Source organism: Salipiger sp. 1_MG-2023 (assembly GCF_030547555.1).
Classification (GTDB): domain Bacteria; phylum Pseudomonadota; class Alphaproteobacteria; order Rhodobacterales; family Rhodobacteraceae; genus Salipiger.
Genome location: NZ_JAUOQN010000036.1, coordinates 1 through 51,846, shown reverse-complemented (window position 1 = coordinate 51,846; position 51,846 = coordinate 1). Strand labels below are relative to the sequence as shown.

At 62.7% G+C, this 51,846-nt stretch carries 37 protein-coding genes; 17 read left to right on the top strand and 20 right to left on the bottom strand.

Features of this window, described 5'->3' with window-relative positions:
* Positions 1-152 precede the first annotated feature (152 nt).
* Positions 153-485, top strand: a complete 333-nt coding sequence (locus Q4543_RS24625; protein ID WP_368502162.1) for a transposase — start codon at positions 153-155, stop codon at positions 483-485.
* Between the two features lie 63 nt (positions 486-548).
* Here Q4543_RS24625 and Q4543_RS16150 read toward each other — a convergent pair whose 3' ends face one another.
* From Q4543_RS16150 to Q4543_RS16140, 3 genes are all read right to left on the bottom strand, one after another.
* Positions 549-1,319, bottom strand: a complete 771-nt coding sequence (locus Q4543_RS16150; protein WP_303439831.1) for an acyltransferase — start codon at positions 1,317-1,319, stop codon at positions 549-551.
* A gap of 49 nt (positions 1,320-1,368) precedes the next feature.
* Complete coding sequence (locus Q4543_RS16145; protein WP_303439828.1) at positions 1,369-2,334, bottom strand: lysylphosphatidylglycerol synthase transmembrane domain-containing protein; 966 nt, start codon at positions 2,332-2,334, stop codon at positions 1,369-1,371.
* Between the two features lie 144 nt (positions 2,335-2,478).
* Positions 2,479-3,105, bottom strand: coding sequence for a sugar transferase (locus tag Q4543_RS16140; protein ID WP_252737428.1), 627 nt, complete (start codon positions 3,103-3,105; stop codon positions 2,479-2,481).
* A 1,240-nt stretch (positions 3,106-4,345) separates the two neighbouring features.
* Here Q4543_RS16140 and Q4543_RS16135 point away from each other — a divergent pair.
* The 3 genes from Q4543_RS16135 to Q4543_RS16125 all read left to right on the top strand — a co-directional run bounded on the left by Q4543_RS16135 (position 4,346) and on the right by Q4543_RS16125 (position 7,057).
* Complete coding sequence (locus Q4543_RS16135; protein ID WP_216002854.1) at positions 4,346-4,531, top strand: hypothetical protein; 186 nt, start codon at positions 4,346-4,348, stop codon at positions 4,529-4,531.
* A 400-nt stretch (positions 4,532-4,931) separates the two neighbouring features.
* The gene (locus Q4543_RS16130) at positions 4,932-5,621 is read left to right on the top strand and encodes a hypothetical protein (protein WP_303439822.1); all 690 of its coding nucleotides are present in this window, start codon (positions 4,932-4,934) and stop codon (positions 5,619-5,621) included.
* Positions 5,618-7,057, top strand: a complete 1,440-nt coding sequence (locus tag Q4543_RS16125; RefSeq protein ID WP_303439821.1) for an FAD-dependent oxidoreductase — start codon at positions 5,618-5,620, stop codon at positions 7,055-7,057. The genes Q4543_RS16130 and Q4543_RS16125 overlap by 4 nt, the downstream gene beginning before the upstream one ends.
* 30 nt (positions 7,058-7,087) lie before the next feature.
* Here the strand turns inward: Q4543_RS16125 and Q4543_RS16120 are convergent, their stop codons facing one another.
* The 3 genes from Q4543_RS16120 to Q4543_RS16110 form a co-directional block, all read right to left on the bottom strand.
* Complete coding sequence (locus Q4543_RS16120; RefSeq protein ID WP_303439818.1) at positions 7,088-12,085, bottom strand: family 16 glycosylhydrolase; 4,998 nt, start codon at positions 12,083-12,085, stop codon at positions 7,088-7,090.
* A gap of 260 nt (positions 12,086-12,345) precedes the next feature.
* Complete coding sequence (locus Q4543_RS16115; RefSeq protein WP_303439814.1) at positions 12,346-13,980, bottom strand: hypothetical protein; 1,635 nt, start codon at positions 13,978-13,980, stop codon at positions 12,346-12,348.
* Between the two features lie 431 nt (positions 13,981-14,411).
* Complete coding sequence (locus tag Q4543_RS16110; RefSeq protein WP_303439813.1) at positions 14,412-15,566, bottom strand: glycosyltransferase family 4 protein; 1,155 nt, start codon at positions 15,564-15,566, stop codon at positions 14,412-14,414.
* A gap of 272 nt (positions 15,567-15,838) precedes the next feature.
* Here Q4543_RS16110 and Q4543_RS16105 point away from each other — a divergent pair, with 272 nt between their 5' ends.
* Complete coding sequence (locus Q4543_RS16105; RefSeq protein ID WP_303439812.1) at positions 15,839-17,251, top strand: oligosaccharide flippase family protein; 1,413 nt, start codon at positions 15,839-15,841, stop codon at positions 17,249-17,251.
* Here the strand turns inward: Q4543_RS16105 and Q4543_RS16100 are convergent.
* Genes Q4543_RS16100 through Q4543_RS16080 form a run of 5 tightly spaced genes read right to left on the bottom strand, consistent with a single transcriptional unit; the run spans position 17,248 to position 22,187 of the window.
* Positions 17,248-18,516 (bottom strand): O-antigen ligase, encoded by a 1,269-nt coding sequence (locus Q4543_RS16100; RefSeq protein ID WP_303439811.1) that lies wholly within the window; start codon positions 18,514-18,516, stop codon positions 17,248-17,250. The two genes, Q4543_RS16105 and Q4543_RS16100, sit on opposite strands and share 4 nt — an antisense overlap.
* A gap of 39 nt (positions 18,517-18,555) precedes the next feature.
* Complete coding sequence (locus Q4543_RS16095; RefSeq protein WP_303439809.1) at positions 18,556-19,488, bottom strand: sulfotransferase; 933 nt, start codon at positions 19,486-19,488, stop codon at positions 18,556-18,558.
* Positions 19,485-20,627 carry a glycosyltransferase family 1 protein gene (locus Q4543_RS16090; RefSeq protein WP_303439807.1) on the bottom strand — a complete coding sequence of 381 codons (1,143 nt, stop codon included), beginning with the start codon at positions 20,625-20,627 and terminating at the stop codon, positions 19,485-19,487. Before Q4543_RS16090 ends, Q4543_RS16095 begins: the two co-directional genes overlap by 4 nt.
* Before the next feature lie 5 nt (positions 20,628-20,632).
* Positions 20,633-21,595 carry a glycosyltransferase family 2 protein gene (locus Q4543_RS16085; RefSeq protein ID WP_303439804.1) on the bottom strand — a complete coding sequence of 321 codons (963 nt, stop codon included), beginning with the start codon at positions 21,593-21,595 and terminating at the stop codon, positions 20,633-20,635.
* Positions 21,588-22,187 carry a family 16 glycosylhydrolase gene (locus Q4543_RS16080; RefSeq protein ID WP_303439802.1) on the bottom strand — a complete coding sequence of 200 codons (600 nt, stop codon included), beginning with the start codon at positions 22,185-22,187 and terminating at the stop codon, positions 21,588-21,590. Before Q4543_RS16080 ends, Q4543_RS16085 begins: the two co-directional genes overlap by 8 nt.
* Positions 22,188-22,437: 250 nt before the next feature.
* Between Q4543_RS16080 and Q4543_RS16075 the strand changes: the two genes are divergently transcribed.
* A complete protein-coding gene (locus Q4543_RS16075; RefSeq protein ID WP_303439799.1) occupies positions 22,438-23,385 on the top strand; it encodes a glycosyltransferase family 2 protein in 948 nt (315 codons plus the stop codon).
* A gap of 12 nt (positions 23,386-23,397) precedes the next feature.
* Here Q4543_RS16075 and Q4543_RS16070 read toward each other — a convergent pair whose 3' ends face one another.
* Together Q4543_RS16070 and Q4543_RS16065 are read right to left on the bottom strand one after the other, a co-directional pair.
* On the bottom strand, positions 23,398-24,561 hold the full coding sequence (locus tag Q4543_RS16070; protein WP_303439797.1) for a glycosyltransferase: 1,164 nt from the start codon (positions 24,559-24,561) through the stop codon (positions 23,398-23,400).
* A complete protein-coding gene (locus Q4543_RS16065) occupies positions 24,558-25,364 on the bottom strand; it encodes a sulfotransferase domain-containing protein (protein ID WP_303439795.1) in 807 nt (268 codons plus the stop codon). The genes Q4543_RS16070 and Q4543_RS16065 overlap by 4 nt, the downstream gene beginning before the upstream one ends.
* A gap of 2 nt (positions 25,365-25,366) precedes the next feature.
* Here Q4543_RS16065 and Q4543_RS16060 point away from each other — a divergent pair, with 2 nt between their 5' ends.
* Together Q4543_RS16060 and Q4543_RS16055 are read left to right on the top strand one after the other, a co-directional pair.
* The gene (locus Q4543_RS16060; protein WP_303439793.1) at positions 25,367-25,645 is read left to right on the top strand and encodes a hypothetical protein; all 279 of its coding nucleotides are present in this window, start codon (positions 25,367-25,369) and stop codon (positions 25,643-25,645) included.
* 1,295 nt (positions 25,646-26,940) lie between these two features.
* Positions 26,941-30,426, top strand: a complete 3,486-nt coding sequence (locus tag Q4543_RS16055; protein WP_303439791.1) for a G8 domain-containing protein — start codon at positions 26,941-26,943, stop codon at positions 30,424-30,426.
* Between the two features lie 116 nt (positions 30,427-30,542).
* Here Q4543_RS16055 and Q4543_RS16050 read toward each other — a convergent pair whose 3' ends face one another.
* Complete coding sequence (locus tag Q4543_RS16050) at positions 30,543-31,856, bottom strand: glycosyltransferase (RefSeq protein WP_303439789.1); 1,314 nt, start codon at positions 31,854-31,856, stop codon at positions 30,543-30,545.
* Between Q4543_RS16050 and Q4543_RS16045 the strand changes: the two genes are divergently transcribed.
* The 5 genes from Q4543_RS16045 to Q4543_RS16025 all read left to right on the top strand — a co-directional run bounded on the left by Q4543_RS16045 (position 31,762) and on the right by Q4543_RS16025 (position 38,356).
* Positions 31,762-33,027, top strand: a complete 1,266-nt coding sequence (locus Q4543_RS16045) for a polysaccharide biosynthesis/export family protein (RefSeq protein ID WP_303439786.1) — start codon at positions 31,762-31,764, stop codon at positions 33,025-33,027. The two genes, Q4543_RS16050 and Q4543_RS16045, sit on opposite strands and share 95 nt — an antisense overlap.
* Positions 33,028-33,205: 178 nt before the next feature.
* Complete coding sequence (locus Q4543_RS16040; protein ID WP_303439783.1) at positions 33,206-34,117, top strand: glycosyltransferase family 2 protein; 912 nt, start codon at positions 33,206-33,208, stop codon at positions 34,115-34,117.
* 68 nt (positions 34,118-34,185) lie between these two features.
* Entirely contained in the window at positions 34,186-35,226 is a 1,041-nt protein-coding gene (locus Q4543_RS16035) for a glycosyltransferase (RefSeq protein ID WP_216002837.1), read from the top strand.
* A gap of 75 nt (positions 35,227-35,301) precedes the next feature.
* The gene (locus Q4543_RS16030) at positions 35,302-37,479 is read left to right on the top strand and encodes a polysaccharide biosynthesis tyrosine autokinase (protein WP_303439778.1); all 2,178 of its coding nucleotides are present in this window, start codon (positions 35,302-35,304) and stop codon (positions 37,477-37,479) included.
* 46 nt (positions 37,480-37,525) lie between these two features.
* Positions 37,526-38,356: a sulfotransferase gene (locus Q4543_RS16025; RefSeq protein WP_303439776.1), complete on the top strand. Its 831-nt coding sequence runs from the start codon at positions 37,526-37,528 to the stop codon at positions 38,354-38,356.
* Between the two features lie 7 nt (positions 38,357-38,363).
* On the opposite strand, the gene Q4543_RS16020 is transcribed toward Q4543_RS16025, so the two are convergent.
* Positions 38,364-39,287, bottom strand: a complete 924-nt coding sequence (locus Q4543_RS16020; protein ID WP_303439774.1) for a glycosyltransferase family 2 protein — start codon at positions 39,285-39,287, stop codon at positions 38,364-38,366.
* A complete protein-coding gene (locus tag Q4543_RS16015; RefSeq protein ID WP_303439772.1) occupies positions 39,284-40,387 on the bottom strand; it encodes a glycosyltransferase family 2 protein in 1,104 nt (367 codons plus the stop codon). The genes Q4543_RS16020 and Q4543_RS16015 overlap by 4 nt, the downstream gene beginning before the upstream one ends.
* 356 nt (positions 40,388-40,743) lie before the next feature.
* Here Q4543_RS16015 and Q4543_RS16010 point away from each other — a divergent pair, with 356 nt between their 5' ends.
* The 3 genes from Q4543_RS16010 to Q4543_RS16000 all read left to right on the top strand — a co-directional run bounded on the left by Q4543_RS16010 (position 40,744) and on the right by Q4543_RS16000 (position 47,222).
* Positions 40,744-41,736 (top strand): NAD(P)-dependent oxidoreductase, encoded by a 993-nt coding sequence (locus Q4543_RS16010; RefSeq protein ID WP_303439769.1) that lies wholly within the window; start codon positions 40,744-40,746, stop codon positions 41,734-41,736.
* A 44-nt stretch (positions 41,737-41,780) separates the two neighbouring features.
* Complete coding sequence (locus Q4543_RS16005) at positions 41,781-42,545, top strand: class I SAM-dependent methyltransferase (RefSeq protein ID WP_303439767.1); 765 nt, start codon at positions 41,781-41,783, stop codon at positions 42,543-42,545.
* 324 nt (positions 42,546-42,869) lie between these two features.
* Positions 42,870-47,222, top strand: coding sequence for a Calx-beta domain-containing protein (locus tag Q4543_RS16000; protein WP_303439765.1), 4,353 nt, complete (start codon positions 42,870-42,872; stop codon positions 47,220-47,222).
* A gap of 112 nt (positions 47,223-47,334) precedes the next feature.
* Here the strand turns inward: Q4543_RS16000 and Q4543_RS15995 are convergent, their stop codons facing one another.
* The 4 genes from Q4543_RS15995 to Q4543_RS15980 form a co-directional block, all read right to left on the bottom strand.
* Positions 47,335-48,183 carry a metal ABC transporter permease gene (locus Q4543_RS15995; protein WP_303439762.1) on the bottom strand — a complete coding sequence of 283 codons (849 nt, stop codon included), beginning with the start codon at positions 48,181-48,183 and terminating at the stop codon, positions 47,335-47,337.
* Positions 48,180-49,043, bottom strand: coding sequence for a metal ABC transporter permease (locus tag Q4543_RS15990; RefSeq protein WP_303439759.1), 864 nt, complete (start codon positions 49,041-49,043; stop codon positions 48,180-48,182). Before Q4543_RS15990 ends, Q4543_RS15995 begins: the two co-directional genes overlap by 4 nt.
* Complete coding sequence (locus tag Q4543_RS15985; RefSeq protein WP_303439836.1) at positions 49,040-49,924, bottom strand: manganese/iron ABC transporter ATP-binding protein; 885 nt, start codon at positions 49,922-49,924, stop codon at positions 49,040-49,042. The genes Q4543_RS15990 and Q4543_RS15985 overlap by 4 nt, the downstream gene beginning before the upstream one ends.
* A gap of 110 nt (positions 49,925-50,034) precedes the next feature.
* On the bottom strand, positions 50,035-50,940 hold the full coding sequence (locus tag Q4543_RS15980) for a metal ABC transporter substrate-binding protein (RefSeq protein ID WP_303439756.1): 906 nt from the start codon (positions 50,938-50,940) through the stop codon (positions 50,035-50,037).
* 388 nt (positions 50,941-51,328) lie between these two features.
* Here Q4543_RS15980 and Q4543_RS15975 point away from each other — a divergent pair, with 388 nt between their 5' ends.
* Positions 51,329-51,748, top strand: a complete 420-nt coding sequence (locus Q4543_RS15975; RefSeq protein WP_303439834.1) for a Fur family transcriptional regulator — start codon at positions 51,329-51,331, stop codon at positions 51,746-51,748.
* Positions 51,749-51,846 lie beyond the last annotated feature (98 nt).

The window sequence follows — 51,846 nt, the reverse complement described above, 5'->3', positions numbered from 1 at the left end:
GGCGCTTGCCATGCGCACGCCTGCCGAGGCATGCAGATTAGCGGCCTAACCTGAGCAGATTCCGCTGGGTCAATACATCCGTTTGACGGGTATCGGGAAAGGCGGACACCGGCAGGTCTTTTGAAACCAAATCGCTGCTGCAGGGGAGCGCGATGCAGTGCTGCGCAGCATCGCGGATGGGTTCATTGCCGTCCATTCCACGCTGTGCCCAAGCGGCTGCAGATCTCGATCGTGCCGTGAAGGAGAAAGCAGGGATGCATGCTGTCGCCCGTCGATTGATGACCGTTCCTGGCGTCGGTCCCATCGTGGTTCTGAATTTTGTTGCGCTGGTCGATGACCTTTCGCGGTTTCGGCGAACTGAGAATGTTGGGGCCTTTCTGGGCCTCATGCCTCGAAGTTCGAAGGCGTGGATTGGTCCGCCCGCATCTCGAGATGCGGCCATGGAACCATGCGGAGTCCACTGTTCAAGGGGGCGACAACCTTGATCGGTCGGGTGCAGAAGTTCTCGGCGTTGAAAACGCTGGGCGGTCCGACTAGGACAGGATGGTTCAGGCCGACTTTTTAGGTTCGTCGCCAGACATCCGTTTTCGCAGGACGCGGGCGGGCGTGCCTCCGGCGATCACGCCTTCGGGCATCGGCCCGGTGACCACCGATCCCGCGGCAACCGCAGTTCCGCTGCCGATGGTGACGCCATCCATCAGCACGGAATGCGTGCCGATCCAGATATTGTCCTCGAGCATGACGCCGCGCGCGCGATCCTCGCGCAGCGAACGGTTGATGGTCTTTTCGAACTGGTCGAGATCGTAATTCCCGCCCCCGACGACATATGTGTAGGCGCTGATCAGATTGTCGGCGCCGATGCGAACCTTGCTGCACGAGAAGATCTCGGCATTGAAACCGATGTTGGCGCGCTCACCGATCTCGATGTCGCCATCCTTGCAGCTGAGGATCGAATTGCGCCCGACAAAGCAATCGTTGGCAATGGAAATTCCGCTGTTCGACGCGCCTTTGGCGTCAAGCATCACGTTGTCATCGATTATGACGCGATCCCCGAGCTTGATCTTATGCGGATGACGCAGGGTGATGTTGCGCCCAAAAACCACGCCACTGCCGCAGGCACCAAGCAGCACCGGATACAGCTTTCCCCGAAGGAACAGACCAAGCGCGCCGGGGATGGCGCTGACGAACAAGACGATCAGCTCGTATTTCACAAGGGCCCAGAGATCGCGGGATCCGACGACCATGTCCTGATATTTCTGCATCGAGGTGGTCTTGCGACCGGCAACTTCGTCCTGAACCTTGTAGGAAATCTCACCCATCGTTGGCCCCCCTGTCCTCAGTCTATTGAAAGTTGGAATTGATCGGCTGTCAAACCTCGCGCAGCCGGCCACGCCCGTCGAATACATAGAACACCGCGCCTAGCAGCGAGGTCACCAGCAACTGGGCCCGCAGCAACAAGGCCACCGCAAGGCCATGCTCGAGCTCGGTTCCGATCGGCAACAGCAGCACCGAAAACGCCCATTCCCAGACGCCGATGCCCCCCGGCGTGGTTGGCAGGGCCGCAATGACCAGAATGATCGGCGCCACCGCCCAAAGCGAAACGAGATCCAGATCAATCCCGAGAACCCGCGCCGTGATGAAGATATTTGCCACGGTCAGCAGGTGATACAGCATCGAATAGGCAAAGCTTTGCAACACGATCCCGGGCGCGCTCCAGAAGCTGGCCAAGGCGGTGCGCATCTCTTCGATGCGCTCGACAAGACGGGCGGTGCGCCGGTGTTTACAGGCCTTTTCCTTCAGCGGGCCGGTCAACCTGTCGGGCAACCAGATCATCGCCAGCAGGAACAGGCAGCCACCGGCCATTATCGCGATAGACCCGGCCACGAGCAAATCGTCATGCAAGGACGGGGTGGCCGCAAATCCGATGACCGCCAGCGCCACGAGGGTCAGCAAGCCGGTCAGTCTTTCGAGAAAAACCGCGGCAAAAGATTCTGCCTGCGATCCGATCCGCCGCCCCACGAGGTAAGACCGCGCCAGATCGCCGCCAACACTGCTTGGCAGGAAATTGTTGAAGAAATAGCCAATGGTATAATAGCGCATCAGGCTGGGTAGCCCGACGATACAGTCTCGGTAGCGCAGAAGCAGGCGCCACTTGAGACAGCTGGCCCAGACCAGCGGGATCGGGATCAACATCACCACCACGACGCCGGGCAGCGACAGTCCTGACAGCAGCGTGGTCGCGCCTTGCCAGACATCCTTCTGCGACAGCAGGAGATAAACCAGACCGATGCCAAGGATCAACTTGATCGCGAAAACCAGATTGGACCTGCTCATTCGGCGCACCTTTTCTGCGTTCGACCATGATCCGGCGCGTATTGCCGACACCATGATGCTCCGACGACCATGACGGCGCGCAATTTGCGACGTCATGGCCCAAGGTTTCACGTAGCCCGCAGGGCGATACTGCGGGCTTTGGGGCTAGTGCCCGTTCCGGTGCAGACACACCACGGCGGCGGTCCTGATGATGATCGCAAGATCCATACCAAAGCTCAGGTTCTTGACGTAATGCGCGTCCAGCCCCATCCGCTCGTCATAGCCAAGATCATTGCGGCCAGAGATCTGCCAAAGGCCGGTGATGCCGGGGCGCGCATCGATATAAGGATGAGACCAGCCATAATGTCTGGAAATCTCCTCGGATGTGACCGGGCGCGGCCCGACGACGCTCATATGCCCCATCAACACGTTGAAGAACTGCGGAAGCTCATCGAGGCTGAGTTTCCGAAGGATGCTTCCCACGATCGGGATGATGCGCGGATCCTTCCGCAATTTCCGGGTCTCGTGGTATTCCTTCGCCGCGTTGGCGTCGGTTGCCAGCAACTCGGCGAGCCGAAGGTCGGCATCGACGACCATGGTGCGGAATTTCAGGCAGGGAAACGATCTGCCATTCAGACCGATGCGCTGGTGAACAAAGAACACCGGCCCTTTCGAGCCAACCTTGATCAGAAATGCGATCAGAAGCATCGGCACCAGCAGCGACAAAATCGCAAGTGCCGCAAAACCGATGTCGAAAATGCGTTTCGGCGTTCCCCCGACGGCCCGACGCATGGTGCCGGGCCAACCCCGGCGATGGACATTCGAGCGAACTACCGCCCGAGGCGCAATTGAGAAAAATGGCAGGACATCGACCGCAGGTTCCGCGCCACAGTCCGCAATCGTCCTTTCAGATATAGGGCTTTCAAATCTTTGCTCCGACATTACACACTACCCACTCACAACAAACGGCGCGCACAAATCAACAAAAGCGCGTCGCCAACACTTAGAAGACACAACAAATAATAGCAAAAATCTATGCTATAAATTTTGGAAACTCAACCCCGACCTGCCCCGATCTGCGCGGTCCGCGCCGGGCGCAGCCCCTTACAGGAGAGCCATAAATGCGGCCAATCTCCCATGCCGTGTGGGCTGGGTTGAGCCACGCACTGCGGCCCCACGTGGCATGACGCAGTGCCTAGAACTCTATACGGATTGAATTTTTCGGAAAACCCATCAGCGCCGGGCGTTTGCGGCACTGCAGTCTCATCGGCATGACCGTGCAAACTGCGCCGGGTCCAATACATATCGACTTCGAAATCTGTTGGCCCCGGCGCATGGGATCACCGACCATCAGGGAAACGCGAACCAGAAATCGATCCGCTCAGATTTCCAGCACAGACATGTCGTTTCCGACGAAGTCGCCCGCACACCGCCGAGCGTGGGTCGACAGTTTCTTGCACGGACGATTCGTCCTGCCTCCGGGGTCGGAAAATCGGGCTCGAGCGCTGTGCCGGAATGCTCGATCACTGAGTGACGCCGGCGCGATAAACCGGACATGTCGAGATCGCAAAACACAAACCAGATGATTGCGTTCAAGCCCTCTGCGAGGACGGGAAACCGCGTTCTTCGGCGGGTTTTCGCCCCTCACGACGGCGTTAACGACGGGTTAACTACAATTGTGTATAAGTTCCAAATCCACGGTGGGGCTCTTGGGTGCGATCCAGAGTCGGTCGTTTATGTTGTGAGGGAAATCATGGTTCGGCGCTCATCCGACAACGCAAGATGCGCTACCTCCCAAGGTGGCACATCGCAATCCTTGTTTGAGCCGCCGGATGTTCCTGTCGGATTATTCAGCGGTGAGCGCGGAAAATGTGATTCGGACGCGACGTTTCAACGCGGTTTGGCACCACGGACCGGCCACTCATCTTGTTTTGAACGCAGCGCGTCCATAGGAAGGACACATTGCGGATACGAGTCTCAAGGTGGATTTTCCACAGCTGCCCGCGGTGTTGAGTGTGACGGGGACGAAAGAATGAGACATTTATTTATCAGCTCGCCGATCATGGCACTCGTATTAAGTGTGTCTTTGCTTCAGCTTGGAGCAGGTTGGTGGGTGGCGACAAGCGCCTTTTTCCTGACAGCGCCCGTGCTGATCGCGCTTGCGCTGCTGCTGTGCAACACAATCCTGCCCTGCCATCCTCGCGACACGGACGACTGAAGCCCCTCAGCGCCCGGCCGCGGCCCTGCCATCGACGACGCATCGACTGATGCCGATCAGACTGGCGGTAATAGACTATGACTGCGGGCTGACGACGGCCCCTGCCGTCGCGATGCGAAACTGCGCGTGCTTCAGCGGACGGGCCAGCCTGTTTGCGCTTTTTCCAGAACCGGACCTGTGCAAGCCTGGCTCTATTGATCGATCATATTGCAGGAGGCGGATTTTGGACACTGTCATTGCCCATCCGGGCGCCGTGCGGCCCGACGATTCCCGACAGATCGCAGTAGATACGCATGTTCACCTCTATCAATCTGCAGACCCTGGCCGCGCCTTGACGGCAGGGCGCGACAACCTGCTCACAGCAGCGCAACGTGCAGGGCATGGGTCCGCCCCATTGGTGATGATGCTGACCGAAACGGCGCGCGACAGCGCTTTCGATGCGCTGGCCACGGGCCGCCTCGCGCCTATCGGCTGGACCATTGACCGGATCGAAGACGATCCTGCCGCGCTACGGGCCCGTTGCGTGGCAGGTGGCGCGGGGTTGGTGCTGATCGCGGGTCGGCAGATCCAGACCCGCGAAGGGGTCGAGGTGCTTGCCTTGGCCAGCGCCGGGCACGTTGACGACGGCCTGCCGATTCGCACCGTTCTTGCCGATCTGCAAGACAGACAGATCCCTGCGGTTCTGCCATGGGGCGTTGGGAAATGGCTTGGCAAGCGCGGGGCGCTGGTCGCCGAGCTGATCGGGGCCGATGCACCGGGCCTGATGCTGGGCGACAACGCCGGGCGTCCGTGGATCTGGCCCAGACCGGCGATTTTTGCCAAGGCGCTCCGGGACGGGGTGCCGATCCTACCCGGCTCGGATCCGCTGCCCTTGCCCGGCGCGGAGGCGGGGCTCGGAGCCTTTGGCTGCCTGATCGACGCTCCGCTTGACGAGGCGCGCCCGGCGCATGCCCTGCGCGAGCATCTTTTCACCCTGCGCAGACAGCCCCGGCGCATCGGAGCGCGCCGAGGCTTCAGGGCAGTGCTTGCGGAACAGATCGGATTGCGGCGCCGCAAAGCGCAGCCCAGCCCGGCGGGGACCGTTTCGTGAGGCGCGCTACGCTTGACGCCTTTGGCGACGAGCCCTTCGATGTTCTGGTGATCGGGGGGGGCATTTACGGCCTGATGGCAGCCCGGGATGCGGCGCTGCGCGGCCTGCGCACCGCCCTTGTCGAGCGCGACGATTTCGGCGGGGCGACCTCGCATAATTCGCTGAAACTAATGCATGGCGGCATTCGCTACGTGCAGCATCTCGACTTTGCGCGGCTGCGGGCCTCGGCGCGCGAACGCGCCTTCTGGCAGCGGGCAGCGGCACCGATTTGCACGCCGCTGGAGTTCACCATCCCCTTGTTCGGGCACGGTATTCGCGGGCCAGAAGCCTTTGGCGCTGCAGCGGCGATCTACACACTGGCATCTCGCGGATTGCGCGGCCCTCATTACAACGGTGCGCGGGCTGTCGGCGCAAAAGCCGCGCGGCAGCGTCTTGGCGGCTTTGCTCCCGAAGGGCTCAGCGGCGGCGGTGTCTGGCGGGACGGGCAACTGCGTGACGTGAACCGGCTGCATATGGCCTGCTTGCGCGCGGCCATCGAGGCCGGGGCGCTGGCGGCAAACTACATGGACGCCAGCGCGTTGATTTCTGCAAATGGCCGGGTGACGGGCGCGCGGCTACGCGATCGCTTGACCGGGGCCGAAGGTCAGCTGCGCGCCCGCGTCACGCTGTCCTGCGCCGGGCAAGCTGCCGCCGCGCTTGCCAGACCGCATCTGCGCGATCCGGCGGTGTTTTCGGGCTTTCTCAGGGCGACGAATCTGGTGGTCGACCGAGAGGTCGGAAGGCGCGGTTTCGCGGTGGTCAGCCGGTCGCGATCCGACGCGGTGGTGGATCGTGGCGGGCGGATGTATTTCCTCACGCCGTGGCAGGGCCGCACCATCATCGGCACGCATGAGAGCAGCCTCGACCATTCAGCCGACAGCGACGTCGATGATTTTCTGAGCGAACTGGCGCTCGCCTGTCCGCAGCTTGGGCTTGGCCGCAAGGATGTGCTTTGGGTCCATCGAGGGGTGATCCCGGCGAATATCGATGACAGCCGAGGCGGGGGCAAACGTCACACCCGTGGCAGCCTGCTGGATCATTCGGGCCAAGGGCTGGGCGGGCTGATCAGCGTGGCGGGGGTGAAATACACCACCGCGCGGCTGATCGCCGAACGGGCGGTGGACGCGGCGCTGCTGCAACTTGGCACAGGCGCCCTGCCCTCGACCAGCTTCGAAACGCCGCTACCGGTGGATGACAGCGCCGATCCTGATCCGCACAGCAGCGATGCAGGGACTCTGGCGCAACGGTTGCGCCGCGCCGCAGATCAGGAAATGGCCACCTCGCTCAGCGATGTGACGGTGCGGCGCACGCTCTGGGCCGAAACCGGCCTGCTGAATACGCCCGGTGTATCAGAGAAACTCGCCGCGGCGGCGGCCATGGCGAATTTGCCGGCTTAGCCCCCCTGCGGGGGCCAAGCCTGTTGCGCCTTACACCAGCACGAAATCATCCATCGAGATGTCGGAAAGCGTGATGCTGCGGATGTCTGCAAGGGTCTGGGTCACCTCCGTCGAGACCAGATCAAGATAGACCCCCGATCCGTATTGCGTCAGCACCACATGGCTGCTCGCCTCTGCCTCGCTCCAGCCATAGGCCGAGACGATGGCGCTCAGGTCGATGGTATCGCCTTCGCCCGTGCCGCCGCTGTAGTTGTCGATGCGATCGGTACTGCCATCGAGTGCATCCATCGAGAACACGAACACATCCGCCCCCGATTGTCCGCGCAGCGTGTCACTTCCCGCGCCGCCATCAAGCACATCGTCGCCATTGTCGCCGCGCAGGAAATCATCGCCGTCGCCGCCAAGCAGCGTGTCGTCGCCACCGTTGGCGATGATCCGGTCATTGCCGCCAAGCGACATGATCAACGTGCCGTCATTGCCGTCTCGCAGATCGTCATCGGCATCGGTGCCGACCAGCGCGCCGGGTGGCACCGACGGTTCGGTGGTGTCCATCGCAATAGTCGGGCCGGAGACGCTTGCGACATTGCCGCTGCTGTCGGTGGCCGTCACCTGAACCGTGAGCGTGCCATCGCCGAGGCTCGACAGATCCAGCGACAGGCTGCCGTTTGCGCCCAGCGGTGCGGCGGCGTTGTCGACCGATCCGCCCGCCTCGTCGCTGACGGTCACCACCGCCGTCGCATCGCTGTCCAGCCCCGAGACCACGAACTCCACCGACGCATCCTCACCATAGGTGATCGCGGTATCGGGGGCACTGACGGCAAGATCGCCGTCTTCATCCGCCGAGGTGTCGGGCGCGGTGTCCAGCGTCAGGGTCGGGCCGCTGACGGTGCTGGCGTTGCCATTGCCGTCGGTCGCGGTGACCGAGCTGGTGACCGGCCCGTCCGGCAGGCCGGTCAGGTCGAACACCAGATCGCCATTCGCCAGCGCGGTTTGTGTCAGATCGGTGCCCCCAGCGCTGAGGGTGACAATCGCCGTGGCGTCGCTGTCGAGCCCCGAGAGTGTGACCACCACCGCCGAATTCTCGCTGGCGTCGATGTTGGTGTCGGGGGCGCTCAGACCCATGTTGCCGTCATCATCGCCGCTGTCCGGCGGGGGGCCGGACGAGGTGAGCACGATCTCTCCGGCGGCATACATCGCGTCGAAGGTGAAATCGCCGCCATTGCGAATATAGGCCAGCGTGACCCAAGAGGAGCCGGTGCCGCTGGAGTCGACCTGCAACTCGCCCACGGTGCCGGCCTTCCAGACCTGGATATAGCCGGAAAGCTCGGCATCGCTCAGCCCGTCGGGAATGATGTCGCGCAGTTCGATCACGTCGCCTTCGGCGCCGGTGAAATCCTTGATGTCGTCGATCGATCCGTCAAGGTCGGCGGCGGTGATCAGGAACAGGTCGGCGCCTGCCTCGCCGGTCAGCGCATCGGCGCCAAGCCCGCCGACAAGGGTGTCGTCACCGGCCCCCGCCTTCATCGTGTCATTGCCGGCATCGCCGAGTAGCCAGTCATTGCCGCCCCGGCCCTTGATGTTGTCATTGCCCGCAAGACCGGCGATGACATCGTCGCTGCCGCCGCCGTTCAGGTTGTCATCGCCGCTGGTGCCGATGATCGTCGGCTCTGGGACGCTCGGCGCTTCAGCGGTCGACAGTGTGACCGTCGGGCCAGAGACGCTGGCGCTGTTACCCGCCTCATCCGTCGCGGTGACCGATACGGTGAGTGCGCCGTCGGACAGGCTCGACAGGTCGAACACCACGTCACCGTCGCCGGTGAGCGGTGCGGCGCTGTTGCTGATCGATCCGCCAAGGCTGTCGCTGACCGTCACGATGGCGGTGGCGTCATCGTCGATCCCGAAGACCGAGAACACCACCGCGCCCTCTTCGCCCAGCGTGATGCTGGTGTCGGGTGCGGTGACGGCAAGGTTGCCATCGGCATCGGCGGTGGCGTCCAGCGTCTTGTCCAGCGTCATCGCCGGGCCGGCGACGCTGGCGACATTGCCGCTGGCATCGGTCGCGGTGACCGTGACCGTCAGCGGGCCATCGGCAAGCGTCGACAGGTCGAGCACCACGCTGCCATTGGCGCCAAGCGGCGCGGCGGCGTTGTCGACGGACCCGCCGGCGCCATCGCTGACCGTGACCACCGCCGTCGCATCGGCATCCAGCCCGGTGACGTTGAAGACCACAGCATCGAATTCGCTTTCGCTGATCTCGGTGTCGGGCGCAGCGACTGCCAGATTGCCCTCTTCGTCTGCCGAGGTGTCGGGGGCAGCATCCAGCGTCATGGTCGGGCCGCTGACGGTGCTGGCGTTGCCGCCGCCGTCTGTCGCGGTGACCGAGGTGGTGACCGGCCCGTCGGGCAGCCCCGTCAGGTCGAACACATAATCGCCATCCGCCAACGCCGTCTGGGTCAGCTCGCTGCCGCCAACCACCAGCGTCACAACCGCCGTAGCGTCGTCATCCAGCCCTGTCAGGGTGACGACAACCGCCGAGGCTTCGGAGGCGTCGATCACATCGTCCGGCACGCTCAGCGCCATGTTGCCATCGTCATCGCCGCTGTCGGGCGCAGGCCCGGCCTCGAGGATAAGCGCCCCCGAATTGAGCATCTCGTCCTTGGTGACCCCGTAGATATACAGGAATTTCTGCAGCCCGTCTGGCGTGTTGAGCGATACGCGCAGATCGGTCCCGGAATTCTCCTGCAGCTGCAACTGGGCCAGCAGCTCGGAGGCTGTCCAGCCATAGGCCACCCCAAAATCCGACAGGTCGAGCTTGTCACCCTCGGCAATCGAGAAATCGAAGATGGAATCGCGTGAGGAATCGAGATCCTCGGCACGATAGTAAAAGGTATCGGCCCCGCTGCCGCCATACAGCTTGTCGAGCCCGGTGCCGCCGTAGATGCTGTCGTCGCCGCCGCGGCCATACAATACGTCGCGCCCGGCAAAGCCATAAATCGCCCGGCCTTCGTCGACGTCATACAGCAGATTGTCGCCGTCAGTGCCCAGCAGTTCTTCTTCACGGGTGAAGACCTGGGTGAATTGCGTCGTCGAAAGCGAGACATCGGCCGCCGCGACGCCTTGCACAAGCGCAAGCACGAAGGTTCCGGAGGGCGTGGTGATCGACACCTCGGCCCCGGCAGCCCCATCGGTGATCGCGACATTCGCGGCGATCTCGGCATCGCTCCAGCCGTAGGCGTCGATGATCGCGCCAAGGTCCAGCACATCGCCATCGGCGGCGGAATAGTCGAGGATGGTGTCGGTCGACCCGTCCAGGGCATCGAGCCCGAAGGCATAGACATCCTTGCCCGAGCCACCTTCAAGCGTGTCCGCCCCGGCGCGCCCTTCCAGATAATCGTTGCCACCGCCGCCCCGCAGGGTGTTGGCCGCTGCATTGCCGCCAAGCCGGTCGCCCGCCTCGCCGCCGGTGACATCGCTCGATACCGGCAAGGCGTTGACCAGTTCGGGGAAGCCGCTGCCGTCCAGCCCGATTTCCGCCTGAAGCGTGTCGTACAGCGCCTCGGCATAGGTCATGTAGGCGTATTCCGAGAAATGGATCAGATCGTAGGTCAGGTCGCCGATATCGGTGATCGGATTGTCGAACAGGACCAGCGTCGGATAGGTGCTCTGAAGCGAGGCAACCGTGTCCCGGATGCCCGCGACAAAGGTGCCATTGCCCGCATCCCCGACGACCGCGACGCCATCCACCATGGAATAGCCATCATTGATGAATTCGTACCAATCCGGGTCGACGCCGCCGCGCGCCTTGGGCGGCAGGGTCGAGACCACGAAATACCGGTTCTCGTTGCCGGCAAAGGCATAGAATTGTTCAATCGCCGCAAGCGTGTCGTCCACGATCTGCGGCAGGTAATCCGACAGCAGGTAGGCTTCGCCGTTGTTGTGGTAATCGTTGGTGCCCGCAAGGAACACCGCGATGTCCGGGTTGTATTCCTCGAGCGCGTAGCTGAAATCCGACGTCCCGGAGGAATCGTCGACGATCGCCGAAAGATACTTGCCGGCGACACCGTGGTGATCCGGGTCCAGCAAGCTGTCGGGACCGTTCTGAAGCCCGCCGACGTAATCGACCCAGCCGCCGCCCGCGATCACCCGTTCGAACAGATCAAGCCGGTAGCCATCCAGCACCGTGCGGTCTTCGGGCACCGGAAGGTTGGCGTTGACCATGCCTTCGGTCAGCGAATCCCCGATCGGCAGAAGCCGCAGCGCCCGCATCCACGTGCCCGCCGCCATGTCGACGACAAGCGCTTCAGTCTGGCCGGCGAAAGACACCTCGGCCCCGGCGCTTTCGACGGCATACGGAACATAGCTCACCGAAGACAGGTTGACCTGCGCCGTCGCATCTTCGTCGATGGGGCCATGCCAGTCTTCAAGCTGCTCGGCCCCGGTCCAGAGGCTGGAATAGATCCGCATGTCTTCGTCGGGCACCGCGATCGGAGCGGTGGCGCTGTCGATCTCGTAGAGCAGAGTGCCATCGGCGTACCAGCGGATGCCGTCGGGCATCCATTCGATGCTGTAGGTGTGCATTGCGCTTGCCGCTTCGAACCCCAGCGCCACCTGCACGCTGCCAGAGGCACCCAGATTGCTGCCCCCGTGATAGTAGTTGATGTTCATCACGGTGGTGTCGTTGCCGAGAAATTCGATGTCGATCTCGTTATGCTCGTCAGCGCCGAAATACTCGCTGTTGAACAAGAAGAACGCCGACACCACGCCGGACACGTCCGACGCCTGCATCTGCACCTCGTAGGTGCCGTAGCTGAAGCTGTCGATGGACTGGATTTCAGCGCCGGTGAAAGGCTTGCCCGACAGATCGGTCCCGTCAAAGGTCAGCGCCACCTCGCCGACGACTGGCGTCGTGACATAGGTTTCGGACCACGCGGTCTGGTTCCAGCTTGCCTCGAGAGCAAAGTCGGAACTGTACCATCGCGACGTATCATATGTATCGAATGTCTCGGAAAACGTCCTGAGTTCAGACATAATGACTTTTGCACCCCTTACCCGAATACCTGATAACCAACACTCTCGCCGCACAGCTAAGCAGCGCGACGCGCGACCCCTGAAAATAAACGCCCGAACACCGGGAGCAGGATCACGAAAATCCCACGTATAATACATGGGTCGGAGCGAATCTCGACCTGTTTTATCAAAATTTTAGCTATTTTGTACGGATTCTGACAGATGCTGGCGAAGTTGGCGGCGCAATCCCCGGCATTAACCATACGGCGCGCGCCATGACGTCAGCGCGTCCACTTCCCCGGATCGACAATCGCCCGCAAGGCACGGCTTGCGTCATCCTGCGCGCCGGGGCCGGTGTTGCGCCAGTGCAGGATCCAGACCGGCCCGGCGCTTTGCGTGGTCAGCGATACGCCGGGCACATCGAAGGCCTGAAGCAGGGCGCCGATGCTGTTGTTCTTCGTCCACTGTTTCCACCATTCGCCAGACACTACGAACGCCCCGTCGGGATAGGCGCGCACCAAGGCCCGAAGCGACTCCGGATCGCTGATCAGGGGCCGCCCGGTGCGGGGGTCTCTGGCAAACTCGGTCTCGTTCATCTCGGGAAGCCAGTTGTTGCTGAACACCACGTCGAAACCGCCAAGGTAATACAGCGCCGACAGCTCGTTGTTGACGACGATCAGCGCGCCGTCCTCGACCAGCGCCTCGACCGCCGGTCGGGCGTCGCTCCAGTCCGCGACCCGTGTGAGCGGCACCGCCACCCGCCCCATCATCAGCTTCACCGACAGGGGCAGCGCATCCTGCGTCAGCACGGCAAAGCCCGCGGCCAACACTAGAATGCCCCGCATCGCCCGCCCATCCGAGAACGGCCGGGGCAGGCCCGACAGCGCCCGCCGCAGCATGTCCGCCAGCGCCGGGACAAGCACCAGAAGGCCCATCGCCCAGAGCGTGAACATGAAGGGGCTGATGTAATAGACATAGCGCTGGTTCTGCACCCCGGCGAAGGAATGCACGATCAGCCCGACCACCACCAGCGTCACGCAAAAGCCCGCAGGGCGTGGAAAGGATCGCAAGGCCAGAATGGCCAGAAACGGCGTCAACGACCAGATCGCCGGGTAGAACCGGCTGAAGACCCGATGATAGGCCGTGATATCCCTGCCCCAGGGCGAAATGGTGTATTTTTCCCAGATCGACGCCAGCATCCCGCTTGAAAATGCCACCGTGACCGCCGCCAGCAGCAGCCCTGTCAGAACGACAAGAATGGCGACCCGCTGCTTGTGCTGCAGGATCCTCGGCAATGCGACGAACCCTGCTATCCAGATCGCCAGCGCCAGAACGCCGACCAGCGTGCTGTCCTGAAACTGATTGGCAAACCACAGCGCCGCCAGTGCCAGCCCGATCAGCCCCAGCCGCGCCGGGGTCTTCTGGCCGGGTTCGAACAGCTGATAAACGGCGATCGCCCCGATAAAGAACAGCATGCCGTGCAGGGTGTAAAAGCGAATGGTCTGCGACAGCTGGATGCCGCTGGGCCAGAACAGCAAGAACAGGGCGACGATCCAGCCGACCGCCGGACCGCCGACCCGCCGCGACCAGAGCGCCGCGCCCGCAGCGGTCAGCGCGCCGAACACCACGCTGGGCAGACGCGCCATGACGAGACTCGGCTCGCCAGCCAACGAGAACATCCAACCGATCAGCGCAGTATAAAGCGGCGTGCGCTCATAGCTTCCCTGATACAGCCGCAGACTGCCATCCTCGAGCCAGCTCTGCGCCGCAAGAATATGATAAAGCTCGTCATACCCCGGTGCGGCCTGAAGGTGTCCAAGCCGGCCAAACACCGCGGCCAGTAGAACGAAGCCGGTAAAGATCAGGACCTCGTGTTCGGCCCTCAGAATCGTAACATGCCGTTCAGTTCGAAGCATCAAGCTCGCTCCCGGAACATCGATGTGGCGCATGGCAAGGCCGTCGCGCGGATCGCTCGCAACCCAGCCCAAGCGCTATTGCAGACCAGACGTATACAGTGCGGAAATCGACGCCATGTAAATGTCAGTGTCTGACAAAGACCATCGCCATACCCGCGCCGATCGCGCCCTGTGTGGTGTCGTGTTGTTCCCCAACCATCTCGACGCGGCGCATCCAGATGTGAATTAGACTGATTGAAATCTCTTGAATCGAGTAAAGTTCCCCTGCGGAAACTGTTCAAGCTGCATATCCAAAAGACGGCACAACCATAGATGGACATCTGCAGGCAGAGATTTGATATTGCGAAGCTTTTCCAATTCATCGGGTCGCTCGGATTTTTGCGAAACGGTCAAAGGCCAAGCAGTTTCCCAATTCCGGCGCATCGACTCCGTCATTGCCTTTCCTCTGCAAGACGCGGGGCGATGGTTTCATTCAGAAACGACGTCAGTTTGCTGGCGTAAGCGTCGGGGCTGAATTCGGACGCCACGCGGCGGCGGGCCTGCTCGACCAGCCGGGCGCGATGGTCTGCGTCGCCCAGCAGGGTCGCGATGCCCCGTGCCATGTCTTCGGGCGTCGGGTCGACCAGCAGCGCGATCTCATCGTCAAGCACTTGCGTATGGGTCGGCAGGCGTGTCGCCAGCAACGGCCGTCCGCTGTCGAGATAGGAATACACCTTCATCGGCGTGTTGCGCCCCTGCGTGCGGGGGGACACCACGATGTCGGCCCGCGACAGATAATCGCCGATCCGCTCGACCGGGCGCGGCCCGAGAAAGCTGACCCTGTCTCCGGCGCCAACCTCATCCGCCAGCTTGCGCAAAGCGTCGATATGGGCCTGCACCCCGCCGATGATGACCAGACGCCCCGGCCCTTCGGACCGGGCAAACCCGCGGATCAACAAATCGACGCCCTGATAGCTTTCGAGGTTGCCGATATACATGATGACGGGCTCGTCAAAGCGGCAATCCTCGGGCGGCGCGCCCGCCTCGGCGATCAGCGTCACGTCTTCGAGCGTCTGCACCGGAAGGCCCGGCACATAGCCCTTTACGAGCTCTTCGAGCGCGCGGCAGCAGGTGATTGCCCCGACCGCGCCCCGCGCCGCCCGCGCTTCGGCGCGCGAGAGCAGCCTGTGCAGCCAGCTAGGCAAGGCGAACTTGTCGTTCAGTTGTTCGGGGATCGAGCTGTCGACGTCGTAGATATATGGGACCCCGAAGACCGGTTTCAGGGCGAGCGCAAGAAAGGCGGCCTCTTCGACCGCGATGACCAGATCATACCTGCCCCGCCACAGCCGCCACGCTGCCATCGGCAGCATGATCACATCGCAGACGGCTTTCTTCAGCGAGAAACCGGGCGGCACGCTGCGCAGTCCGGGCAAGGCTGGCAACCGGTAAAGGCCCACACCGGGAATGCCGGGATCTTCGCCCTCGGCAAAGCAGATCGCGTCGATCTCGTGCCCCTGCCCGGCAAGAACCTGCATCAGGGCGCGCACCGCGATCGGTGTGCCGCGCGGCACGAAAAACGGTTGCGGGGCGAGAATCAGAATGCGCATAGAGGGCCATTTTCAGCGCGGAACGCACAAAATATCGGCAAAATTCGCCATCTTGGACACGAACAACGAAGGTTGAGGCGCAATATGTCTCTCCGTACAGATGAGAGTGAACACAAGGTACATGGCATCATTGGCGCCCTGATCCGGTAGAAAGTCAACCTTAACGATTTCCTGCCAGATTACGCACTCTTGACCCGACTCTTCAGGCTAGTGAAGTTGATCGTGGCGTGCCATCGCATTGTTTGAGCGATATTCTCTCCGGGGGTTTTCTTGTGGCAAGGCATTTTCTGGTCAATCTTGGCTCGCTGTCAGGATCGCAGGTGTTCATCACGCTGTCGCAGCTGCTCGTCCTGCCAATCGTGGCGCGCTATCTTGACGTTGCAGCCTTCGGAGACGTTGCGCTGGCGATGACGGTGACCGTCTTTGCCCAGCTGCTGAGCGACGCGGGGCTTGGCCGGTCGCTGATCCGCAAGAACAGCTTCGATGCCGCAGAATGGAGCAGCGTCTTCTGGTTTCTCTGCCTCATCGGCTTTGGGCTGGGGGCGGCGCTGATGCTGATCGCGCCGCTCTGGGCGGGTCTGTTCGACCGGCCCTCTGTCGGGCCGCTGATCATGGCGCTGGCGATGGTGCCCTTCCTGCAATCGCTGTCGGCAGTGCCGACCGCGGTGATGGAGCGGTCAAAGCGATTTCCCGTTCTGGCAACGCTGCGCATCGTCGCGGCCATCGCCGGGTTCGTGATCGTGGTCAGCCTTGCGATGCTTGGTGCCGGGGCCTGGTCACTGATCGCCCAGCAGATCACGCTTGCACTGGTCCAATGCCTTGGGGCGGTGTTGCTAAGTGGGTTTCGCCCGCTGTCGCCGCGCAAGCGCCTGCCCCTTGGCGATCACATCGGCTTTGCCCGCAACGTGCTTGGTGTCTCGCTTCTAATGACGGCACAGCGGCAGATCCCGATGATGATGATCGGCTATGCGCATGGCAGCGCGCCGCTCGGTCAGTATTCGATGAGCCAACGCATTCAGAACCTGCCCTTGCAGGGGCTTGCCGCCCCCTTCGCGCGCATCGCCTTTGTACACATGAGCGCCGCGCAGCGCGACAGCGCGCGGGTGGCCGATATCTACGTGCGAGGCGTGTTGCTGCTTGGCTTTGTCATCATACCGCCGATGGCGCTGCTGGCCGCGATTGGCGAGACCGCCTTTGCGTTGCTGCTGTCCGACACATGGATCCCGGCGGCGATGATCTTTGCTCTGGCTGCGCCGGGAATTGCCATCGAGGCGTCGATCTCCCATGCCGGGGTGCTGTTCCAGTCGATGAACCAGACCGGGTTGCAGCTGCGGATGGGGGTGGAACGAACGCTGCTGCGCCTGATCCTTGTCGCGATCGCCCTGCCCTTCGGGGTCACGGCGGTGGCGGCGGCGCTCTCGGTGGCGGCGCTGCTGTTCATTCCGCGCCAGTGGCAGCACGTCGGGCGCGCCGTCACGCTTGATCTGAAGGCGGCCTATGCCGCGCTGGCCACGCCGGTTGCGATTGGCCTTCTGCTATGGCTTGCAGGGCGCGGGCTGACCGCGGTGACCTCGGGATGGGCGACACTGGTCTGGGCGGCGCTGCTGCTGCTTGCCGTCTGGGCCGTGGCTGCAGTCTTGCTGCGCCAGCGCCTGCGTGACGCCCTCGCCGTCTTCGGGCGCTAGGATTCCTTGAACCGCCACGTGTCCCCGTATTGCATCCGCAGGCGCAACGACGACAGCGCGCCGATCCATAGCACCATGTGAAACAGGACGAAGGGCTTGAGGAAATCGGCCTCTGTCATGCTGCGCGCCAAAACCGCCGCGGCCATCGCAAGGAAAAAGATCTGCGGTGTCGCGCCAAACACCAGCGCCCCTCGCACCACCTGCAGCAGCGCCCAGATCAGCGCGATGCTGGCGATACCCACGCCGATAAGCCCTTGATGTACGGTGATTTCGTAGAACGAATTGTGAAAGTTAAACGAATCCCCCGGCTTCTTGTAGAACTCGAAAAAGATCTTTCGCACCAGCGGCGATTGGGCGTATTGCCAGAACCCGTCTTCGCCGACCCCCAGCAGAGGCCGTTCGGCGATCTGCATTTCGGCATAGTCCCACAGCACGGTTCTGCCAGTCAGGGTCGAGGATTTGCCGAAATGCTGAAGCACAAGCTCCGCCGGGTTCGACTGCATGTTCGACACAAGCACGGCACCGACGATGCTGGTGAACGCCAGCCCGAAGCACAGCGCGGCGACGCGGCTCAGACGCATGAGGCCGCCGATCAGGAACATCACCGAAAGGGCGATCAGCGCGCCGGTGCCAAAGATCAGCAGCACGGCGGTGGCGGACTCGCTGTGAAAGGCCATCAGCACCGCAACGCCGGACATTGCCAACCCGGCGAGGCGCATGCCCCGTGATGAGCCGCTGTCGATGAAAACGCTGACGCAGATCACCCAAAGCACCACCATGTTCTTGCCCATGGTGTTCTTCTGCGCGAAAATCCCGGTGGTGATATCGCCGGTGCCATAGGCATAGACCACGTTGATCAAGCCGATGCCGCCAACCGCGATGAACAGGGAATACAGGATCGCACGTGGCCGCATCGTCGCCGCGACCTGATAGCAGATCATGATCGTCAGCCCGAGATACACCGCCTTCTTGAACGCGGCCGCCGGTTCGACCGCCCAGATCGGCGAGATCAGGCACCATATCGGGAACAGTAACACTACCCATGATTTGGCCATCAACGTGACTATGCGAGACTGATCGCGCAGGATGGCCCAGCTGTAGTATAGCGCCAGCGGGTAGAGGATCAGGCTATCGCCCGGAAACTGTACGAAGGTCACAAGGCACCACAGCGCGAACAGCAGCAGATCCCGGCGCTCGTTCGAAATATGCAGACGCAGCCTGCCATGCTGGCTTCCGCCATGAATCGGCTGGGCAAGACTTGTCATTGCGCCTCGCCCTGCCACGTCTGCGGGGTTCTGGGCGCGTTAATGTGGTTCATAGCCCATCTTCTCCAACATGGATGCAAACTCTCCGCGCACCTGTGCGAGGTCTTCGCGGCTCAGCCGGCTCTTCCAGCGCCCGACGGATTTCGCCGAGATCGGCGAGCGCACATTTTCATGATGCGCATGGGTCTCGACATCGCCCAGCCTTGCGCTTGGCGCCGTCAGCATCGCCGGCTCGAACGGCAGGGCGGCCCAGTCGCAGATGTCCTGAAAGCTGGCTTCGGGGTCTTCCACGAGGGCCTCGTAGGACATGCGGAACACGTCGGCCCCGGTCTGCGCGAGGCTTTCGCAGGCGCTGTTTGCATCGACCCAGCGCGCCGCAGCGGTCTGGAAATCGTCATAAAGCCCCGCCTCGACGTAGGACAACGCCGCATCTCGGCCGTCGCGCACCAACCAGAGGAATTGCGCATCGGGAAAGGCAGCGCGCAGCGCCGGCAGGTGGAAGGTGTTGTAGGGGGTCTTGTCGCCCCAGCGTGTCGCCTCGGAATGGTCCGCCTGCGCAAGATACCGGTAGAAAGCTGCGATCAGTGACGGCAACGAGCGATCGGTCAGGCCAATCGCCTCGGCGGCGAAATCGTTGAGGTTCACCAGCCCGAAATCGGCAAATTGCGGATGCTTTTCGAAATGGGCGCAGAACAGCCAGACCTTTTCGCGCCACATCAGGCCGTGCAGCCGCGACCAGCTTTCGATGATGTCGCCAAGCACGAAGGTCTCGGGAGGAATGTGGATCGCGCCGGTGGCCATCAGAACGCGCCGCACCAGCGTGTTTCCCGACCGACCCGAGCCGATGATGAACAGCGGCGGCGGGCTGCCGTCGCTGCGTTGCCGGTTGCGGCGCAGCATCATGGCCAGCGCAAAGCCGGTTCGGATCCGCTCGCGCCGCCCCTTCTGAATGGTGCCCGTTGACGATTTCACCCACTGTCCCCCTGTGCCCTGCGACGATAGAGCCCCACAGCCTTGCGGGCCGCCCGTATGGCAGGGGTCGAGGCGCCCGCCCTGCCAGCATCACCGCGATCGCGCCGCAGTGCCTCGAGCCGCTGCGCCATCCCGGCGGCGCCATAGCGGCGCAATGCGGTATCACGCGCGGCGGCGGCGCGGGCCAGCGACGCGTCCGGCGCGGCCGCCATGCGGCGCAAGGCGTCTGCCACCTCATGGGGCTGGCAATAGCTTGCCATGTCGCCAAAGGTTGCCTTCAGGCGTGGGTCCAGCAGGCAGGGACGCTCGCAAAGCATCGCCTCGGCCACCGTGCGCCCAAAGGCTTCAAGCCAGTTGGGGTGGTAGTGATAGGTAAAAACGTCGAGCGAATTGAGGAATTGCGCCACCGGCTCTGCGCCAAAGGGCAGCACCTCCCAGCGGTCGGTATGGGCGCCCCGGGCGATCAGCGCCTCGGTCGGGCAGCCAAGGACCCGCACGCGAGTTCCATTCTCTGCCGGCAGAGAGGCGTCGATCTCGGGGCCCGTGGCGGGGAATTTCAGCGGATCGGGGCGGCCATGGCGCCCGATGGTCAAAGGCGGGCCCAGAAGCGCGGGCCGGGTCGGCGCAAGATCGCCCGGATCGAACACGTTCGGCCAATCGTCGCTGCTTTGCCGGATCAGCGGCGCGAAACTGGCCAGCTGCGCGCGCACCACGCCCGAGATCGGCGCAAACCATGCCGACAGGCCGGTTGCCAGCCGGGCCCGGCGCCGCGTCGCCACCGGATCCCATTCCAGCGAGCCGTCCGAGCGAAACGGCGCGTGATGGGTCACGATCACCGAGCGTTCGGCGCTCAGGGTCAGCCGTTCCTCGATGCCGCGAAAGAACACCAGTGGGTGATGCAGAAAGGCCAGCCCCGCGCGCGCCTCGGTGTCCGGAGATATCCGCGTGACGCCGTCCAGATCGGCCAGCGCCAGCGCCTTGGGGTTTTCGGCATCCCGCGCATCGTCCAGATAGCCCGAGCGCACAAACACCAGCCCGACCGAGGCCCCAAGCTCTGCCATGGCCATCACATCCGCCACCAGCGCCGAGGTGCTGCCACCAGAAAATCGCGGATCGGCAACCACCAGAATGTCGAACACGGCGCTCACCGCAAACCCAGCCTGCGCCCAAGGCGCGAGGCGACCTCTTTGCCCAGCTTGCCGAGCAGATCGGCCAGAACCGGCGGCGGCGCCAGAAAACAGCGCAGCGCGGCGGCGGGATCGGCGGCCTTCTTGGCGTCAATCAGCTGCCGCCACGCCCATTTCTTGCGCTGCTCCATCAGGTGGGCAGACAGGGCCTTGCGGGTGGGCGCATCGACGCCCGGAAGCGCCAGAAGCGCCCGATCCGCCGCGATCAGCCGCTCATGCGCCTCGCTCGGATGCCAGCCCGACAGCGAGCCAGAGCGCACCACGGCAGCGTAGCCCATGGGATCGGTCAGCACGAAACGTGCCCCCGCGATCAGCGCCTGTGTGTAGAGAACGTAATCTTCGCCAAGCCGGATATCGGGCGCATAGCTCAGCCCATGCTCGCGCAGGAAACGCCGTTGCATGAGGGGTTTGAGAAAGCCGTATTCGCGCCGCCCACCATGCCAGGACGACAGGTTGCCCGCCACGAAACCTGCCGCATCCAGCGATACGGCGCCCAGCGGCTGGTCAGAGATCATCCTGCAGCGCGGCCCGTCAAGCGCCCCGTCCTGAAGCTTCCACAGATCGTCTGCGACGAATTGCGCGCCCTCGGCCTCGGCCAGCGCCACCAGCCGCGCCAACCGGTCCGGCTCGCAGAAGAAATCATCGGAATCAAGCACCGTCACCCACTCGCCATGGGCGATTTCAAGCCCGCGGTTGCGCGCCGCTGCCGGGCCTTGATTGCGCGTCTGGCGCAGAACCCGCAGGCGCGGATCGGTGGCGGCCCGCGCCTCGGCAAGGGTTGCGGTGCGGTCGGGCGAGGCATCGTCGATCACGATCACCTCGACCGGCAGTGTCTGGGCCAGCGCGCTGTCGATGGCGCGCATCAGCGTCGTTTCGGCGGACCACGCCGCGATCAGCACAGAGACGCGCGGCTCAGTCATGCACCGGCTCCGACTCGTCGGAACACATCGGCGCGTCCGCGCCGACCGGGCGATAGGACAGGCAATGATAGACCGCATGGGCGCGGATCTGATCCGGAGCCTCGCCCGACCAACTCTCCTGAGCGGCGCCCCCGCCCCAGATGTTCAGATAGATGCGCTGCGGGATCTGCGGAATCGCCGTTTCGGCGCTGGTGACCCGCAGCAGTTCGCGCCCGTCGACCGACCAGACCAGCCGGTCGGGCAACCAGTCGAGCGTATAAGTATGTGCACCATCCGCCGCGTCAAAGCCAAGGTCGGTCCACTGGCCCGGCAGCTTCTGACCATCGACAAAGCGGTTCAGCCAGACCTTCGTGGTGTCGCGCCCAAGGAATTCAAAGTCGATTTCCTCATGCGTGTCGCCAAAGAACGGCCCGGTGTAGGTGAAGAAAGACGAGATCACCCCATAGCCGCGCGCGGCGGTCATCACGATCTCATAGCGGCCGAAATGGGTGCGCTGCTTGCGCTGAAGCTCTGCTCCGAAGAAATCCTTGGACGATTCCACCGGGGCGGGCACCAGCGACAGCATGGTTCCGCCAGTTGGTGGCCGTGTCACAGACCCTCGCTTCCACGCCGTGCGAAAACTGTCGCGCTTTATGGCGAAGGTCGATACGTACCACGCCCCGTCGTCATGAAGATCGTCGAGCCGTGTCAGAAAAGCCCCGCTCGGGGCGGCCGGAGTCTCAATGACGGTTGCGCAAAGAACAAACCCCGCCAAGATTGAATAATACGGGAAGACGCGGGTAATCCGCATGCGCGCATTCCTAACCAAGTAACGAACTATGAGCAGATGGTAGATCGCCCAAATGGTTGACGCAACAATCATCATCGCCGCCTGGTGCGCAGAAGCGAGCCTTGCCCATGCCGTGCGCAGCGCCTTGGCGCAGAATGATGTCTCGGTCGAGGTGATCGTGATCGACGATGCTTCGCCTGATGGGACCTTCGCGCTGGCCCAGAATCTGGCGGCGCAGGACGGGCGGGTTCGGGCGCTGCGTCAGCCGCGCAACGGCGGCCCGGCAGCGGCGCGCAACGCCGGGCTCGCGGCGGCGCAGGGGCGCTGGGTTGCGGTGCTCGACGCTGACGATGCGATGGCGCCGGGGCGGCTTGCGTCGATGATCGCGCTTGGCGAGGCGAGGGGCGCCGATGCGATCTATGATGATTTTCAGCCCGTCGATGGCGAAGGCCATGCCGCCGGGCCGACGCATCTTGCATCGCTGGAGCTGACAGAGCCCGTCTGCTGGGATCTTGAGACCTTTCTTGCCGGGTGTCAGGCGGAACAGGGCAAGCCCGGCCTTGGGTATCTCAAGCCATTGATCCGGCTAGAATTTATGAAACGACATGGGGTTCAATACGACGAAACCCTGCGCAACGGCGAAGACTTCCACCTGATTGCCGCTGTGCTTGCGGCGGGGGGTGCGCTGTGGGTCCTGCCAAAGGCGGGCTACCTTTATACACGCGCATCGGGGACGATCTCCTCCCGGCTGAACCCGGATCATGCAACGGCATTGGCACGGGCAGATGCGGCTTTTCTGGACCGGCATGCGCAGCGGCTTTCCCCCGAGGCACGGCGGCTGCTGCGCCGGCACATGCGGCGCTTTCTCGACTTTGGCACCACCGAAGCCGTGCTGCAGGCGCTGCGGGCCGGTCGCCTTGCCGCCGCCGCCGCCGCGCTGCTGCGCCGCCCCCAAGCCGCAGGCCGGCTGCTGAGGCAAGTGGCTGAGGCGATGACACGACGGATCAGGCCGGCCCGATAAAGCTGCGTATCGTCAGGCGGCGGTGGGCATCCCGGCGCGCAAGGCGTTGCTGATCTCGGCCGCGGACTGGCGAAACTCGGATTCAGGTCTCGACAACAGCGCTTGGCGCCGGGCGGCGACCTCGGCGGGCGTCAGCCGATTCAGCAGGGCGCAGAGCGCGTCTGCGCTCGGCTCGGGCACCGTCCAGCCAAGGCCGTTCTCGACCCGATGGCCGGTCTCGGTACCGGCCACGGCAATCGACGGGCAGCCGAAATAGCTTGCCTCGTAGATCCGGTTGGGCAGAAGCCACGTCGAATTCGTGCCCCATTGCCAAAGATCCTGCGACCAGACGAGATTGTTCTGAGCGTAGATCGGCGCAAGATCGTTGGGATAATCATAGGCGCCGTGCCACGTCATGTTCGGGTGCCGGTCAAGGATGGCGTCGAAACCGGGCACGGCGTGGTGGTGCACCGCCCCATGCAGGGCAATCTGTAGCCGCGGCCCCATGCGTTCCGCGGCTTGCGCAAGGATATCAAGGCTTCGCGCACAGCGCAGCGTTCCGACCCAAGCCAGCCGTATCGGTGTTTCCTCGGTCCACTCATCCGGCGTGTCGGCGCTAGGCGGCGCAGGGCGACCGGGCCCGCCATCTTCGATCCACAGCTTGTTCTCGACCAACGCAACGGGGCCGTCCCATTTCTGCACCGGCGCGAAATATTCCCGCAGAAACGCCGGAGACGAGATGATCAGCGCGTCGGTGCGGGCCAGCAAGGCGCGTTCCAGCGCGCGGGTCACGCGGCCCTTGAGCCCCGGATCGGTCATCAAACCGTGGATATCGAGACATTCGTAAATCACCCGCGGCTTCGGGCGCACCATTGCCCGTGCCGCGACAGCGACGGCCAGCAGGTCGAGATTGCGCGCGACGATGACATCAGCGCCCACCAGCTTGCGGCGATGCAGCAGCACCTTCAGCACGGACCCCGCAACCGCCGCGACCCGCCATGGCAGACCGCCGTTGATGGTCTGAAACAGGTGCACATTGTCCCAGAACGGTTTGAAATCAAGGTTCATGTTCGCGCGCCGCATCATGAACCCCATGACATCGAAGCCGCAGTCGAGATAGCTGCGCATCCGTCGGATCTGCGCCGCTTCGGCCGCGTCGAAACCAAAGACGATCAGCCTCGGGCGGGCTTTGCTCATGACGCGGACGCGAGGCGCACGGCATCCCATGGCAGCCGGTCGCGGTTCAGCATCTGCCGCAGCCGGTCCATCTCGGGCGCAAAACGCTCGGTCAGCGCGGCGCGGGTGTCTGCGGTCATCGGAGGAATCTCGCTGCGGATATCAACCTTGTTGGCCTTCAGCAGCGCCGAAACAGGCCCCGTCTGCTTGAGCCGCGCCAGCGCCGGTTCCATGCCCTGACGCCGCAGCCAGTCCCCGCCCGCCCGCAGCCCGGTGCGCAGAACCGGCAGCCGGGCCCGGTCGCTTTCGTTGCGGCGTTCATGCAGGATCGGGCTGTCGAAGGCCGGATCGACACCGCAAAAGGCAAACACGTCGCGCGCGGCCGCGCCGGCGTCGATCGAGATTTCCTCGGCAAACATCACGCGCACCTGATCTGCGGGGAACGCATCGAACCAGCGGCCAAGATGCGTCGCGTAAAGGCCCTGCTCCACATAGGCCGGATTGTTTTCCAGACCGTCCTCGAAGGTGCAGGGCAGGATATGTCCCTTGATGATCTCGTGAAGGTGATTTGAGAAGGCGCGCTTGAGCGGATCACGCAGCAGCGCCAACACCTTGAGATCCGAGCGATAGGCAAAGGCCCGCTCTGGCGCGCGCGGGTCATGGAAGTACGATGGCGAGCTTTCGAAATAGACGCGCGTCGACGGGCCCTCGACGAAATGGCCCTCATACCACGCATAGCCACGGTCGAAGTAATACGAGAAGAAATCGACCTCTTTAGGGTCTGAAATGCCGATTTCAGGGTGTGACCCAGCAATCGCATGCAACCATGACGACGCGCATTTTTGTGCGCCTATTCCAATCAAACCCGGGCGCATACTCCGCCTCCTTAAATCACTACCAAAAAATTATCTGCGATGATCCTCGTTCTGGCAAGGCTGAAGGCCATGCCAGATCCACAGGCCCCCAGGATTTGCCAGGGAACGCCGAGGATCTGATCCACCAACCTCGTTCTGTCATCTTCGAACTGGGTTGCGCAACCGGCTGTGGTGACGCGAAGGGCGACTTTTTGAAATGGCACAATCCATGCCCGCTGGGGCTGGGTTAGACAGTCAGGTCCGTCCTTCATGCGGCTACAAAGCGATCCTTTTGGCATATCGATCCATGAACGTTCCGCGCCCTTCTGCAGATGATCGGAAAGGATAGGGGGCTGCACCTAAATAGCCTGAGATACGCTTTTGCTGACTGCTCCGGATCGCGGCTCCAAGGCATTGTAAGGGGGTAGTGATCGACGTCCGCGTCCGTAAAGAGGATAGAACAATGCCCGAAGAAACCTGCGAAGAGCACGGCCCCTCTCCTCCTGTGTTCGGACTGATGTGCTGAGTGGTGAGCAGCTTCGTCGCATTCCAAATGCTGGCGACGACGGCGGGGGCATTCAGGCCTATCTCTTGGGCTCTCTCATAGGCCGTTCTGGATCGATGTTGCCGCTGGCGGCACCTGATAGATGCGTGACGCCCGATCTCGATCGCGGCGATCGGTCAGCCCGGTTCGTACTGTCCGGCCGCGCCGATTCTGAGCGTGCAAGACGTGTCATGCGACGTATTTCGAGGTGCGCGCCCCCCCCGGATCTTATGCGCATAGCGCATGAAACGTGACAGCAGCGCCTCATTCTGATGCTTGAATCGGCAAAATCTTAGCTGACACAAAATGGGTCATATGTTGTGGGCAGAACTTCGCTCAGGGCCCGCTGACTTTGCGGCAACTTATAGGCAATCGGGACAACCCGTTGCAGTACGCCAAAATTAACCTTTTGCCCGCAGACGCGGTTATGTGTCAGCAGCCCGTGACAGGCTGAATCAGCATACCGGGGTCGGCACGAAACCGCCCAATTCGGCGAATTCGAGGCAAGTTCAAGGTTTTCCGTTAGCCAATTCTTCACCCACAAGGATAACAGTCACCCCCGTCAGACCAGCCAGCCACATGAGGTTCCACCAAGAGACACATTCGATTTTCTTGATCATCACTCCCGACCCAACGTAAGGGCCGGTTTCTTGCGGGCGACAGGCCGCAAAATCAGTTGGACGTAACACGGTAGAACAGTCTGAGGCTCTGAACCATGGGGAAAACTAAACGACGGGACAGGGTCACCGGGCACGAATACCGCAAGATAAAAGACGGCTCTAAAAGTCTGAAATAAGAGGGAAATCATACCGTCAGCTTCGCTTGAAATGCGGGTCCATGGGGATGGGCATCGTATTCGGAAACTTTGTGCGCTCTTCAACCGCGATCGATCGCGGTCCGAGCCATCAATCCAGTTGAGCCAACGGCAACCGAAATCGTCGCGTGCAATCACTCTGAGCACTTCGCGCGACCCACGGAAAAGAATGAAGGGAAATACCTATGATGACAGAGCACGCTGCGCAGCTGGATGCGCTCGCTCCCGTCGACGAAGCGACCCATGTCGCAGTGAAAGACGGCGCCTGGTCCGATCCGTCGACCTGGAAGAACGGGCAGGTTCCGGGCGCCGAGGCGCATGTCTACATCCCGAGCGGAATTACCGTCGATTACGATGTGGATGATACGACTCCGCTGGCGACCGTCCGGGTCGCAGGGATGCTGGACTGGGCCACCGATCAGGACACGACCATGCTGGTCGAGACCATTGTCACCGACATGGGATCGCAGATCGAAATCGGCTCGATGCATGATACGGCGGTCGATGCAGACGTCACCGCGCAGATCATTTTCCGCGACACGCCCATCGACACCGACACCGATCCCGAAATGCTGAGCCATGGGCTTGTTGCCATGGGCCATGTCGACATCAACGGCGCCGCCAAGGAAAGCCATCTCGAGATTTCCGGCAATTCCGTCAGCCGCGGGTCCAGCTCTGTCGATCTGGACGGCGACCTGACCAACTGGAAGGTCGGCGACACGATCCTGATCGTCGGCACCGGCGACGGCAGCGCCGACGAGACACGCACCATCGTTTCGGTCAAAGGCCAGACCGTCACCTTCGACAAGCCGCTGAACTACGATCACGAGCCGCCCGCCGGCTATGATTTCACCACCTATGTGGGCAACCTGTCACGCAATGTGGTCTTCACCTCCGAGAACCCCGATGGGGTGCGCGGTCACGTGATGCTGATGAATGACATGGTCGATCACGGCGAGAACGCAAACTCGGCGATGTTCGCCGAATTCACCGACCTCGGCCGCACCGACGAAAGCATCCCGACCGGCACGTCGACCAACCCGACAGGCCGCTACCCGCTGCACCTGCACGAAATCGGCACCGACCCGGACAGCCCGAGCAACATGATTCAGGGCGTCTCGGTGTCTGGCTCGCCGGGCTGGGGCATCGTCCAGCACTCGTCGGACGCCAACATCATGGACAGCATCATCTATGACACGGTCGGCGCAGGCATGGTGTCCGAAGATGGCGACGAAACCGGGATGTGGACGGGCAACCTGGTAAGCTCGGTCGCCAGCACCTATCTAAGCGGGCACGACGCCGTCGGTGTCGAAGGTTCGGCCTACGAGAACCAGTCGCGCGTCATCATCCAGCAGGACAATATCGCGGCAAACGCGGCCATCGGCTGGAATTACTTTGGAATCGAGGAATTCCCCGAAGACGCGGCGAACCCCTCGGCGCCCAAGGACGGCATCCATCGCCAGATGTTCGAACGCGAACAGCTGCCCTATGATCCCTCGCCCTTCGACGTGGCGCTCGATCACGAAGAACCGCCAATCGTCGATTTCAACAACAACACCTCGATCGCCACCGGCGAAGGCCTGCGGGTGTTCCACCGCCAGTTCTCTGACGATACCGACACGATGAGCGTCTTCCGCGAATTTACCGTCTGGGGCGGCAGCAAGGCGGTATCGCTGGACAACTACGCGTCGAACTACATGTTCATTGACTCGGTCTGGCAGGGATCGGACGTCGGCTTTTCGATCATGCGCAAGACGTCTTCCGTCGTGTTCAACAACGTCGAAGTATCTGATTTCGATACCGGCTACCAAAGCTGGGGCCTGAACCACGAAGTGGTGCTGATCGATACGGACTTCGTGAATGTCGGGCTCGATATCGATCAGGACGACCTGATGCGCAACGTAAGCAGCAGCGCGCTTGAGAGCTATCTGATCGACTATTACAAAACCCTCCACGGAATTGACTACACCAACGCTCTGCCGCAAATCCTCGACAGTTCCAGTCTGACGCCGATCGAGGCCATCACCTTCACACCGGATGCCGGGTCTGACATGACCATCGGCAAGAATGATCTCACGCTGAACTTCACCGGCACGATCACCGACTCCGTCGGGGTGCGCAACTTCAACGAATACGTGGTTGCCAAGACACCGAGTGGACAGGGCACGAGCAAGGACTTCGAAGGTATCGACCTGCTCCTGGGGGCCTCTTCCGGCGGGCTGCTGCGCGAATTCACCCTTGAGATGTTCCTTGATCTGCACGGGGTCATCCAGAAAGACGATGGCACCTGGGTGAGCCCGGTGGTGAACTGGATCACCGACCGTCTGACAGGTGATCAACACCCGGTCATCATCGAGATCGAGGTCGTCAACATGACCGAGGCCGAGCTGTCGCCGTATATGCTCGACTCCTATCCCACGCCGACGATCAACAATCCGGAATGGTACACGACGAACGGCAAGACCACTCCGTCCACAGACGACGACAGCGATACCGACACCGACGACCACGGGACGGGCACGGAGATGCCTGACGCTGAAACGGACAGCGATTCCGGCGAGACCACAACCGACGAGGATACGAAGGGCGACGTCGTCGACAACACTCCCGACGCACCGCAAGCAAGCGTGCCGGACGATACTGCCGAAGACGACGAAGATGAAGACGCCACGGACAGCACCCCCGATGATGACAGCGCCGCCGGTGCGACCGGCGGCGACACCACGGGCAGCAGCGACGACACGGTCATTCTCGGAACCTCTGCCCGAGATACGCTCATCGGAACCGCCGGAAGCGACATTCTGGATGGCGGTTATCTCACCGACACGTTGACCGGCGGCAAAGGTGCGGACAGCTTCCGTTTCACCGCCGACTCGCTCGACGGTTACCGCGACTGGATCACCGATTTCTCATCGGCCGAAGGCGATCTGATCGACATGTCCGGGATTGCCGATGCCATGGGGCTGGACGAGGCCGCCATGCTGGAGGCTGTCTCGGTGAAGAACATCAAGCCCGGCCTGCGCGTCGGCATCGAGCTTGACGGGGAATTCCACGCGCTGGCGGCTCTGGAAGGCGTGAAGGAAGCCGATTTCTCGATCCAGGACTCGATGATCCTAACGAGTGGGGACGCGGCAGAGGCCCAGCCGGACACCAGCGCCGAAGAGACCCAGAGCCAGCCCGACGTGCCGGTGGAAACCGACACTGACGCTGGCACCGAAACCGAGGCCGAGGCCGAGGAAGCCGCGAGCGAGACCAGCGAGACCGTTGAGCAGGACGTCATGCTTGGGACCGAAGGCCGGGATACCCTTGTCGGGACCGATGGTGATGATTTCATCGATGGCTACCTGCATGTCGATACACTGACCGGCGGCATGGGGGCGGACACCTTCATCTTCACCGCCGATACGCTGGACGGATACCGCGACACCGTTACGGATTTCTCGCAGGCTGAGGGAGACCAGATCGACCTTTCCGGCATTGCCGAGGTCTTGGGCTTCAACGAGGCAGAAATGATGGATGCGGTTTCGTTCAAGGACATCAAGCCGGGCCTTCGGGTCGGCATCGACGTGGATGGGACCTTTCACGCGCTCGCAGTTCTGAACGACGTCGAACAATCCGATTTCATGGTGGATCAGTCAGTGATCTTCACGGAATCCGACTCGATGCTTGCTTGAGCCAGCAACAAGCCCCGGCGCCATACCTGCGCCGGGGCAAGACTTTGTGTCGGCGCAGCGCCGGTCATGGCCCGCGCAGCACAGCCTGCGCGGGTTAGACATTTAAGCTCAACGCTTCAGCCAAGAAGCTGCAGTGGCTCGGCCCGCTCCGTTAGCGGCGTCGCAGGCCTGCCAGGCCGCGCCCCACGGCTGCGCAACGTCGGCGACAGGACGAACCGCGCGATCTGCGCCGCCGCCGCAAACTGCCCTGAAGATAGCGCCGCCCGCCCCCGCCATAGCGCTCCGCGTGCAATCGCGCTGGCGATTTGCCCTCCGAGCGGGCTGGAACCGGCCAGCCGACCAAGCCGGGAACGGCTGGCCCCGGTCAGGGCTTCGGCCATGCCATGCTTGCCCGCAACCGAACGTCGGCAGATTGCCACCTCAACAGCGGACAAGGCGATATCGGGCGAAAGCATCGCCGCGGCCTCGAAATCCTCAAGGGCACTCTCCCAATCCGTGCGGCGTGCGAACACGCAGCCCCGCTGCAGGCGACCGGCCCGCTGCGCAAGCGCGCCGTCAAACAGCCCGGCGTAGACAGACAGGGGAATCGACTCGCGAAAGGGCGCGAACAGCGCGCGGTCCGCGTCTTTCCACACCGCGTCCGACTGGGCGGCCGCATGGCGCGCCGCTGCCGGACCGCGCGCGCCATCATGCTTGCGCTGCTTGAAGAGCGGCTCTTCGATCACGGCGAAGGGCGCGTGCAGCGCAAGCCGAACGATCATGTCATAATCGATGGACCGCGCCAGATCCTCGCGGAATGGCCCCACCTTGTCATAGAGGGCACGGCGCACCAGGGTGGCGTTCTGGAACAGGAAGATATCCTCGAGAAGGTGGCGCAGAACCGACCCTTGGGACAGATCCGGCCAATAGCCCGGCCCGCTCTCGATCCGCTCACCGGACAACGGATCGTCGCGGAAGCGACGGTAGCTGCCAGCGGCGACCCCGACATTCGGGTTGCGCGTCAATGCCGCGACCAGCCGTTCCGCAGCGTCCGGAAACAGGATGTCATCGTCGTCACAGATCCAGATCAGATCCCCGCGGGCCTCGCGAATCGCCGCGTTGAGCGCCCGGGCCTTGCCGCCATTGGCGCTGCGGAAATATCGGATCGGACCCGACAGGGATTTGACCACCTCCGGCGTGGAATCGGTAGATCCATCGTCCCACACCAGAATTTCCTCGACCGGCAGTGTTTGCGCGGTCAAACTGTCGATGGCCTCGCGCAGGAAATTCGCGCGGTTAAAGGTCGGCACAATTGCTGTAATTACGGTCATAAAAGCCATAGTCCCGGGTACCCGAATGAACGAGTTATTCCATACAGGTCGCAATCGCACAACAAACCTGCTGCGCCTTGCTGCCACGCTTGGGCTTTTTTCCCTGACGGGCCCCGCCATTGCACAAGACACGTACCGTTTGAATACGGGCGACGAGATCTCTGTGCGGATTGTGCAATGGGACAGCATCGCCCTGCAGTTTTCCGAGTTCAGCGCGCTCAGCGGCACCTACTCCGTTGGCACGGACGGCTTGATCATGATGCCGATCGTGGGCGCGGTGCCCGCCGCAAGCCGCAGCCTGTCCGATATTGCCGAAACCTTTGAAACCGAATTGCAGACACGCCTTGGGCTTGTCGACAAGCCCGGCGTCTCGGTTTCCGTGGTCGAGTACCGGCCTATCTATGTGCTGGGAGCGGTTGCCCGCCCCGGCGCTTACCCGTTTTCGCCCGGTCTGACCGTGCAACAGGCGATGGCGCTGGCGGGGGGCACCATGACCACGCTGATCGACGGGCTCGAGGGCGAAAGCGCCGCGGTTCGCACCGTCGGTAACCTGCGGGAGCTGAGCCTTGATGCCACCCGCGAAGCGGTGCGCGCCGCCCGCCTGCGCGCAGAAATGAGCGGCGCCAGCATGTTCACCGCGCCCGAGGACCTGTCGCATCCCGACGGGCCAGAGGCGCTAGAGAAGATCATCGCGCACGAGCGTGACCTGTTCGTCAGCCGTCGCGAAGGGCAGAATCGCGCGATCGAATCGCTCGAGAACAGCGGCGCCCTGCTTCAGACCGAGATTGCGGCGCTCGAGGAAAAGCTTGTCGGGCTGACCAAGCAGGTCGCGCTGACGCGCGGTTCGGTGGAAAAGGCCGAAACGCTTCAGGAACGCGGGCTGTTGCGATCGGACAATCTCGTGACCCTGCAAGGCCAGCTGATCAACCTCGAGGCGCGCGAACTGGACACGGAAACCGCGATCTATCGGGCGCGGCAGAATCTGTCGGAACTCGACCGCGAACGAATCGCTCTTGAAGCCGACAGGCGGCTGGAGATCCTGCAACAGTTGCAGCAGAGCGAGGCCGAGAGCGAGCGGCTCGCGGCGCGCCGGGACACCAATCTGCGTCTGCTGGTCGGCGCCGAGGCGATGCTGGCGACGACGCAAGGCGCGCCCGATGTCCAAATGCGCTATCGGATCACCCGGCAGGGCAATAGCAGCGAAGAGAGCATGCAGGTCGACGCGACGGCACGGCTGTTTCCGGCCGATGTTCTGGAGGTCGAGGCGCAGCTTGGCGCAAGCGGAAACTGACGCCGAAACAGGCGTTTTGCCGGAGGCCTATTGGCAAATCCGTTTGGCTGCGGAAAAAGGTCGCGATAGAAAGCGACTGTGCTACAGTTGGCGCAATTGGTAAATGTGCGGGTCTGATTATCGGGTCACTGTCCCCCGGTCGGACCCGGTTTTTGATGGACAAAGAGGCTGCGTATCCATGCCACTGGAATACACCGCATCAGTTTCCGGCAGCGCCCCCGAGGTTTCGGTCTGCGTGCCCATTTATAACGAAGAAGACAATGTCGCACTCCTGCACAAGGAGATCGTCTCGGCGCTGGAGCCGATGAAGCGCTCGTTCGAGCTGGTCTTTGTCGACGACGGCTCAAGCGATCGCTCGGTCGCGCGCCTTGCCGAAATCGCTCAGACCGATCCGCGGCTGGTCGTGGTCCGGTTCCAGCGCAACTTCGGCCAGACCGCCGCGATGATGGCCGGGATCGACCATGCGCGCGGACGCTATCTCGTGACCATGGACGGCGATCTTCAGAACGATCCGCTCGACATTCCGATGATGCTCAGCAAGCTGGACGAAGGCTATGATCTGGTGGTCGGCTATCGCATCAACCGGCAGGACAAATTCCTGACGCGCAAGCTGCCCTCGAAGATCGCCAACTGGCTGATTGGCAAGGTCACCGGCATTCCGATCCGCGACAATGGGTGTTCTCTCAAGGTCTACCGGGCCGAGGTGATCAAGCGCGTCCCGCTCTATTCCGACATGCATCGCTTTATTCCCGCGATGACGACGCAGATGGGGGCTCGGGTGGCCGAGGTTGGGGTGCGCCATCACGCACGGCGCTTTGGCGTGTCGAAATACGGCCTGTCGCGCGTGTTCAAGGTGCTGCTGGATCTTATCTCGATCAAGACTTTGCAAATTTTCACCCGCCGCCCGTTGGCGCGCTTTTCCGGGGCCGCAGCCCTGTCGGCGGCCATGGCGCTTTTCGCGGCCCTCACGATGGGCGGACCCGATCTTGTCGTCGAGACGGCGGTGGTCGGACTGCTGGTGACGCTGGCGGTCTTCCTGCTGTTCCTTGGCCTGGTTACCGGGGCCATATTTCAGCAACGCGAGCCATAAGTATGGCGTGCTGGCCATCCGGGCGGGCCTTGTAGTTTTATCATCAGCACTTTGCGTAAGAGGTTTTCATGACAATTGGCGGATCCATCGACAAACCACCCCCCGGGCTTCTGTCGGTCATCGTGGCCGCAGAGCCGATGCAAGAGTTGACAGAGACACTGGCCAGCGTCCGGCCCGACCTAGACGCCATGGATCGACCCTACGAAGTGATCTGCGCCACCGATGGGCGCGATGGCACGATCATGGCCGCGCTGAACCAGCTCAGCGACGAGTGGCCCGAACTTCTGGTGCTGGGGCAGCGGCCTTGGCGCGACGACGACGCCGCGCTGACCGTGGCGATGCGCCGGGCGCGCGGCGAGCTGGTGCTGACCCTTGCCGGATGGCCCGAGGTGGCCCCCGAAGATCTGCCCCGTCTTCCCGAGATGCTGGGCGATGCCGACATGCTGACCGTGGCGCGGAAGAACCGGCCGCAGGATGGCTGGCAGGGCTGGCGGCGGCGGCGTTTCACGCGCCTGCTGGCGCGTCTGTTCGGACATAGCCCCAGCGATCCCTTCTGCCGCACGCGTCTGGCACGGCGCGCGGTGCTTGACGACGTGACCGGATTTGGCGTGCGCCAGCATTTCATTCCGGTGATCGCCGGGCTGCGTGGCTATAAGCTGACCGAGGTCGAACTGCGCAGCGCATCCTCTGGAAGCAAGGCGCCCGCCCGCTACGTGTTCCGCCCGCTGGGGCATTTCGTGGCCTTTTTCGATGCGATCACGCTTTACGTCGTGCTGAATTTCCTGCGCCGCCCGCTGCGCTTTTTCGGCGCGATCGGCATGCCGATCTTTGTCTTCGGCATGCTGGCCACGGCGGTGCTGATCGGACAGAAGCTGATGGGCGAGCCGCTCGCGGATCGCCCTGCGCTTATCTTTGCCGTGCTGATGGTGGTGATGGGCGTGCAGATCGTGGCCATCGGACTTGTTGGCGAGATCGTAATCTTCGCAAATTCCCGGCGTCTTAAACAATATGCCGTACGAGAGATCATCACCGGGGCCGACCTTTCGGACACCGGCGGACTGAATACGTCTAACGTGATCTCACCACGTGCGTTTTCCAATGACGGATAGATAAACTTGAACTGGCAACCTCCCCTGTCGACACGAACCATGGACCCTCCAGCGAAATCTGATCGACACGAGACAGTGATCGATTTCGGCAGCATTTTCAGGATTCTGAAAAGGGGCTGGTGGATCATTTCTGCCACGAGCTTTGCCGGCGCGCTGATTGCCGCCATCATCGTGCTCGAGGTCGAACCAACCTATGCTGCCAAGGCACAGATCCTCATGGGGCAATCGAACCGTGCGGACGGGGTGCTGGGCGCGCTGATTCAAGATCTGAAAATCGACGACGACGCGATTGCTGGCGAAATCGCCATCATCAATTCCGGGCGTCTGCTGTCGAAGGTATCGGAACGGCTACAGCTTGAAACGCGCCCCGAATTCAACACCGCGCTGCGCCCGCCAGAACCCGACCCGTCGCTTCTGGTGCAACTGGCCGACGCGGCGGTCGAGGCGCTCAAGCGGGTTCTTGGCGTCGCCCCGCCGGATATGGGCGATGCCGAAGCTGGCGGCGAAACCACCGATCCGGTGCTTCTGGCCGCCCGCACCGGGCGCGAGCTGCTTGGCGAAGAGGCGGATTTTGTCGGTGAGATGAAGACCAACCTGTCGGTGCGGCAGGTCGGGAACACCAACCTTGTCGACATTCAATTCTCGTCGACCGACAGGTTCCTTGCCTCGGCCATCCCGAATGCGGTGGTCGATGTTTACATGGACGACCAGCTTGACCGCAAGTTCGAGGGTCTGCGTCGGGTGACCACCGGGCTGCAAACGCGGATCAGCGGCATGCGTGACAAGCTCGAGGCCTCGGAACGGGCGGTGATCGACTACCGGACCGGCAACCTCGCCGAAGGGTTTGGCGGCAGCGAACTTCTGACCCAGCAGATCGGAGACCTGTCGCGGCGCGTCAACGATGCCTCGGCGGAATTTGCCGAGTTGCAGTCGGATCTTGCGGGGATCGATTCCCTGATCGAACGCGAGGGTGCCATTGCGGCGACCGGCCTGTTCCAGTCCGATCTTCTGGACAGCCTGCAGAACGAAGTTGTCAGCCTGCGTCAGCGCCGCGATCTGTTGCTGGAACGCTTCGGCGCAGACACCGCCCAGACCGTCGAGACGGTTGCGGCCATCGACAGGCTCGAAGCGACCATCGCCGAAGAGGCCCGCCGCCTGCGCAACGAGCAGGCGCAGCGCGTCGATCTCGCCGCCGCGCGGGTCGATGTGCTGCGCGCCGAGCTGCGCGAGCTTGAAGCCCGCGCCATCGAACAGGCCGGCCGCGAGGTGCGCCTGACCCAGCTCGAGCGGGATTACCAGGCGCAGCAGGCGGTCTATACCACCTTCCTCGACAAATTCACCGAGACCAGCGAAAGCGTCGATCTTCAGGAAAGCGACTCGCAGGTCATTTCCTACGCCGACGTGCCCACCTCGCCGATCGCGCCGCGCAAATCGATGTCGGTGGCGCTTGGTGGCATCGGCGGGGTGTTTGCCGGCATGGGCATCGTCTTCATGATGGCGCTGACCGACAATGCCCTGCGCAGCGCCATGCAGCTTAGGGCGCTGACCGGCGGCACGGTATTGGTTCAGCCAAGGGCGCGGCGGTTCATGCTTCGCACGGCAAACCCGGTGAACCATGTGCGTCGCCAGCCGCTCGGTCCACTTTCCGAAAGCATCCGCTCCCTGCGCAGCCAGCTGCTGCTGGGCATGCCAAAGGGAGTCGGCACCATCGTGACCTTTGCTTCAAGCGAAAGCGATTGCGGCAAGACCACGACCAGCATTCTGCTCGCCCGCTCGCTGTCGCAGATGGGCGTGAGCTGCATCCTCGTGGAAACCGACCTGCGGCGCCCGTCGCTGGCGCGCCGGATGAACATGACCTCGACCCCAGATCTGATCGACGTCCTGACTGGCAAGCTGCCGCTCGACGCCGCCATTCGCAAGGATCCGGACTCCGGCGCAGATGTGCTGACCGCCCGTTCGGGTCTTGGCGATCCTGCAGGGCTTTTGCTGTCGGAATCGATGGAAGATCTGCTCAGGGATCTCAAGCAGCGCTACCGCGCCGTGATCCTCGATACCGTGCCACTGACCCCGGTATCCGACGCCTCGCCGATGATCCGTGCCGCGGATCAGGTTGTATTCATGGTGCGCTGGGGCATGGATGCCGGCACCGTCGAGACGGCGCTTGAATCCCTTGCAAAGCTTGATCCTCAGCAAATGATCAGCGTTTTGTCCATGTCGCCGCAGGCACCGCAGAAGAAATACAAGTACGTATAATGCACCTGTCGGAGCCAGAATATCACAGGGAGTTTGGATGAAACCTATGAGACTCCTTCCCGGCCTGATCGTGATCGGCGCAATGCGCGCCGGCACGACCACTCTTTATCATCATCTGTCCAATCATCCCGAAATTGGTATGTCGCGGATGAAGGAAACCGATTTCTTCGTTCCTAAAATGAACTTCCCGCTTGGAATGTCATGGTATCAAAGCCAGTTCGATCCGGGATACTCGATTTACGGCGAAGCGTCGCCAAATTACGCCATGTGCCATTTGTGGCGCGGCGTTCCGGCGCGCATACACGGCATATTGCCCGATGTCCGGCTGATCTTTCTGGCGCGCGACCCTGTCGATCGTCTGATCTCGCATTACCAACATGCCTGGAGCACCGGAACCGCGCGGGTCAAACCCGAGGAACTCATGGCCTCGCGGGTCGGGCAGAACATGCTTGAAACCAGCCGCTACACCATGCAGATCAACGCCTATCTGGAACACTTCGCCCGCGAACAGCTGCTGATCATCGACTTCGACGAGATGCGCCGTGACCCTCAGTCGGTGATGGATGGGGTGGTCGATTTCGTCGGCGTCTCTCGCTACGGTATCGCGGATATTCCCACCTTCAACGACGCAGCATCGAACGCGCGCCTGCCCGGTTTCGTACAGCGCGCATGGCGCAGTCGCGGCCTGCGCCGCTTTGATCGCTACATCAGCCGGGGCGCGCGGGACAAGGCGCGCAACCTGCTGTCGGTCGCTCCGAACCGGTCTGCCCCTGCAATCGGGCCCGAACTGCGCGCCGAGATCGCAGAACGGCTGGCCCCCGATGCCCGCGCCTTTCGCGTATTGTCCGGGCTGCCTTTCGACTCCTGGCAGGTGTGACGGCGGCTCAGGGTCGGGAATCGAGACCGTAGATCTGCGGTTGCCGCAGGTTCAGGCATCCTGCGACTACGCCCGCATGCAGGGCCCCGCGCAACAGCCAGCGATTGCGCTCGGCGCGCGACGCCGCGAACAGCCCCGCCGTACCGGCGCAGAACAGGCCTTTGCCAAACGCCAGCCCGCAGCGCGCCACCCGGCTTTTCCAACCTTGCGCACCCGCCGCATAGCTTTGCCCCGAGCGGAACTTGCGGCGCAGAATCCAGCCAAAGGTCATCCGGGACGGCGCCACGCCTTCACGCACGATCGCGTCTTCGGCGATCTCGAACCGCGCCCCCGCATGGTGCAGGCGAAAAAAGAACTCGGTGTCCTCGCCGCCTGCCCTGCCGCGTGCCACGTCGAAGCGCTGATCGCGCCATGCGGCACTGTTCCAGCGCAAAAGCGCATTGCATGTGTGCCCTGTCTGCACGACCGTGCCACGGCGCACCGGCCGGTTCGAATGGTAATCCTGACCGCGTATCCAGTCCGGCGCATCCGGGCCGTATTCGGCCAGCGACGGGCCGAATACCGCGTCGGCCCCGGTTTCCCTCGCGCGGGCCACAAGCCGCGCCAACCAATCGGCATCGGCCCTTTCGTCATCGTCGAGAAAGGCGACCCAACCGGCCTGTCGCTCCGAAGCCGCCTCCAGCCCGGCATTGCGCGCAACCGAGATGTTGAAGGCCGGCGCGTGCAGGTAGAGCACCGGCAGGCGCATCCGCGCCGCCGTTTCAAAGACGATTTCACGCGCACTCGGCGTGTCGTCATTGTCGGCCACGACGATGCGCAGATCGATGCCTGCGGGCAGGTCCAGCGCCTCGAGCGAGAGCAGCGTGTCACGCACTTCCGGCCGCCGGAAGGTGCAAAGCAAGGCGTCAACCCGGTGAAACGGCGCGCTCATCGCAAGATCACCTGTCGCAGGAACCCCAGCCCCCAGGCGATGTGCATCGCGCCCATCGCCAGCCCGGCCAACAGACCACAGGCCGAGCGCAACGCGACGGCCCCCGCAAGCGAGACCCCCACCATCAACGCAGCATAGCTGCCCGCGAGCAGCAGCGCCGGAGACCAGAACAGCCCCAGCCCCAAAGACGCCGCGATGCCAAGCACGGCGAGCACCGGGAAAATCTGGCGCAGCCGCGGCCGCATCCGGTGCTTGAGCACGGTTCTGGCGCGACCCCGGCCATAGTTCCAGTATTGCCTGAACAGTTTGGGCAGCGTGGAGCGCATCCGGTAATCCAGCCGGATATCGGCATCCAGCCAGATTTTCCCTCCGGCAAGACCCAAACGGTGATCAAGCTCGGCGTCCTCATTGTGGGAAAACGCCGGATCGTAACCGCCGATCTGGCCGAACCAGTCCAGCCGGAAACCGGCGTGATGGGCATGATCGACCCAACCCGACTGCGTTCCGCCCCGATGCGCCGATTTGCCCGACCCGAGCGGCGTGTCGACCACCCAGGCCGCCGCACGCGCAAAGCATCCCTCGCCGACCGCATCCATCACCGTCGCGACGGATGCCGCCTCGGGCCGCTGCGCAAGGCTTTCGGCGACCGCCCGCACATAGCCTGCCGGATAGGCCGCATGGGCGTCGCAGCGCACAAGGAACCGGTGCTGTGGCCCGGCCTTTGCGACGATGGCGTTCATGGCGGCGGCTTGCAGCTTTGCCGGGTTGTCGATCAGGCGCAGGTTCGCAAGGCGCGTCGAAAGGCGCCGGACGATCTCGCGGGTGTCGTCGCTGCTGCCGCCGTCGGCGACGATCAGCGTCACGTCCTGCATGAAGGGATCGTCGCCAAGCAGCGATAGCAGGCAGGCCTCGATATGGGCGGACTCGTTCAGCGCCGGGATGCCCACCAGAACCTCGGCGGGCAGCACATCTGGCTTCGGATGCATCACGGGATCCTGCGCATTCATCGCCGGATCTCTGCGTGGCAGCGACGCTCGATAGGCGCTGCGATCATCGCCATGCTGCCCGTGGCAGGCGCGCAGAGTGACGGTCCGGAACATGGTCAAGCAACCTCGTGCACTGGAACCCCCCGGAAGACCGGGGGTAAATACAAATACAGTCCCGATCAAAGACAGGATGACACCGGGCGCAGTTTGATCGAAATGACCTTGGGGCCAAGCTTACCGGCAGACAATTCGTCTTTGCAAGGCACAGCTGCGCGCCGAGGCTCTGAACGCCGAAAATCCGCTGCAGGGCACGCGCGCCGCGCCGGAAATAGCCGGCACGGATGATATCTTCACCGCCAGTTTTTGCGGGCGAGTCTGAATCGGCAAACTTCGCGTCCCGGTCTTGCCAGAAAATCCAACGCGGCCCACACTGTCCCTGTCCGAATTTCACGGGCTTCAGAGGGTTTGGTATGCAAGGTCTTTATCTGGTAACCGGAGCGGCGGGATTTGTTGGCGAGCACCTTGTGCGCCATCTTCATTCAAAGGGCATCGCGGTGCGCGCCATGGTGCGCAAGGCGTCACAGGCGGCGGCGCTTGAACCTTATGCCGAGGTGATCATCGCCGACATCACGCAACCCGAAACGCTGCCCGCTGCCATGCAGCGCATCAGCGGCGTCTATCACGTTGCGGCGCTGTTCCGGCAGGCCAACGTGCCGGACAAGGCGTTTCACGATGTCAATGTCGCGGGCGTGCAGAACGTGTTTGAGGCGGCGATTGCAGCGGGCGTTCCGCGCATCGTGCATTGTTCGACCAACGGCGTGCACAGCCACGTCGCGAACCCGCCCGGCGACGAGACCATGCCGTTCAACCCCGGCGATCTGTATCAGGAATCCAAGATTGCCGGCGAGAACATCGCCATGTCCTATTTTAATTCGGGGCAGATCAGCGGTGCGGTGCTGCGCCCGGCGATGATCTATGGCCCCGGCGACACCCGGACGCTTAAGCTGTTCCGGATGATCGCGCAGAAGAAGTTCTTTTACGTCGGCAAAGGTCTGGCGCTGACCCACTGGATCGACGTGCGCGATCTGGCGGAGGCCTTCGTGCTGGCCATGCAGGCCACGCAGATCAACGCCGAGGCCTACCTGATCGGCGGCGACAGGTACATGACCCTCAAGGATACGGTTCAGGAGATCTCGCGACAGCTGAACGTGCCAGAACCGGGCCTGCATCTTCCAACCGGCCCGGTGATGGCGCTGGCGCATGTGACCGAGACGCTGTGCAAGCCCTTTGGCATTGAACCGCCGCTGTTTCCCCGGCGCGTGTCGTTCTTTCTCAAGAACCGCGCCTTCGACATCTCGAAGGCGCGCGCCCAGCTCGGGTTCAAACCGAAACAGGATTTTTCCGGCGAGGTTGCCGACATCATCAAGGATTATTCCGAACGGGGCTATCTGACGCCGTCCTGAGACTGCCTTTTTCAGACATTTCGATTGGTTGGGTATTGAGTGATATGAACACGACAGACACGGATCTGAATGGCGGCCCGTTGGCGCAGCCGGACATCGGCGCAGAGGCGCCAGACCTTGATTCATCGTCCGAACGCTACGCGCGCCGCTTCGAAGGGGTGGCCGGCACGTGGCTGCTGTCGCGCCAGACCGAAATCCTGCGCCAGATGATCGCGCCATGGCCCGGGGCACGGGTGCTCGACGTCGGGGGTGGGCACAGGCAGGTGGCCGATGCGTTGCTGCCCCGTGGCCACCCGGTCTGCGTGCTTGCCAGCTGCGAGCAGGCGCTTGGCCGTGTTCGTGACCTGTCGCATCCCGACCTCCAAACGCAGATCGGCAGTCTGACCGCCCTGCCCTTCGCCGATCGCAGTTTCGACGTGGTGACGTCTTTCCGGATGCTGGCCCATGTCGCCGACTGGCAGCAGCATCTGTCGGAACTGACGCGGGTCGCCCGGCATGCGGTGATCCTCGACTATCCGATTCCGGGCGGTGCCAACCTGCTAGGGCCGCTGCTCTTTGGGCTGAAAAAGAAAGTCGAGGGCGATACGCGCCGCTATCGGACCATTGCCCGCCGCGACATGCACGCCGCCCTTGATAGCCACGGCTTTTGTGACATTCGCGAGACCGGCCAGTTCGTCTTTCCCATGGTGCTGCACCGGACCCTCAAGCGACCCAGGATTTCCTCGGCGCTTGAACGGATTGCGCAGCTTGCCGGGCTGTCCGACAGGATCGGCAATCCGGTCATCCTGAGGGCCGTACGAAGGGATTGATGGCAAAAGCGAAATCGCGGCGTCCATCACGCAGGGCCCAAATTGGTGTCGTCGCGTCCCGCCGGTTGCTCACAAAATGTTGACGCGACGCAAAGCTGCGGCGTACCGTTTGGGAAGTCGGGTTAACGATTCATTAACGTAGGTATCGAGTGTGGTTTGGTTTGCGCGATGCTGGCATCGACAATCATGCCTTTGGCATTTCAAAGACAGCGCCCGCCCCGGTGTCGGGCCTGCAACCCCTTTCGATACGGTAAAATTCCAGCTTTGCGCACCCTCCTTGCGGTTCGCGTGTACTTTAACCAGTTAAAATGACGGGGATTACCCATGCCAACGATCGATATTTCCAACGGCACCGCTCTTGAAAACGAATATGTCACCTTTACCGTCACACTGTCGGAGGCGCTGACCGACGAGGCCACCGTCGAGTGGCGCACCCTGACCACCGGCACCGCCAACGACGATGATCTGTATTACGCCCCGACCAGCAACACCAACAACGGCACGATCACCTTCAGCCCCGGCGAGACCACCACGACCGTAAACGTCTTCGCGCGTGGTGACAGCAGCGACGAGCGCGACGAGAACTTCGTGGTCGAGCTGTTCAATCCATCCGCCAATGTAGACCTCGTAGGCGGCGGAAACACACTGAGCGCCACCGGCGTTATCCTTGATGACGACGGCAGCGGGTCGGACCTAGATCTGTTCATCTCCGATCCGGTCATCGTCGAGGGGGACAGCGGCACCCGCAACGCGGTGTTCGAGGTCCGGCTGTCGCAGATCCCCTCGACAGCACTGACGGTCAACTACAGTACCGTCAATGGGTCCGCCACCGCGGGGCAGGATTATCAGGCGCGCAGCGGCTCGATCACCTTCACCGGGCAGACCGTCGCCTTGGTAACAGTGCCAATCATCGGCGACACCATCTCTGAACCTTCCGAAGCCTTCGATCTTGTGATCACCTCGACCTCTGGGGCGCAGATCGGCACTGCCGGGCGTGTGGGCAGCGCGACGATCCTCGACGATGACAGCGGCCCCGGTCCGGTGATCTCGATCGCGGACGGAGCGGCGCTCGAAGGGGACGCGCTGCGCTTCGTGGTAAGCCTGTCCGAACCGGCGACTGATGCGATCACTGTCAATTTCCGCACGCTGTTGAATGGCACCGCCAATGATGACGATTTGTATTACGGCCCGACCAGCAGCACCAACAACGGTACGGTGACCTTCGCCCCCGGGGAAACCACCGCCAGCATTATCATTTACACCCGCAGCGAATCCGACGATGAACGTGACGAGTATCTCACTGTCGAGCTCTTCGATGAATCCTCAAATGCCGCGCTGGCGGATGATGCCGCCGTACTGCGCGCGACCGGCATCATTCAAGACAACGACGGCACCGGGTCGAACCTCGATCTGTTTGTCTCTGACCCGATATTGGTCGAAGGCGACAGTGGCAGCAAGATCGCGCTGTTCCAGATCAACCTGTCGCAGCCCGCGTCGAGCGCCATCACCGTCAGCTACAATACAGCCAATGGAACGGCCACGGCGGGGCAGGATTACGGCGCACAATCGGGCAGCCTGAGTTTTGCACCGGGTCAGACCACCGCCAGCGTTGCCGTGCCGGTCTTTGGCGACACGATCTCTGAGCCATCGGAAGCGTTTTCGCTGGTGGTAACGCCGCCCTCTGGCGTGGTGCTGGGAACGGGTGGGCTGGTTGGAACCGCGACGATCCTCGACGATGACAGCGGCCCGGGGCCGGTGATCTCTGTCGCGGATGGCGCGGCGCTTGAAGGCGAGTACATGCGCTTTGTGGTGACCCTGTCCGAAGCGGCCACCGACGCGGTCACGGTCAATTACCGCACGCTGCTGAACGGCACCGCAAATGAGGACGATCTGTACTACGCCCCGACCAGCAACAACAACAACGGCACGGTGACCTTTGCCGCTGGCGAGACCACCGCCAGCATCTATGTCTACTCCCGCAACGACAGTGACGACGAGCGCGACGAGAATTTCACCATCGAGCTGTTCGATGAATCCTCGAATACCGCGCTGGCAGGCAATGCGGCGATGCTGCGCGCCAACGCCGTCATTCACGACGGCGACGGCACCGGGTCGAACCTCGATCTGTTCGTGTCCGATCCGGTGCTGATCGAAGGTGACAGCGGCAGCCAGTTGGCCCTGTTCCAGATCGACCTGTCTCAGCCCGCGACAAGCGCATTGACCGTCAGCTACAGCACGCAGAACGGATCCGCGACCGCCGGGCAGGATTATCAGGCGCGGTCCGGCACCGTCACCTTTGCCCCGGGCCAGAGCAGCGCCAGCGTTGCGGTGCCCGTCTTCGGGGATCGGCTTTCAGAGCCATCCGAGGCGTTTTCGCTTGTCGTTACTCCGCCCTCCGGCGTGTCGCTGGGAAGTCGCGGGCTGGTCGGAACCGCGACCCTTCTCGATGACGACAGCGGCGAAGGGCCGATCATTACCATTGCCGACGGCACCGCATTTGAAGGCGAGTACATGCGCTTTGTGGTGACCCTGTCCGAACCGGCCACCGATGCGGTCACGGTCAATTACCGCACGCTTCTGAGCGGCTCGGCCGACGACGACGATCTGTACTATGCATCCAGCGGGTCGCAAAACAACGGCACGGTGACCTTTGCCGCGGGCGAGACGACCGCCAGCATCTACGTCTACTCCCGCAGCGACAGCAGCGACGAGCGCGACGAGAATTTCGCCATCGAGCTGTATGATGAATCGTCCAACGCCAGCCTTGCGGGCGGCGTGTCGACGCTGCGCGCCAACGCGACCATCCTTGATGATGACGGCGCCGGGTCGAACACCATGCTGCTGGCCTCGCCCGATCCCGTGTTCGAGGGCTATGGCGGCACCTTCCTGCGCGCCGTCGAGGTGCAGCTGTCGCAGCCGCTGACCACGGCGGAAACCTTCGACGTCACCGCCACCGGATTCACCGCGACGCTTGGCGACGATGTCACGCTTGTCACCGACACCGTCACCTTTGTTCCCGGACAGACCAGCGCCACCGTGCTGGTGCGTACCCGCAGCGACAATCTGGTCGAGGGCACCGAGACCTTTCAGCTCAATTTCACTGCGCGGGCAGGCACTTATGTCAATGGCACCATCCCGTCGGTCACCGTCAGCATCGAAGATGGCGCGGGCTATGGCGGCACGCCCACAACGATGAATGACAGGCTGATCGGCACCATGGGGGCCGACAACATCGACGCGCTGGCCGGCAATGACACGGTGTTTGGCTGGTTCGGCGCCGATACGTTGTTCGGCAACGCCGGGCGCGACCGGCTTTGGGGCGGCCCGGGCAATGACCGGCTTTGGGGTGGGCTCGATAACGACCTGCTTGTCGGCGAAGACGGCGCCGATCTGCTGCGCGGCGAAGCCGGGGGCGACACATTGCGCGGGGGCCTTGGCAATGATACGCTGTTCGGCGGGGGCGACAACGATCTGTTGTCGAGCGACGCGGGCAATGACGTGCTCTGGGGCGAGGACGGCGAGGACACCTTGCAGGGCGGCGGCGGAAACGACAGCCTGCACGGCGGCACCGGCGCCGATCAACTGCACGGCGGCACTGCCAGAGACCGTCTGTGGGGAGACAACGGCAACGACAGCGTCTGGGGCGGCGACGGGCGTGATCGTGCCTTCCTTGGCGGCGGCGACGATGTCTACACCGACACGGCGCAGAACACCGCCGAAGGGGCCGACACGGTCTGGGGCGGCTCCGGCAACGATACGATCTCGACCGGCGGCGGCGACGATCTTGTGCATGGCCAGCTTGGCGATGACAGCGTCGAAGGCGGTCTTGGCAATGACTCGCTGTTCGGCGAGGGCGGCGCCGATACGCTGATCGGCGGCGACGGGGCCGACCTGCTGGAGGGCGGGGCCAGCGCCGACCTGCTGCTCGCAGGCGGCTGGAACGACACGGTGCGCGGTGGCGACGGAGCCGACATGGCGCGGCTCGGGCTTGGCAACGATCTATACACCGACACCGCTCAGGGCGGCGCGGTTGGGCAGGATACGGTCTGGGGCGATGGCGGCAATGATACGATCAATGGCGGTGGCGGCGATGATTTGTTGTACGGCAACGGCGGGCGGGATTCGCTTGTCGGCGCGGATGGCAATGATGTGCTGCGCGGCGGCGTCCACCACGACACGCTGGTCGGCGGCAGCGGCGCGGACACGCTCTACGGCGAGAATGGCAATGATCGTGTCGAAGGCGGCAACGGCACCGACCGGGCCTTTCTTGGCAATGGCCACGATCTGTATATCGACACTGCCCAAGGCGGGGCCTTCGGGGCCGATACGGTCTGGGGCGGCGCGGGGAACGACCGGATCAACGGCGGCGGCGGCAATGACAGCCTGAACGGCGATCTGGGGAACGACCGGCTTGTTGGCAACACCGGAGACGACACGCTGACCGGCGGTGCCGGAGAGGATATGTTTGTCTTTGGACGCGGCACCGGCGCCGATGTCATCTCCGACTTTACCTTGGCAGACGATCAACTGGAGCTGCGGGTCGGTGTCACGGATCTGTCGGATCTGAGCGTCACCGATCAGGCCGATGGCGTGTTGCTGGCCTGGGCAACCGGGTCTGTGCTGATCGAGGGGGTAACCGCCACCGAACTGGAAACCGCGACCATCGCCTTTCTCTAGGCAAGCGGCCCGGGCGCATCCCGCCCGGGCCGGTTTGGATGAGTTGCAACCGCCGCTGCCCTTGCTCTGCGCGTGTAGCGAAGATCGCCGTGCGCCTGCGGGCGCCGACCCCCTAGCTCTGAATCTGTGCCTTGCCGGAGGAGGCGCGCCGGGTCAGCAACGCTCTGCGCACGAAGGCCACCAGAAAGATCGCCGTCAGGATCAGCACGATCGTTGGCGCGGACGCGCTGTCGAGGAAGAAGCTGAGATAGGTCCCCGCCAGCATCGCAAACATGCAGACCGCGACTGACACCGCCAGCATCTTGCCAAAGCTGCGCACCAGCAGGAAGGCAATCGCGCCGGGCGTGATCAGCAGGCCCACGGCAAGGATCAGCCCGGTGGCTGACAGCGTCGCCACGATGGTCAGCGACAGGATCGTCAGCAGGCCGTAATGCAGCAACCCGACGGGAAGCCCCGAGGCCCGTGCCTGCGCCGGATCGAAGGCATGCAGCATCAGATCCTTCCATTTCAGCAGCAGCGCAGCGCTGACAAAGGCCGAAATCAGCCCGGCAGTCCACAGATCCTCGGTTCCGACGCCCAGCATGTTCCCGAACAGGATATGATCGAGATGAATGTTGGTATGGATCGAAACATAGAGCACGATCCCCAGCCCGAACATGCCCGAGAACACCACCCCCATCACGGTGTCCTGCTTCACCCGGCTGTTGTCAGAGAGAAAGCCAGTGGCGAGTGCCGTCACCATGCCCGCGCCAAACGCCCCGAGGATCAGCGGAAAGCCAAGGATATAGGCCAGCACGATCCCCGGCAGCACCGCATGGCTGACCGCATCCCCCATCAGCGCCCAGCCCTTGAGCACAAGAAAGCAGGACAGCAGCGCCGTGGGGACCGAAACGATCAGCGAAATCAGAAAGGCATTCTGCATGAAACTGAACTGGAACGGCAAAAGCAGCGTGTCCATCATTGCACCACCTCCGTCTGAAGGGCTTGCGCGGCCTTGCGCCGCGCCGCCAGAAGCCCGTGCTTGGGCGACCAGATGAAGACACACAAGAAGATCAGCGTTTGCAGAACGACAATGATCCCGCCCGTCGCCCCATCGAGGAAGTAGCTGGCGTAAGCGCCGACAAAGCTGGTGATCGTGCCGATGGCGACCGAGGTCAGGATCAGCCGCGAGAACCGGTCGCACAGCAGATAGGCGGTGGCCCCCGGTGTCACCACCATGGCAATCACGAGGAAGGCCCCGACCGTCTGCATCGCCGCCACGACGCAAGCCGAGAGCAGCATGAAGAACACCGCCTTCAACAGGCCGGGGCGCAAGCCGATCGACCGCGCGTGGCTTTCGTCGAAGAAGACGACCATGAGGTCTTTCCATTTCAGCAGCAGGATCGCGAGCGAGACAAAGCCGATGAGCGCCAGCTGCAGCGTGTCTTCCGGGGTGATGGCAAGGATGTTGCCCATGGTGATGGTCTGGATCGACACCGCCATCGGATTGACCGAAGCCATGAACAGACCCAGCCCGAAGAAGGAGGTGAAGATGATGCCGATGATCGCATCGACCTTCAGCCCGGAGCGGTCCGACAGGAACAGCATCGCCGCCGCCGCGAGCCCGCCCGAGATGAAGGCGCCAAGCGCGAAGGGCAGACCAAGGATATAAGCCCCTGCCACCCCCGGCACCACGGAATGCGACAGCGCATCGCCGATCAGCGACCAGCCCTTGAGCATCAGGTAAGACGACAGGAAGGCACAGACGCCGCCGACAAGGGCCGAAACCCACATGGCATTGGTCATGTAGCCATAGGTGAACGGTTCGAGAAGCGTGCTCATTGCTGCTCTTCCACCACCTTGGTCTTGTTGCCATATTGCACGAAGGGCCGCTCGTCATCGGTCAGGATCGACAGCTTGCGCGTATCGTCATCATCATGCAGATCCGCGCCGCCGAGGGTGAAATGCCGCAGCACGCCGCCAAAGGCTGCTTCGAGGTTTTCCCGGGTAAAGGTGGACTTCGTCGGCCCATAGGCCAGAACCGTGCCTTTCACCAGAACCGTCCGGTCGCAGAATTCCGGCACCGTGCCGAGGTTATGGGTCGAGACCAGCATCACCCGCCCTTCGTCGCGCAATTCGCGCAGCAGGGCGATGATCTGGTCTTCGGTCTTTACATCAACGCCGGTAAACGGCTCGTCCAGCAGGATCACCTGACCGTCCTGCGCCAGCGCGCGGGCAAGGAAGACGCGCTTTTTCTGCCCGCCGGACAGCTCACCGATCTGGCGGTGGCGGAATTCCAGCATGTTCACGCGCCCGAGCGCCCTGTCCACCGCGTCGCGGTCGGCCTGACCGGGGCGGCGCAGAAAGCCCATATGCCCGTAGCGGCCCATCATCACCACATCCTCGACCAGAACCGGAAAGGACCAGTCGACCTCTTCGGATTGCGGCACATAGGCAACTAGGTTGCGCTTGAGCGCCTGTTTGACGTCGAGGCCAAGCAGGCGGATGTTGCCCTTGGCCGCGGGAACAAAGCCCATGATCGCCTTGAACAGCGTCGATTTCCCAGACCCATTCACCCCCACAAGAGCCGTCACCGTGCCGCGGGGAATTTCGAACGTGGCGTTGCGCAAGGCGGTATGGCCGTTGCGATAGCTTACAGTCACATCCCGCGCCTCGATCCCGCTTCCGGGACCAAACCCTTCGGAGGGTATCGCGTCATTCATCTGCATGTCATGTTTCATCTTGCGCCTTCTGTTGGAGAGGTCGGTCCCTCGAACGGCAAAGACCTGCCGGGCGATCCTTTGCCCAGCAGGCTGTTTCTTCAAGGAAGATCTTAGTGCGTGTCTGCCGTAAGGCCATCCGCCACCGTCTGTGACGTGACCCTGAGCAGATCGAGATAGGACGGAACCGCGCCATCGGGTTCCGACAGGCTGTCGACATACAGCACCCCGCCGTAATGCACGCCGGTTTCCCGCGCCACCTGCTCGGCTGGGGCGGTGTTGACGGTGCTCTCGCAGAACACCACGGGAATATCGTTTGCCCGCACGCCGTCGATCACCGCGCGCACCTGTTGCGGCGTGCCCATCTGGTCGGCGTTCATCGGCCAGAGATACAGCTCGCGCATGCCGAAATCCCGCGCGAGATAGCTGAACGCGCCTTCGCAGGTCACCAGCCAGCGCTGCGCTTCGGGGATCGCGGCAACCTGCTGGCGCAACGGTTCGAGCGTGGCGCGCAGTTCTTCCTTATAGGCCGCGGCGTTTTCGGCATAGATCCGCGCGTTTTCCGGGTCGTTCTCGACGAAGGCCTTGAGGATGTTGTCGATATAGATCAGCGCGTTATCAAGCCCCATCCAGGCGTGCGGGTTGGGAAGCCCCTCATAGGCCCCCGCGGCAATCGGGATCGGTTCGATGCCTTCGGTCAGGGTCACCGACGGCACATCTTTCAGGTTGGCGAGGAACTGCTCGAACCACAGTTCCAGATTCATGCCGTTCCACAGGATAAGATCCGCCCCCTGCGCGCGCACGATGTCCTGCGGCGTTGGCTGATAGCCATGGATCTCGGCCCCCGGCCGCGTCACCGAGACGACATCCGCCGCATCGCCTGCCACCTGCTGCGCCATATCCGCCAGAACCGTGAAGGTGGTCACGACCTTCATCCGCTCCTCGTCAGCGAATGCGGCGCCGCTCGTCAGCGCCGTTACCGCCACCGCCCCCATCAGCCGCATCATCGTCAAAGTCATAGCTGGTCCTTTCATGGTCCAATCAAATCTCTGGCGCCCACCGCCTGCACAATAATTGAGAGTGAGTCGCAATAGTGATAGCGCATCGCGCACGCATTGCAACTGCAATTCATTCGCAATAATAGCACCTCCCCAGGCTGGCCCATGGCACAGCCCCTTTTCTCCAAAAGATCAAAAACGCCACGGACCCGTCGCGCAGGATCACAGCTTCGTCTGGGATCTGCACCCTACCCTGTCCTGGCAACACCACATGCAACCGTCGTAAACATGGAGACCCAGGCCCGAAGCGTATCCGGTAATGACCCCTCCGGGCCGACCTGCTATCTTGCGAGCCAGTCTCGGGGGCGCATCGATGCCGGGTGACGAAAAAACGCAAGAAGCGGGCGGAATGACAGAAAATCTCGAGAAAAAGCTGGAAGAGCTCTGCAAGGAAAAAGGCATGCGGGTGACCGAGCAGCGACGGATCATCCTCAAGATCCTGTCCGACTCCCCCGACCATCCGAATGCCGAGGAGCTTCACCGGCGTGTTGTCAGGCTCGCTCCGAGCATTTCGATCGCCACGGTTTATCGCACGATGAACACGCTCGAGAGTTACGGTCTGATCGAGCGTCATATCTTCGCCGACGGTCGCGCGCGGTATGAGGCGGGCGGCTCGGAACATCACGATCATCTCGTCAACGTCGAGACCGATGAAATCATCGAATTTCGCTGCGATGAGATCGAAGAGCTTCAGAAAAAGATCGCCGATGAGCACGGTTTCGATATCGTCGGGCATCGCTTCGAGATCTACGTGAGAGCAAAGAAATGAGCTACCCCCCGAAATTCGGACACTGACATAAGCTATGATTTGCAGTCTGCTGATCTTCGACGAGAAGGAGATCAGAGATGTCGAAACGCAAGCAGCAT

What these genes read in the sequence shown, in the direction of transcription:
- Q4543_RS15975 (WP_303439834.1), top strand. Translation starts at nt 51,329, where the DNA reads ATGACAGAAAATCTCGAGAAAAAGCTGGAAGAGCTCTGCAAGGAAAAA.
- Q4543_RS15985 (WP_303439836.1), bottom strand. Translation starts at nt 49,924, where the DNA reads ATGAATGACGCGATACCCTCCGAAGGGTTTGGTCCCGGAAGCGGGATC.
- Q4543_RS16020 (WP_303439774.1), bottom strand. Translation starts at nt 39,287, where the DNA reads ATGAGCGCGCCGTTTCACCGGGTTGACGCCTTGCTTTGCACCTTCCGG.
- Q4543_RS16110 (WP_303439813.1), bottom strand. Translation starts at nt 15,566, where the DNA reads ATGCGCATTCTGATTCTCGCCCCGCAACCGTTTTTCGTGCCGCGCGGC.
- Q4543_RS15990 (WP_303439759.1), bottom strand. Translation starts at nt 49,043, where the DNA reads ATGAGCACGCTTCTCGAACCGTTCACCTATGGCTACATGACCAATGCC.
- Q4543_RS16035 (WP_216002837.1), top strand. Translation starts at nt 34,186, where the DNA reads ATGACAATTGGCGGATCCATCGACAAACCACCCCCCGGGCTTCTGTCG.
- Q4543_RS16050 (WP_303439789.1), bottom strand. Translation starts at nt 31,856, where the DNA reads ATGGCGGGGCCCGTCAGGGAAAAAAGCCCAAGCGTGGCAGCAAGGCGC.
- Q4543_RS16100 (WP_303439811.1), bottom strand. Translation starts at nt 18,516, where the DNA reads ATGACAAGTCTTGCCCAGCCGATTCATGGCGGAAGCCAGCATGGCAGG.
- Q4543_RS24625 (WP_368502162.1), top strand. Translation starts at nt 153, where the DNA reads ATGCAGTGCTGCGCAGCATCGCGGATGGGTTCATTGCCGTCCATTCCA.
- Q4543_RS16010 (WP_303439769.1), top strand. Translation starts at nt 40,744, where the DNA reads ATGCAAGGTCTTTATCTGGTAACCGGAGCGGCGGGATTTGTTGGCGAG.
- Q4543_RS16070 (WP_303439797.1), bottom strand. Translation starts at nt 24,561, where the DNA reads ATGAGCAAAGCCCGCCCGAGGCTGATCGTCTTTGGTTTCGACGCGGCC.
- Q4543_RS16000 (WP_303439765.1), top strand. Translation starts at nt 42,870, where the DNA reads ATGCCAACGATCGATATTTCCAACGGCACCGCTCTTGAAAACGAATAT.
- Q4543_RS16045 (WP_303439786.1), top strand. Translation starts at nt 31,762, where the DNA reads ATGAACGAGTTATTCCATACAGGTCGCAATCGCACAACAAACCTGCTG.
- Q4543_RS15980 (WP_303439756.1), bottom strand. Translation starts at nt 50,940, where the DNA reads ATGACTTTGACGATGATGCGGCTGATGGGGGCGGTGGCGGTAACGGCG.
- Q4543_RS16085 (WP_303439804.1), bottom strand. Translation starts at nt 21,595, where the DNA reads ATGACTGAGCCGCGCGTCTCTGTGCTGATCGCGGCGTGGTCCGCCGAA.
- Q4543_RS16075 (WP_303439799.1), top strand. Translation starts at nt 22,438, where the DNA reads ATGGTTGACGCAACAATCATCATCGCCGCCTGGTGCGCAGAAGCGAGC.
- Q4543_RS16145 (WP_303439828.1), bottom strand. Translation starts at nt 2,334, where the DNA reads ATGAGCAGGTCCAATCTGGTTTTCGCGATCAAGTTGATCCTTGGCATC.
- Q4543_RS15995 (WP_303439762.1), bottom strand. Translation starts at nt 48,183, where the DNA reads ATGATGGACACGCTGCTTTTGCCGTTCCAGTTCAGTTTCATGCAGAAT.
- Q4543_RS16040 (WP_303439783.1), top strand. Translation starts at nt 33,206, where the DNA reads ATGCCACTGGAATACACCGCATCAGTTTCCGGCAGCGCCCCCGAGGTT.
- Q4543_RS16150 (WP_303439831.1), bottom strand. Translation starts at nt 1,319, where the DNA reads ATGGGTGAGATTTCCTACAAGGTTCAGGACGAAGTTGCCGGTCGCAAG.
- Q4543_RS16025 (WP_303439776.1), top strand. Translation starts at nt 37,526, where the DNA reads ATGAGACTCCTTCCCGGCCTGATCGTGATCGGCGCAATGCGCGCCGGC.
- Q4543_RS16115 (WP_303439814.1), bottom strand. Translation starts at nt 13,980, where the DNA reads ATGCTTCGAACTGAACGGCATGTTACGATTCTGAGGGCCGAACACGAG.
- Q4543_RS16130 (WP_303439822.1), top strand. Translation starts at nt 4,932, where the DNA reads ATGATGCTGACCGAAACGGCGCGCGACAGCGCTTTCGATGCGCTGGCC.
- Q4543_RS16140 (WP_252737428.1), bottom strand. Translation starts at nt 3,105, where the DNA reads ATGCGTCGGGCCGTCGGGGGAACGCCGAAACGCATTTTCGACATCGGT.
- Q4543_RS16015 (WP_303439772.1), bottom strand. Translation starts at nt 40,387, where the DNA reads ATGTTCCGGACCGTCACTCTGCGCGCCTGCCACGGGCAGCATGGCGAT.
- Q4543_RS16120 (WP_303439818.1), bottom strand. Translation starts at nt 12,085, where the DNA reads ATGTCTGAACTCAGGACGTTTTCCGAGACATTCGATACATATGATACG.
- Q4543_RS16005 (WP_303439767.1), top strand. Translation starts at nt 41,781, where the DNA reads ATGAACACGACAGACACGGATCTGAATGGCGGCCCGTTGGCGCAGCCG.
- Q4543_RS16135 (WP_216002854.1), top strand. Translation starts at nt 4,346, where the DNA reads ATGAGACATTTATTTATCAGCTCGCCGATCATGGCACTCGTATTAAGT.
- Q4543_RS16055 (WP_303439791.1), top strand. Translation starts at nt 26,941, where the DNA reads ATGACAGAGCACGCTGCGCAGCTGGATGCGCTCGCTCCCGTCGACGAA.
- Q4543_RS16060 (WP_303439793.1), top strand. Translation starts at nt 25,367, where the DNA reads ATGACGACGCGCATTTTTGTGCGCCTATTCCAATCAAACCCGGGCGCA.